This is a genomic window from uncultured Pseudomonas sp. (assembly GCF_913777995.1).
Taxonomy (GTDB): Bacteria; Pseudomonadota; Gammaproteobacteria; order Pseudomonadales; family Pseudomonadaceae; genus Aquipseudomonas.
Map to the genome: position 1 here is coordinate 115,343 of NZ_CAJYVE010000020.1, position 40,938 is coordinate 156,280.

Annotated in this window: 36 protein-coding genes (1 of these 36 running past the window's edge); 15 read left to right on the forward strand and 21 right to left on the reverse strand. The window is 63.5% G+C overall.

Annotated elements, in window-relative coordinates:
* The 3 genes from ileS to murJ form a co-directional block, all read right to left on the reverse strand.
* A protein-coding gene (gene ileS / locus QZ497_RS08710) for an isoleucine--tRNA ligase (protein ID WP_295473168.1) crosses the window boundary here: on the reverse strand, window positions 1–518 show its 5' end (the start). It extends 2,314 nt beyond the left edge of the window; 518 of the gene's 2,832 nt are visible here — the first part of the coding sequence; its start codon is at window positions 516–518; its stop codon lies beyond the left edge, outside the window.
* A 67-nt stretch (window positions 519–585) separates the two neighbouring features.
* A complete protein-coding gene (ribF, locus tag QZ497_RS08715; protein ID WP_295473170.1) occupies window positions 586–1,530 on the reverse strand; it encodes a bifunctional riboflavin kinase/FAD synthetase in 945 nt (314 codons plus the stop codon).
* A 63-nt stretch (window positions 1,531–1,593) separates the two neighbouring features.
* The gene (gene murJ, locus QZ497_RS08720; RefSeq protein ID WP_295473171.1) at window positions 1,594–3,135 is read right to left on the reverse strand and encodes a murein biosynthesis integral membrane protein MurJ; all 1,542 of its coding nucleotides are present in this window, start codon (window positions 3,133–3,135) and stop codon (window positions 1,594–1,596) included.
* A 248-nt stretch (window positions 3,136–3,383) separates the two neighbouring features.
* On the opposite strand from murJ, the gene rpsT reads away from it, so the two are divergent.
* Window positions 3,384–3,656: a 30S ribosomal protein S20 gene (gene rpsT, locus QZ497_RS08725; protein ID WP_295473173.1), complete on the forward strand. Its 273-nt coding sequence runs from the start codon at window positions 3,384–3,386 to the stop codon at window positions 3,654–3,656.
* 156 nt (window positions 3,657–3,812) lie between these two features.
* Here rpsT and QZ497_RS08730 read toward each other — a convergent pair whose 3' ends face one another.
* The 5 genes from QZ497_RS08730 to rplU all read right to left on the reverse strand — a co-directional run bounded on the left by QZ497_RS08730 (window position 3,813) and on the right by rplU (window position 7,561).
* A complete protein-coding gene (locus QZ497_RS08730) occupies window positions 3,813–4,286 on the reverse strand; it encodes a CreA family protein (protein WP_295473175.1) in 474 nt (157 codons plus the stop codon).
* A gap of 8 nt (window positions 4,287–4,294) precedes the next feature.
* A complete protein-coding gene (gene proB, locus QZ497_RS08735) occupies window positions 4,295–5,413 on the reverse strand; it encodes a glutamate 5-kinase (protein WP_295473238.1) in 1,119 nt (372 codons plus the stop codon).
* 99 nt (window positions 5,414–5,512) lie between these two features.
* Window positions 5,513–6,736 (reverse strand): Obg family GTPase CgtA, encoded by a 1,224-nt coding sequence (gene cgtA, locus QZ497_RS08740; protein WP_295473177.1) that lies wholly within the window; start codon window positions 6,734–6,736, stop codon window positions 5,513–5,515.
* 202 nt (window positions 6,737–6,938) lie between these two features.
* Window positions 6,939–7,214 (reverse strand): 50S ribosomal protein L27, encoded by a 276-nt coding sequence (gene rpmA, locus QZ497_RS08745; protein ID WP_295473179.1) that lies wholly within the window; start codon window positions 7,212–7,214, stop codon window positions 6,939–6,941.
* 32 nt (window positions 7,215–7,246) lie between these two features.
* Complete coding sequence (rplU, locus tag QZ497_RS08750; RefSeq protein WP_295473181.1) at window positions 7,247–7,561, reverse strand: 50S ribosomal protein L21; 315 nt, start codon at window positions 7,559–7,561, stop codon at window positions 7,247–7,249.
* A 238-nt stretch (window positions 7,562–7,799) separates the two neighbouring features.
* Here rplU and QZ497_RS08755 point away from each other — a divergent pair, with 238 nt between their 5' ends.
* Both QZ497_RS08755 and QZ497_RS08760 read left to right on the forward strand, forming a co-directional pair.
* Window positions 7,800–8,768: a polyprenyl synthetase family protein gene (locus QZ497_RS08755; RefSeq protein WP_295473183.1), complete on the forward strand. Its 969-nt coding sequence runs from the start codon at window positions 7,800–7,802 to the stop codon at window positions 8,766–8,768.
* 149 nt (window positions 8,769–8,917) lie between these two features.
* Entirely contained in the window at window positions 8,918–9,166 is a 249-nt protein-coding gene (locus tag QZ497_RS08760; protein ID WP_295473185.1) for a hypothetical protein, read from the forward strand.
* Between the two features lie 61 nt (window positions 9,167–9,227).
* Here QZ497_RS08760 and QZ497_RS08765 read toward each other — a convergent pair whose 3' ends face one another.
* The 4 genes from QZ497_RS08765 to QZ497_RS08780 all read right to left on the reverse strand — a co-directional run bounded on the left by QZ497_RS08765 (window position 9,228) and on the right by QZ497_RS08780 (window position 13,806).
* The gene (locus tag QZ497_RS08765) at window positions 9,228–9,845 is read right to left on the reverse strand and encodes an FKBP-type peptidyl-prolyl cis-trans isomerase (protein ID WP_295473187.1); all 618 of its coding nucleotides are present in this window, start codon (window positions 9,843–9,845) and stop codon (window positions 9,228–9,230) included.
* A gap of 145 nt (window positions 9,846–9,990) precedes the next feature.
* Window positions 9,991–10,479, reverse strand: a complete 489-nt coding sequence (locus QZ497_RS08770) for a TIGR00645 family protein (protein ID WP_295473189.1) — start codon at window positions 10,477–10,479, stop codon at window positions 9,991–9,993.
* 395 nt (window positions 10,480–10,874) lie between these two features.
* Window positions 10,875–11,201, reverse strand: coding sequence for a hypothetical protein (locus QZ497_RS08775; protein WP_295473190.1), 327 nt, complete (start codon window positions 11,199–11,201; stop codon window positions 10,875–10,877).
* Window positions 11,202–11,370: 169 nt separating this feature from the next.
* Entirely contained in the window at window positions 11,371–13,806 is a 2,436-nt protein-coding gene (locus QZ497_RS08780) for a Lon protease family protein (RefSeq protein ID WP_295473192.1), read from the reverse strand.
* Window positions 13,807–14,076: 270 nt separating this feature from the next.
* On the opposite strand from QZ497_RS08780, the gene QZ497_RS08785 reads away from it, so the two are divergent.
* From QZ497_RS08785 to QZ497_RS08800, 4 genes are all read left to right on the forward strand, one after another.
* Window positions 14,077–14,565, forward strand: a complete 489-nt coding sequence (locus QZ497_RS08785; protein ID WP_295473194.1) for a DUF3015 domain-containing protein — start codon at window positions 14,077–14,079, stop codon at window positions 14,563–14,565.
* 58 nt (window positions 14,566–14,623) lie between these two features.
* A complete protein-coding gene (locus tag QZ497_RS08790; RefSeq protein WP_295473196.1) occupies window positions 14,624–16,477 on the forward strand; it encodes a DUF4105 domain-containing protein in 1,854 nt (617 codons plus the stop codon).
* Window positions 16,478–16,555: 78 nt separating this feature from the next.
* Complete coding sequence (locus tag QZ497_RS08795; RefSeq protein WP_295473198.1) at window positions 16,556–16,906, forward strand: hypothetical protein; 351 nt, start codon at window positions 16,556–16,558, stop codon at window positions 16,904–16,906.
* Between the two features lie 106 nt (window positions 16,907–17,012).
* On the forward strand, window positions 17,013–17,516 hold the full coding sequence (locus QZ497_RS08800; RefSeq protein ID WP_295473199.1) for a GreA/GreB family elongation factor: 504 nt from the start codon (window positions 17,013–17,015) through the stop codon (window positions 17,514–17,516).
* A gap of 69 nt (window positions 17,517–17,585) precedes the next feature.
* On the opposite strand, the gene ettA is transcribed toward QZ497_RS08800, so the two are convergent.
* The gene (gene ettA / locus QZ497_RS08805; protein WP_295473201.1) at window positions 17,586–19,253 is read right to left on the reverse strand and encodes an energy-dependent translational throttle protein EttA; all 1,668 of its coding nucleotides are present in this window, start codon (window positions 19,251–19,253) and stop codon (window positions 17,586–17,588) included.
* A 656-nt stretch (window positions 19,254–19,909) separates the two neighbouring features.
* On the opposite strand from ettA, the gene QZ497_RS08810 reads away from it, so the two are divergent.
* The 3 genes from QZ497_RS08810 (at window position 19,910) to QZ497_RS08820 (ending at window position 25,969) form a co-directional block, all read left to right on the forward strand.
* Window positions 19,910–23,626, forward strand: coding sequence for an EAL domain-containing protein (locus tag QZ497_RS08810; protein WP_295473240.1), 3,717 nt, complete (start codon window positions 19,910–19,912; stop codon window positions 23,624–23,626).
* A 136-nt stretch (window positions 23,627–23,762) separates the two neighbouring features.
* Window positions 23,763–25,016 (forward strand): serine hydroxymethyltransferase, encoded by a 1,254-nt coding sequence (glyA, locus tag QZ497_RS08815; protein WP_295473203.1) that lies wholly within the window; start codon window positions 23,763–23,765, stop codon window positions 25,014–25,016.
* A 185-nt stretch (window positions 25,017–25,201) separates the two neighbouring features.
* Window positions 25,202–25,969, forward strand: coding sequence for a PAAR domain-containing protein (locus QZ497_RS08820; protein WP_295473205.1), 768 nt, complete (start codon window positions 25,202–25,204; stop codon window positions 25,967–25,969).
* Between the two features lie 351 nt (window positions 25,970–26,320).
* Here QZ497_RS08820 and yjiA read toward each other — a convergent pair whose 3' ends face one another.
* The 3 genes from yjiA to QZ497_RS08835 all read right to left on the reverse strand — a co-directional run bounded on the left by yjiA (window position 26,321) and on the right by QZ497_RS08835 (window position 29,689).
* Window positions 26,321–27,301 carry a GTPase gene (gene yjiA, locus QZ497_RS08825; protein WP_295473206.1) on the reverse strand — a complete coding sequence of 327 codons (981 nt, stop codon included), beginning with the start codon at window positions 27,299–27,301 and terminating at the stop codon, window positions 26,321–26,323.
* Window positions 27,302–27,391: 90 nt separating this feature from the next.
* On the reverse strand, window positions 27,392–27,589 hold the full coding sequence (locus QZ497_RS08830) for a YbdD/YjiX family protein (RefSeq protein WP_295473208.1): 198 nt from the start codon (window positions 27,587–27,589) through the stop codon (window positions 27,392–27,394).
* Window positions 27,590–27,613: 24 nt separating this feature from the next.
* A complete protein-coding gene (locus QZ497_RS08835; RefSeq protein WP_295473210.1) occupies window positions 27,614–29,689 on the reverse strand; it encodes a carbon starvation CstA family protein in 2,076 nt (691 codons plus the stop codon).
* Between the two features lie 367 nt (window positions 29,690–30,056).
* Between QZ497_RS08835 and QZ497_RS08840 the strand changes: the two genes are divergently transcribed.
* Window positions 30,057–30,425, forward strand: a complete 369-nt coding sequence (locus QZ497_RS08840; protein ID WP_295473212.1) for a PilZ domain-containing protein — start codon at window positions 30,057–30,059, stop codon at window positions 30,423–30,425.
* A gap of 9 nt (window positions 30,426–30,434) precedes the next feature.
* Here the strand turns inward: QZ497_RS08840 and radA are convergent, their stop codons facing one another.
* The gene (gene radA, locus QZ497_RS08845) at window positions 30,435–31,802 is read right to left on the reverse strand and encodes a DNA repair protein RadA (protein ID WP_295473242.1); all 1,368 of its coding nucleotides are present in this window, start codon (window positions 31,800–31,802) and stop codon (window positions 30,435–30,437) included.
* A gap of 187 nt (window positions 31,803–31,989) precedes the next feature.
* On the opposite strand from radA, the gene mscL reads away from it, so the two are divergent.
* Window positions 31,990–32,424, forward strand: a complete 435-nt coding sequence (mscL, locus tag QZ497_RS08850) for a large-conductance mechanosensitive channel protein MscL (protein ID WP_295473214.1) — start codon at window positions 31,990–31,992, stop codon at window positions 32,422–32,424.
* 12 nt (window positions 32,425–32,436) lie between these two features.
* Here mscL and QZ497_RS08855 read toward each other — a convergent pair whose 3' ends face one another.
* Complete coding sequence (locus tag QZ497_RS08855; protein WP_295473216.1) at window positions 32,437–33,213, reverse strand: ferredoxin--NADP reductase; 777 nt, start codon at window positions 33,211–33,213, stop codon at window positions 32,437–32,439.
* Between the two features lie 333 nt (window positions 33,214–33,546).
* Here QZ497_RS08855 and QZ497_RS08860 point away from each other — a divergent pair, with 333 nt between their 5' ends.
* Window positions 33,547–33,780 carry a helix-turn-helix transcriptional regulator gene (locus tag QZ497_RS08860; RefSeq protein WP_295473218.1) on the forward strand — a complete coding sequence of 78 codons (234 nt, stop codon included), beginning with the start codon at window positions 33,547–33,549 and terminating at the stop codon, window positions 33,778–33,780.
* 124 nt (window positions 33,781–33,904) lie between these two features.
* On the forward strand, window positions 33,905–35,029 hold the full coding sequence (locus QZ497_RS08865) for a class I SAM-dependent methyltransferase (RefSeq protein WP_295473220.1): 1,125 nt from the start codon (window positions 33,905–33,907) through the stop codon (window positions 35,027–35,029).
* Between the two features lie 175 nt (window positions 35,030–35,204).
* Here QZ497_RS08865 and QZ497_RS08870 read toward each other — a convergent pair whose 3' ends face one another.
* From QZ497_RS08870 to QZ497_RS08880, 3 genes are read right to left on the reverse strand one after another with little or no spacing between them, the layout of a single operon-like run.
* The gene (locus QZ497_RS08870; RefSeq protein ID WP_295473221.1) at window positions 35,205–35,372 is read right to left on the reverse strand and encodes a DUF2474 domain-containing protein; all 168 of its coding nucleotides are present in this window, start codon (window positions 35,370–35,372) and stop codon (window positions 35,205–35,207) included.
* Between the two features lie 12 nt (window positions 35,373–35,384).
* Window positions 35,385–36,392: a cytochrome d ubiquinol oxidase subunit II gene (gene cydB, locus QZ497_RS08875; protein ID WP_295473223.1), complete on the reverse strand. Its 1,008-nt coding sequence runs from the start codon at window positions 36,390–36,392 to the stop codon at window positions 35,385–35,387.
* Window positions 36,393–36,395: 3 nt separating this feature from the next.
* Complete coding sequence (locus tag QZ497_RS08880; RefSeq protein ID WP_295473225.1) at window positions 36,396–37,835, reverse strand: cytochrome ubiquinol oxidase subunit I; 1,440 nt, start codon at window positions 37,833–37,835, stop codon at window positions 36,396–36,398.
* A gap of 389 nt (window positions 37,836–38,224) precedes the next feature.
* Here QZ497_RS08880 and QZ497_RS08885 point away from each other — a divergent pair, with 389 nt between their 5' ends.
* On the forward strand, window positions 38,225–40,738 hold the full coding sequence (locus QZ497_RS08885) for an EAL domain-containing protein (RefSeq protein WP_295473227.1): 2,514 nt from the start codon (window positions 38,225–38,227) through the stop codon (window positions 40,736–40,738).
* The last annotated feature ends 200 nt before the right edge of the window (window positions 40,739–40,938 follow it).

Below are 40,938 nucleotides of genomic sequence, written 5' to 3' on the forward strand. Positions count from 1 at the left end.
CCGCCCTTGACCATCTCGGCCAGGGCGCGGATTTCACCGGCCTCGTTGGCGAAGTTCATGGTCAGGTACGGGTTGCTCCAGTCGCCCAGAACGCCCAGACGGATGAACTCGGCCTTCTGGCCCTCGACCTGCTCGGCAGCATAGGCACGGCACAGTTCGCGGGTCTGGTCAGCGCTGAGGTTCTTGCCGTGGGTGACCTCGACCTTGTGCTCGATCGGCAGACCGTGGCAGTCCCAACCCGGTACATACGGCGCGTCGAAGCCGGCCAGGGTCTTGGAACGCACGATCATGTCCTTGAGGATCTTGTTCAGTGCATGACCGATGTGAATCTTGCCGTTGGCATAGGGCGGGCCGTCGTGCAGGACGAACTTGGGACGGTCCTTGCCGATTTCGCGCAGCTTCTGGTACAGGCCAATGCTGTCCCAACGCTGCAGCGTCTGCGGCTCGCGCTGGGGCAGGCCGGCCTTCATCGGGAAGGCGGTGTCCGGAAGATTAAGCGTGGCTTTGTAATCGGTCATTTCAGGCTCTTGGTAAGAATGTGCAAATGAAAAGTCTGCGCTCGCCCGCACGGCACTCGACTGCAGCTCATGGACGCTCGTCGGGTTGGCCGTGCCAATGGGCACGGGCGGCGGCGACGTCCGCATTGATCGCCGCCTTGAGGGCCTCCAGCGAGGCGAAACGCTGCTCATCACGCAGCTTGTGGTGGAACACCACCGTCAAACGCCGGCCATAGAGATCACCAGCAAAATCCAGAACATGCACTTCCAGGTGGGCGCTGCCGTCGCCGGCCACGGTAGGCCGTACGCCGATGTTGGCGACACCGGGCCAGGCCTTGCCATCGATCAGCGTGCTGACCAGGTAAACGCCGCTCAGCGGGACCCGGCGGCGCTTGAGCTGCACGTTGGCGGTCGGCGTGCCCAGCTGGCGCGCCAGCTTCTGGCCATGCAGCACACGCCCGGCGATGCCGAACGGGCGGCCCAGCAGGTGCTCGGCCAGGGTGAAATCGGCCTGCCCCAGGGCATCGCGGACCTTGGTACTGCTAACCCGCATGCCGTCGATCTCGACGGTCTGCGCCGCCTCGACGCTGAAACCCTGAGCGGCACCCGCCTGGCGCAGGAAGTCGAAATCGCCGGAGCGGTCATGACCGAAGCGGAAATCGTCGCCCACTTCCAGATGTTTCACGCCCAGGCCGTCGATCAGGATAGTGTCGACGAACTCGGTGGCGCTCAGGCCGCCAAGGCGCTGATTGAAAGACAGGCACAGCACCCGGTCAACGCCCTCGCCACGCAGCAGCTCGATCTTGTCGCGCAGGCGTGCCAGGCGCGGCGGGGCACTGTCGGGGGTGAAGAATTCGCGGGGCTGTGGCTCGAAGATCACCACGCAGCTGGGCACGCCCAGCTCGACCGCTCGCTCGCGCAGGCGCGCCAGGATCGCCTGGTGGCCACGGTGGACGCCGTCGAAGTTGCCAATGGTGGCGACGCAGCCCCGGTGCTGGGGGCGCAGGTTGTGAAGGCCTCTAACCAGCTGCATAACGCGCATCTTGCTCATAAAGTGGCCGATTATACCCAGACAATGCCCGCTACGACAGAAGCCTTACGACTTGATCGCCTTGCGGGCGAAATGCCGCAGACGAAAGCCCAGCAGCAGCAGCATGGCAAAGTAGGCCGCGGCGCCGGCAGCCACCAGAACCCCCAGACGCAGCAGACGCTCAAGCATGCCACCCTGCTCCCAGGCCGGCATCAGGTGCATCAGTGCCAGCAGCACACCGGCCATCACCACCACCGCCACGCACAGCTTGCCCAGGAACAGCGGCCAGCCAGGCTGCGGCTGAAACAGTCGCTGCCGGCGCAGTTGCCAGAACAGCAGCAGCGCATTGAGCGTCGCCCCGACGCTGATGGCCAGGGCCAGCCCGGCGTGCTGCAGCGGTACGATGAAAGCCAGGTTGAGCAGTTGCGTGACCACCAGAGTGAACACGGCGATCTTCACCGGGGTTCGGATGTTCTGCTGGGCATAGAAACCGGGCGCGAGCACCTTGATGAGGATGATGCCCAACAGCCCTACCGAATAGGCGATCAGCGCGTGCTGGGTCATCAGCGCATCATGGGCATCGAACTTGCCATACTGGAACAGCGCGACGGTCAGCGGCTCGGCGATCAGACCCAACGCCAGGGTGCAGGGCAGCACCAGTACGAAACACAGGCGCAGCCCCCAGTCGAGAATCCGCGAATACTCATGGCGGTCACGGTCGGCGTAGGTCTTCGACAGGATCGGCAGCAGGATGGTACCCAGCGCCACGCCCAGCACACCGGACGGCAGCTCCATCAGGCGGTCGGCGTAGTACATCCACGACACCGAGCCGGCCACCAGGAACGACGCGAAGATGGTGTTGATGATCAGCGAGATCTGGCTCACCGACACCCCGAGAATCGCCGGCAGCATCTGCTTCATCACCCGCCACACGCCGGTGTCGCGCAGGTTGAGGCGCGGCAGCACCAGCATGCCGATCTTCTTCAGGTGCGGCAGCTGGTAAAGCAGCTGCGCCAGGCCACCGGCGAGCACCGCCCAGCCCAGCGCCATGATCGGCGGATCGAAGTACGGAATCAGGAACAGCGAGAACAGGATCATGCTGACGTTGAGCAGCGTCGGCACGAAGGCCGGCACACTGAAGCGGTTCCAGGTGTTGAGAATGGCACCGGCCAGCGATGACAGCGAGATCAGCAATATATAAGGAAAGGTCACCCGCAGCAGATCGGAGGTGAGGGCGAATTTCTCCGGCGTATCGGCGAACCCCGGCGCGGTGACCCAGATGATCCAGGGCGCGAACAGCACACCCAGCAGGGTCACCAGGGCCAGCACCAGAGTCAGCAGGCCGCAGACATAGGCCACGAAGGTGCGGGTCGCCTCCTCCCCCTGCTGGTTCTTGTACTCGGCCAGGATAGGCACGAACGCCTGGGAGAACGCCCCTTCAGCGAAGATCCGTCGCAACAGGTTGGGCAGCTTGAAAGCAATGAAGAAGGCATCGGTGGCCATGCCCGCGCCAAAGGCCCGGGCGATGATGGTGTCGCGCACGAAACCCAGCACCCGGGATAGCAGGGTGATGGAGCTGACGGCAGCCAGAGACTTGAGCAGGTTCATGCGAAAGGGTACGCCTCGACTGTTGGACGCGCATTGCACGCCATTTCATGCCATACTCCGCGCCCTTTCGAGCCCGAAGCCAAAAGCCGCGAGTTTACAGCGCCAGCGCCGGAAATGAATCACCGGCCACGCGCAAGACCACTCGGCGTAAACTTGCATCCGCCCTTGACATTCGTCTGGCGCATCGGCATGATTCGCGGCCTTGTTTGTTAGCTATTTCATAAAGAAGTCTTTCGAGGAGCTTGACGGTGGCCAACTCACCTTCCGCCAAAAAACGTGCAAAACAGGCTGAGAAGCGTCGCAGCCACAACGCCAGCCTGCGTTCCATGGTTCGTACCTACATCAAGAATGTGGTCAAAGCCATCGACGCAAAAGACGCAGAAAAAGCGCAAGCCGCTTACACCCTGGCTGTGCCTGTCATCGACCGTATGGCCGACAAAGGCATCATCCACAAGAACAAGGCTGCTCGCCACAAGAGCCGCCTGAATGGCCACATCAAGGCACTGAAAGAAGCTGCCTGATTGACCCGTTCTTGAAAAACCGGCCCCAGGGCCGGTTTTTTATTGCCTGTATTTTTCTGCGACACCCCGCAGGAGAAGCTTCAGCCACGAAGGCTGCAGCACACCCACAACACTCAGACCTTGCCACCCCGCAAGCCCAGGCAGCGAAAGCAGCGCTCAGGGCGCGGCAGGCGAACTCGGCCAGGGCAGGATAGGAATGGCAGTCACCGCATTCTGCGGACTGCCCTCGACCAGCCGGTCGCTGTAGACGAGATAAACCAGCGTATTGCGCTTCTTGTCCAGGAAACGCACCACCTGCATGGTCTTGAACACCAGCGAGGTGCGCTCCTTGAACACCTCCTCACCTTCCTTCAGCTCACCCACGAAGCGGATCGGCCCCACCTGGCGACAGGCGATCGAAGCCTCGGCACGATCCTCCGCCAGCCCCAAGCCACCCTTCACCCCGCCCGTCTTGGCCCGTGACAGGTAGCAGGTCACTCCCGCCACCTTGGGATCATCGAAAGCCTCGACCACGATCCGATCATTAGGGCCGAGGAACTTGAACACCGTAGAGACCTGCCCGACTTCTTCAGCCGCCGCCAGCACCGGCCAGGCCAGCAACAGCGCCAATCCCACCTTGAGCATGCGCATCGACACCCTCACACCAGAATCAGGTTGTCGCGATGCACCAGCTCGGGCTCGGCCATGTAGCCCAGCACACGCACGATGGCTTCGGAGGACTGACCAATGATCTTCTGCGCCTCGATCGCGCTGTAGTTGCTCAAGCCCCGCGCGACCTCACGACCATCCGGCCCCACACAGACCACCATCTCGCCGCGGCGGAAGCTGCCCTGGATCATTTTCACGCCCACTGGCAGCAGGCTCTTGTGATCTGCCACCAAGGCATTCACCGCCCCCGCATCCAGTACCAGCGTGCCACGCGTCTGCAGGTGCCCCGCCAGCCACTGCTTGCGCGCGGCGAGCATTTCGCGCTCGGGCGACAGCAGTGTACCCAGCTGCTCGCCCGCCTTGAGGCGCGACAGAACCTGCTCGATACGACCACCGACGATCACCGTGTGCGCACCGGAACGCGCCGCCAGGCGCGCAGCACGCAGCTTGGTCTGCATGCCGCCACGCCCCAGCGCACCCCCGGTGCCACCCGCCACGGCGTCCAGCGCCGGATCATCGGCGCGCGCCTCGAAGATCAGTTGCGCATCAGGATTATTACGCGGATCGGCATCGAACATGCCATCGCGGTCGGTAAGGATGACCAACAGGTCCGCCTCAACGAGGTTGGCCACCAGCGCCGCGAGCGTGTCGTTGTCACCAAAACGAATTTCATCGGTGACCACGGTGTCGTTCTCGTTGATCACCGGCACCACGCCCAACTCCACCAAGGTACGCAAGGTGCTGCGGGCATTCAGGTAACGCTTGCGGTCGGACAAGTCGTCATGAGTCAGCAGAATCTGCGCCGTGTGCCGGTCGTGCTCGGCAAAGCTCGACTCCCAGGCCTGCACCAGGCCCATCTGGCCAATGGCAGCCGCCGCCTGCAGCTCGTGCATCGCGCTCGGTCGGGTCACCCAGCCCAGACGGCTCATGCCGGCCGCCACCGCCCCGGAGGACACCAGCACCAGCTCGACGCCTGCTTCATGCAACGCCACCATCTGCTCGACCCACACACTCATCGCCGAGCGGTCCAGGCCCTTGCCATCAGCGGTCAGCAAGGCACTACCGATTTTCACGACCCAGCGCCGGGCACCCGTCACTTTGCTGCGCATCATCTTTCCAACCTTAGCCAGAGAGCTTTTTTCAATTCGAATTCAGGACACAAAACGCAAAAACGCCGCTCGAAAGCGGCGTTAGTTTACTGCAAGCCATCACTCACGGACGTAAATGATTTCCGGACCATCTTCGTCGTCCAGGTCATCACCCCAGTCGTCGTCATCACTGATGTCATCGACGCTCTTCACGCCGCTGCGGCGCAGGGCACGCTTGTCATCCAGGGCCTGCAGCTGGGCACGCGCCTCATCCTCGATACGCTGATCCAGTTCAGCCAGCTCCTGGGCATACCCGGGGTCATGCGCCAGACGATCGGCACGATCTTCCAGGTAGCGCATGATGTCACGCGACAGGCGCTCGGTGCCTTCACGGGCAATGGCCGAAATCACGTAGACCGGACCCGTCCAGCCCAGACGCTCGACGATTTCGCGCTTGCGCTCCTCTTGCTCGTCTTCCAGCAACTGGTCGCACTTGTTCAGCACCAGCCAGCGATCACGTTCGGCCAACGCCGGACTGAAGCGGATCAGCTCATTGATGATCACCTCGGCCGAGTCGGCCGGATCGGACTCATCCATCGGCGCCATGTCGACCAAGTGCAGCAGCAGGCGAGTACGCGCCAGGTGCTTGAGGAAGCGAATGCCCAGGCCGGCACCGTCGGAAGCACCCTCGATCAGCCCCGGAATGTCGGCGATCACGAAGCTCTTCCAGCGGTCGACACTGACCACGCCCAGGTTCGGCACCAGCGTGGTGAACGGATAATCCGCCACCTTCGGCTTGGCCGCAGACACCGAGCGAATGAAGGTGCTCTTGCCGGCATTCGGCAGGCCCAGCAGGCCGATGTCAGCCAGCACTTTCAGCTCCAGCTTCAGGTCACGCTGGTCGCCCGGCTTGCCCGGCGTGGTCTGGCGCGGCGCACGGTTGGTACTGGACTTGAAACGGGTGTTGCCCAGGCCGTGCCAGCCGCCCTGAGCAACCATCAGGCGCTGGCCGTCCTTGGTCAGGTCACCGATGACTTCCTGGGTGCCGGCATCGATCACCGTGGTGCCGACCGGCACGCGCAGGAACAGATCATCACCCTTGCGCCCGGTGCAGTCGGTGCTGCCGCCATTGGCGCCACGCTGGGCCTCGAAATGCCGCGTATAGCGGTAGTCGACCAGGGTGTTGAGGTTTTCGTCGGCGACCATGAACACCGAACCACCATCACCACCATCACCGCCGTTGGGGCCACCGTTCTCGATGAACTTCTCGCGACGGAAGCTCATGCACCCGTTGCCACCATCACCGGCCTTGACCCGAATCGATACTTCATCAACAAATTTCATAACGCCTGCTCCCGTCACGAGGACGAGCCGAACCACATGAATTCATAAGCCCCTTGCAAAAATGAGCGTTGCGATACCGATCAACAACCGAAGGCACAGGCCCGCATCACAATCGCTCGCACAAACAGCTTTGCAAGAGACTCACCACCACCGAAACGAAAAAGCCCCGTCGCAGGACAGGGCTTTTCATGCAACTGCGTGATTACGCTGCCGAGGCTTCAGCCTTCGGAACGATGCTCACGTAACGACGACCGAAGGCGCCTTTGACTTCGAACTTCACGACGCCTTCCACTTTCGCGAACAGGGTGTGGTCCTTGCCAATGCCAACGCCGTAGCCAGGGTGGAACTCGGTGCCACGCTGACGAACGATGATGTTGCCTGGAACGATGGCCTGGCCGCCGTAGATTTTCACGCCAAGGCGTTTACTTTCTGAGTCGCGACCGTTGCGGGTACTACCGCCGGCTTTTTTGTGTGCCATGAGTCAATTCTCCAAATGAGGATTAGGCTGGATTACGCCTGAATACCGGTGATTTTGATCTCGGTGTACCACTGACGGTGGCCCTGGCGCTTCATGTGGTGCTTACGACGACGGAACTTGATGATGCGAACCTTGTCGTGACGACCTTGCGAAACCACTTCGGCTACGACGGTAGCGCCAGCAACGACTGGAGCACCGATGGTGACGTCGTCACCGTTGCCGACCAGCAGAACGCGGTCAAAGGTAACGGATTCGCCAGTGGCGACTTCCAGTTTTTCGACTTTCAGGTATTCACCTGGGGCGACTTTGTATTGCTTGCCGCCGGTAACGATTACTGCGTAAGACATGTTGTATCTCCGAAATTCCTGCTCACCCAGCTCTTTATAGGAATAGTGGCGGCTGGCATGGCTGCATCGGGCAGGAGACCCGATTGCAATTGCGTAAGGCAGGTGATGCCCAAGAAAGTAAGGGTGCGCGATTGTACGCAAGGCCGGGAAGCCTTGCAAGTGCCGGGCGGACACGCCTTGACACACCCTGACCCGCGACCTAGCATGCGGCGCAACCTATCTGGAGCACCTGTCGCTGATGCAACCCCAAGCCTTCTACCGCGCGGTGGCGGACGACTTTAGTGCCGTTGACCTGATCATCAAGAAGCAACTGACGTCGCGCGTACCGCTGGTCTCGAAGATCGGCGACTATATCACCTCGGCGGGCGGCAAGCGTCTGCGCCCCCTGCTCGTCCTGCTCAGCGGCAAGGCTCTCGGTCACCAGGGCGACGATCTGCGCCTGCTGGCGGCCACCATCGAATTCCTGCACACCGCGACCCTGCTCCACGACGACGTGGTCGACATGTCGGGCATGCGCCGCGGCCGCTCCACCGCCAACGCCCTGTGGGGCAATGCGCCCAGCGTGCTGGTCGGCGACTTCCTCTATTCACGCTCGTTCGAGATGATGGTAGAGCTGGGCTCCATGTCGGTCATGCAGATCCTTTCCAAGGCCACGCGGGTCATCGCCGAAGGCGAAGTCCTGCAGCTGTCCAAGGTGCGTGACGCCAGCACCACCGAAGAGACCTACATGGAAGTGATCCGCGGCAAGACCGCCATGCTCTTCGAGGCCTCGACCCATAGCGCCGCCGCCCTGTGCGGTGCCAGCGCCGAGCAGAGCGAAGCCCTGCGCACCTTCGGCGACCACCTGGGCGTGGCCTTCCAGCTGGTGGACGACCTGCTCGACTACCATGGCGACGCCGAGACCCTGGGCAAGAACGTCGGCGATGACCTGGCCGAGGGCAAGCCCACCCTGCCGCTGATCTACACCATGCGTGAGGGCACCGCAGAGCAGGCAGCCCTGGTTCGCCAGGCGATCCAGAAAGGCGGCCTGGAAGACCTCGAAAGCATCCGCCAGGCCGTGGAAAGTGCCGGCGCGCTGGACTACACCGCACGCCTGGCACGCGAGTTCGCCGCCAAGGCGATCGCCAGCCTGGAAGTGTTGCCGGCCAGCGAATACCGTGACGCCCTGGTGGAGCTGAGCGAGTTCGCCGTCGCCCGCACCCACTGATCCACGGCAGCCGCCCAAGCCCGTCCCAGGACGGGCTTTTTTGTGCGCGCGATTCGACCATCGAGCAGAAAATGCGAATTAATCTCAATAGCGGCTTGCTATTATCTCGATAGGAATTATTCTCATCTCACTGACACAGGAGATGGAACATGACTTATCTGATCGATGCCTGGCTGGACCGTCCTCACCCCTACCTGCGGATTCTGCATCGCGAAACCGGCGAAGTGTGTGCGGTGCTTGGGCAGGACGCCCTGGAGGAACTGCGCGAACAGGGCGACCTGGACGTCAGCAGCCTCAACTCGAGCGAGCCCGGGGTATTGAAGGAACTGGTGCGCAATCTGTTTCTGTTCTGCTACGCGCGGGCCTTGCGCCCGACAGCAGAACTGGCAACGGCATGAGGGAAGAAGCAGTCACCGCCGGGCGAGCCACCAGGACTCGTCCGGCAGGACAGCGGCAGGCTTACAGAACGGCCAGCAGCTCGACGTCGAACACCAGTACGCTGTGCGGCGGGATGCTGCCCACGCCCTGGGCGCCATAGGCCAGTTCGCTCGGCACATACAGGCGCCATTTGCTGCCGGTATTCATCAGTTGCAGGGCTTCGGTCCAGCCAGCGATCACGCCGCCGACCGGAAATTCGGCAGGCTCGCCACGATCATAGGAGCTGTCGAACACCGTGCCGTCGATCAGGCTGCCGTGGTAGTGCGTGCGCACCTGGTCTTCACGGGTCGGCTTGGCACCGTCACCGGCGGTCAGCACTTCGAACTGCAGGCCCGATGCCAGGGTGGTCACGCCTTCGCGCTTGGCGTTGTCGGCCAGGAAAGCCACACCAGCGGCAGCAGCCTTCTCGGCCTTGGCGGCAGCTTCGGCCTGCATCACCTGGCGGATGGCCTTGAAGGCCGCCGACAGCTCTTCCTGGCCGACACGGCTAGGCTGGCCGTTGAACGCGTCGGTCAGACCCGCGACGATCGCCTGCAGGTCAACACCGGGCGGCGGGTTGTCGCGCAGTTGGTCACCCAACTGGCGGCCGATGCCGTAGCTGACGCGGGTTTCGTCGGTGGACAGATTGACTTCGGACATTAACACTGCTCCGCTGCATGGAGCGCCCGCCCGGCGCACAGGCCGCAACGAACACCCCGAGGTAAAAGGTCAGGCAGCCTAGCACACTTGCGCTACACGCCCCTATCGCAAAGCAGCCACGGCACCCACCTGCCCTGCCCAGCACTCAGTGCTTGGTCAGCTTGTCCAGGTAACCCATGACGAACGCCGAGATGACGAAGGTCATGTGGATGATCACGTACCACTTCAGGTAGTCGGGCTGGATGTTGCTGGCATCCATGAACACCCGCAGCAGGTGGATGGAGGAAATCGCCACGATGGACGCCGCCACTTTCATTTTCAGCGACGAAGAGTCCATGGTGCCCAGCCAGTTGAGCTTTTCCTTGTCCTCGTCGATGTCCAGCTGCGAAACGAAGTTCTCGTAGCCGGAGATCATCACCATCACCAACAGGCCACCCACCAGCGCCATGTCGATCAGTGACAGCAGCACCAGGATCAGGTCGGCCTCGGCCAGACTGAACACGTTGGGCAGCACATGGAAGATTTCCTGGAAGAATTTCAGGCCCAGCGCCAGCAGGCCGAGCGACAGACCGAAGTAGATGGGCGCCAGCAGCCAGCGCGACGCATACATGGCATTTTCTAAAAAGCGTTCCATTGAAACTCACAGGGGTAATGATGGAGCGCGCGAGTATATCAGCGAGATGTTACCCCCCTGAAGACGCGACAGAATGTCGCCGAGATCAACCCTGGTGCTGGCAGGGCCCGGATGAGGATCAATACTGTTCGGTTAGTGTCATGTGGCTCGGTGGGAGCGGCTTCAGCCGCGAAAGCGCCAGAAAATTCACTGCATCTGTTTTGAACAGCGGCCGCTTCGCGGCTGACGCCGCTTCTACTCGGTCTAACTGCCCAGTATTGGGAGAGGAATGACAAAACTGTCACGCGCCGCTCATCCTGCGGTAAGGACACGCGATCCATGATAGAGGCCGTCTTCACCCCTCCTTTGGTCAAGACCCTCTCTGGCGCCCTGCGGGGCGCCTTTTTCCGCCTGCCTCAGAACGGAGAAGACTGCTGGCAGTGCGCAACGCCACCGCCGAGACGGCGCAGTTCGCTTTGCAGGTGCAGGCTCCAGATCGGCACGTCATCCGTGCAACGGTAACCGTTCAGCGCCAGGCTCTCGGCAATCGCCTGAAGCACTGACTCGGCCGCGCTGGCGCCCTGGAAGGGTCCTTGGGCCTTGATGGCTGAAGGCTGTTCACCCGACATCCCCGCAGCGAACAGCAAGGTCCACATGCCACCATCGCCCAGTGGCCGGATCACGCATTCGATGCGCGTCACCAGGCCCAGGCACTGGCGGGTCAGACAGAGACGTCGCGGCATGGCGAGCTCCTCCTCTTCGACGGTATGGTCACCGGCGCAAAGCTGCGACGGCACCCCCACTCTCTGGCGACTGCTTGACCCAAGAGCATAGAAGAAAAACCCTACAAAATGCGAGGAATGGATGAGCGGATGCCGGAGAACGTGAAGTCGGCCCGGCATCCTCAGCACATCAGACCTTGAGTTCCGCAGGCAGTTGCACAGGCTCCTTTTCCAGTTCTTCGCGAATTTCCTCGTCGCTGAGCATTTCGGCGATGTCGCGCAGGCGCTGCACCACCCGCGCATTCACGCTGCCTTCAGGGAACTGGCCGTGCTCGTCCGGATCACCGGCCGGCTCACCGACCAGCAGGCTCAGCGCCTCATCGGCCTGGCTGACCGCGTAGATGTGGAACTGCCCGGCCTTGACCGCCTGCAGGACCTTTTCGTCGAGCATCAGGGTCGCCACGTTGGAACGCGGGATGATCGCGCCCTGCTCACCGGTCAGGCCACGGGCCTCGCACAGACGGAAGAAGCCTTCGATCTTCTCGTTGACGCCCCCGACCGCTTGCACTTCGCCGAACTGGTTGATCGAGCCGGTGATGGCGAAACACTGCTTCAGTGGCGTGCGAGAGAGCGCCGAGATCAGCGTACAGACTTCACCCAGCGAGGCGCTGTCGCCGTCGACGTAGCCGTAGGACTGCTCCAGGGCGATGCTCGCCGAGATCGCCAGGGGGAATTCCTGAGCGTAGCGGCTGCCCAGGTAACCGGTGAGGATCATCACCCCCTTGGAGTGGATCGGCTGACCGAGGTTGACCTCGCGCTCGATGTCGACGATGCCGCTGCCGCCCGGGTAGACCGTCGCCGAGATCCGCGCTGGCACACCGAACGCCGAGTCGCCGACTTCCAGCACGGTCAGGCCGTTGCACTTGCCCACTGCCGCGCCATCGGTATCGATGAGGATGATGCCGGCCAGCATGTCGTCGAGGATTCTTGCCGAAACACGCCCGGTGCGGGTGGCCTTGGCCTTGAGGGCGCGGTCGATGTGCCCGGCATCGGTGAACTCGTCACCGGCCAGCTGGCGGATGAAGTCCGCTTCGCTGACCAGCTGGAACAGATCGCCGATCTTCGCCGACAGCCGTCCCTGGTGCTCGGCGAGGCGCGCGCTGTAGGTGGCCAGGCGTGCCACGGCATCGGCGGTCAGCGCCGCCATGCCCTCCTCCGAGGTACGGGTCTTGAGCAGTTGGGCGAACTGCTCCAGGGTTTCGTCGGCCATGGGGATTTCTTCGTCGAAGTCCACCAGCACGCGGAACATCTCCTGGAAGTCGGCGTCCAGGTCCTGCAGCGTGTAGTACAGCGAACGTGAGCCGATGATCACCACCTTGACGTTCCACGGGATCACCTGAGGGGTCAGGCTTACGGTCGCCAGGCGGCCCATCTCGCCCAGCGGCGACTCCATCTTCAGTTTGTGCGATTGCAGGGTGCGCTTGAGCGCGTCCCAGACGAAGGGCTCGCTGAGCATCTTCTCGGCTTCGAGAATCAGGAAGCCGCCGTTGGCGCGGTGCAGCGCACCAGGGCGCAACTGACGGTAGTTGGTGTACAGGGCGCCCTGATCGGTGCTGTATTCGATACGCCCGAACAGGTTGTCGTAGGTCGGGTGCGGTTCGAAGACCACCGGCGCACCGCTGTCATGCATGTGCCCGACCACCAGGCTGGGACTGTACTGCTCTTCGAGCAGCTTGCGCGCCTGAGCGTCGCTCTTGGCATCGTCGACCAGCTGTTCGACCAGGGTCTTGAGCAGGTTGACCTGCACGGCCTGCAGGTACGCGCACACCGCGGCGGTTTCCGCGTATTTCTCCGACAGCGGCGCGAGCAGCGGCTGCAGGGCCAGGGTGATGGTCTCGTCGTTGAGCTGGCGCAGCTGATTGTTCGACTCACGCTTCCACTGCGGCAGGCTCGACAGCTCTTCGTTCAGACGCTCTTCCAGCGCGGCGATGTCGTCGTGGAAACGCTCGCGCTCGGATTCCGGCAACTGGGCGAATTCCGCTTCATCCAGCGCCTTGCCATCGGCCATGGGCGTAAAGGCGATGTTGGAGCTGTCGCGGTACAGGGCCACGTCCTTTTCCAGCGCCAGACGCTCGATCACATCCAGGGCGCGGTCGTAGCGCTGGTTGAAGGCGCGGTCGATGGCGCTCTTCTTTTGCTGGTAGGTCGGGTGCTCGAAGACGGCCGGAAAGGTCGCCAGCAGGTTGTCGATCAGGCCGTTGATATCGGCCATGAAGGCCTGCGCGGTGCCAGGCGCCAGTTCCAGGGCACGGGGTTCGCGGGGCTCGTCGAAGTTGTTCACATAGACCCAGTCCGAGGGGGTCTGCATGCGCTTGGCCTCGGCCTTGAGGTAGCGCTTGACGAACGAGAAGCGCCCGGTGCCGGGCTCGCCCATCACGTAGACGTTGTAACCGGGACGCGGCATCGCCACACCGAACTGCAACGCCTCCACGGCACGCTCCTGGCCGAGTACCCCGCGGAAGGGGTCGAGGTCGTTGGTGGTCGCGAAAGCGAACTGCTCGGCAGAGAATGGTCGGGTCAGCGCTTGTGGCGCCAGACGCAGGCTGGCGGCAACGGAATCGGGCATCAGTGTTCCTTACATCAGGCGGGCAGATAGCGGCATTCTGGCGCTCGCCGGACACCACTTGCAAGGCGGTTGCGCAGCCGTGCAGGTACACCGACGCGCTGTGGCGAGGGGCTTGGGGCAAACTGTAAGGTTACAAAACGCAATAAATCACGGAACCTGCCCGGACGGCCTAGACTCCAACCTGCGCACATTGGCCAGCATGGCCTTTTGCAGTAATGCATTGACGCATGACACCTGGCCCCAAGGGTCGATCACAAAGAGAATAAAGCTATGAAACGGATTCTTCTCGGAACGCTCTTCGCCGCAGCATCTTTCAACGCCATGGCCCAGGCCCCAGGCGGCCCGGATTGCGGCTGGGGCAACATGCTGTTCGAAGGCCAGCGCGGCACCCCTGCGCACTTCCTCGCGTCCACCACCAACGGCACCTCCGGTAACGCCACCTTCGGCATGACCAGTGGTACCAACGGCTGCTCCACTGCCGGCGCGCTGACCTACGGCGGCAAGTCGTGGATCGCCATGAACGGCATGATGGATGAGCTGAGCAAGGACATGGCCATGGGCCAGGGCGAAGCACTGACCACCTATGCCGTGGTATTGGGCGTCGCACCGCAAGACCGCGCGCACTTCGCCGCCGTCACCCACGACAACTTCGGGAAGATCTTCGACAAGGCCGATGTCACTGCCGAGGATGTCCATACCAACACCCTCAATGTGCTGAAAAACGACCCAACCCTGGCCAAGTACGCTACCCAGGCCTGAGTCAGTCCCCGCCTCCGCACAGGAGGCGGGTTCCCATCCCGCGAAAGTTGCCTCCCGAATGCTCAAACGTCTCGCCTGCCTGACGCTGTTCGTCTGTGCGCCACTGTGCGCAGCCCCCTCTGTGGACGCCCGGCGTGTGCAGCAACTGGCCGACGACACGTTCTGGATTTCCCTGGGGCACTATGAAAAGACCCGTCTCGGCGGCTGGCGCAGCTATGTCGACGACCCGAAATTCTTCCTGGCCGCCGATGGCGCCCAGGACCCGCGCGCAGAACTGAGTGCGACCCTGGCGGCCATCCAGGCTCCGGTGCGCGACGCCGAAACCCATGCGCAGTGCGTTTATCCGGCGCGCACCCGCTGGCTACGCCAGCAACTGCAACTTACCGACCTGCCCAAGGTGTCGTGCAAGACCTTCGACGAGTGGTTCAAGGACGTGGCGCCCAACAGTGCCGTGCTGGTGTTCCCGGCCGCCTACCTGAACAGCCCGTCATCGATGTTCGGCCACACCCTGCTGCGCATCGACCCGGCCGGCGCCGAGGCCGACAACACCACCCTGCTCAGCTATGCGATCAACTTCGGCGCCTACATCGAGGGCTCCGACAACAGCATCCTGTACGCCTGGAAAGGCCTGGCCGGCGGCTACCCAGGGCTGTTCGCCATGGTGCCCTACCAGGAAAAGCTCGCCGAATACCGCAGCCTGGAAAACCGCGACCTGTGGGAATACCAGCTGAACCTGAGCCCCGAAGAAACCCAGCGCATGGTTGAGCATGTCTGGGAACTCAAGCAGGTGCGCTTCCGCTACTTCTTCTTCGACGAGAACTGCTCCTACCGCCTGCTGGAACTGCTGGAAATCGCCCGGCCCGGCCTGAAACTGACCGAACAGTTCGGCCTGACTGCCATCCCCACCGATACGGTCAAGGCGGTCAAGGCTGCCGGGCTGGTGAAACGCATCGATTACCGCCCCTCGCGGGAGCGCGAACTGCTCGGCCGTGCCGAACCGCTCGACCATGCAGAACAACACTGGGTGCTGGCCGTCAGCGCCGACCCGACGCAACTGCAGAGTGCCGAATACCTGCGCCTGCCGGCCGAGCGTCGCGCGCTGATCCAGGATGCCGCCTACCGCCTGGAGCGCTACCGGGCCAACGGCCAGGAGCGCGACAGGCAAGCCGCGCAGCGTAGCTTCGAGCTGCTGCGGGCGATCAACCGCAATCCGCCACCGGCACTGGACATCGAGCGTCCCGGCCTGCCCGAGGAAGGCCACCAGTCGCGCACCTGGCAGCTCGGCCTGGGCAGCCGCGATGATCGTGCGTTCGCCGAGTACGGCCTGCGCATGGCCTATCACGACCTCAATGACAACGCCTACGGCTTCCCGCTGGGCGCCCAGATCGAGATCCTGCAACTGAAACTGCGCCAGTACGAAGGCAACGACTGGCACCTGCAGCGCCTGGATCTGGCGACCATCCGCTCGCTGACACCACGCAACGAGCTGCTCAAGCCCTGGTCCTGGCAGGTCTCCGGCGGCCTGGAACGCGTGCCAGGCAAACATGGCGACCAGACCCTGGTCAGCCACGTCAATGGCGGTGGCGGCGGCACCTGGCAGCTGGCCGACGGCCTGCTGGGCTTTGCCCTGGGCACCGCGCGCGTCGAACACAACAATGATTTCAGCGAGTTCGTCGCCCCGGCCGCCGGCTTCAATACCGGCGTACTGTGGCGCAACCCGCTGGGCAACCTGAGCCTGGAGGCCAAGGGCGATTACTTCACCAATGGCGAAGTGCGCCGCAGCATCAGCCTGAACCAGCAATGGGAGCTGTCGCGCAACCTGGGCCTGCGCCTGAGCGCACAACGCGACTTCAGTCATCTGGGCGGAACCCAGAACGAGGTCATGCTGCAAGTGCGCTGGTATCACTACTGAACAAATTTCCGACAAGCCGTTCACTGGGTCCGGACAGGGTATTGACTAGACTCTGTTCAGACACCAAGGAAATCGATCATGAACATGCGTATCGCGTTGTTGGGCTTGATCGTGGCGCTTGCAGGATGCCAGTCCACCCATGACCAGTTGCTGGCCGAGGGCTACCCTCCGCCGTTCGCCGATGGCTTCCAGGATGGCTGCGGCAGCGGTCGGCAGGCAGCAGGATCGATCGGCGGCATCTACCGCAAGGATGTACCGCGGTTCATGAAGGACCGGCTCTATGCCCAGGGCTGGAACGACGGATTCCGCCAGTGCCAGGCCATGCAGGACAGCCGGGACCGTGAGAACAACGGCTGGATGAACGACCGCGACCGGCAATGGGAGCAACAGAAGACCCGCGACAAGGCCAGGGCCTTCCGCCCGGACTGAAGCACCGGACGGTGAGCGCCCTACACGCGGCGGTCGGGCGCTGGCGGCCGTCGGGCAAACTTATCGGGCACGCTCATGCCCAATACTGCCTACCGGGAGGACCATCATGAGCCGCGCTTTCGTCAACGAAGACAACAACGCCCAGCAGACCAGCCAGCCCGTGGAGCGGCGGGTCAGCGAACAACCCAATTACGTCACTGCACACGGCCTGGTGCTGCTGCAGGGCCAGGTTCGCGAGCTGCAGGCCCGGCACCGTGAGCAATCGGGGCTGGGCGACAAGGCCGACAAGCAAAGCCTGGTGGATATCGAACGCGATCTGCGCTACTACACCCAGCGCCTGCAGAGTGCCCAGGTCGTGACGCCCGCGCTGTCCACCGACAAGGTGCAGATCGGCAGCTGGGTCACCTATGCCGATGAAGACGACGTCCATCATCGGGTGCAACTGGTCGGCGAAGACCAGGCCGATGCCGCCCATGGCCTGATCAACTGGGGCTCGCCGCTGGGCCGCGCGTTGCTGGGCGCCCGCCCGGGCGACGAAGTGCTGTGGAAGCGACCGGCGGGCGAGCGGCTGATCGAGGTGCTGGACATCGAGGCTGACCCTGGCACCTGATCGACCCGCGCTTTCAGCCAGGCAAGAAAATGGGGCCATGAAGGCCCCATTGGTGTGCAGCGAAACGGCTTACTGGGCCAGTTTCTTGTGCCGTACACGGTGCGGCTGGGTCGCCGCATCGCCCAGGCGCTTCTTACGGTCGGCTTCGTACTCGGTGTAGTTGCCTTCGAAGAACACGATGTTGGAATCGTCTTCATAAGCCAGGATGTGCGTCGCCACGCGGTCAAGGAACCAGCGATCGTGGGAAATCACGATGGCGGCGCCCGGGAAGTCCAGCAGGGCCTCCTCCAGCGAACGCAGGGTTTCCACGTCCAGGTCGTTGGACGGTTCGTCGAGCAGCAGGACGTTGCCGCCCTCCTTGAGGGTCAGCGCCAGGTGCAGACGACCCCGCTCACCACCCGACAGGTCCTTGACGAACTTCTGCTGGTCACCGCCCTTGAAGTTGAAGCGGCCGACGTAGGTACGCGAAGGAATCTCGTAGGTCCCGATGCGAATCTGGTCGGAACCGTCGGAGATCTGCTGGAACACGGTCTTGCTGCCATCCAGGTCATCACGGGCCTGGTCGACGCAGGCCAGTTGCACGGTATCGCCGATCTCGATGGTGCCCGAGTCCGGCTGCTCCTTGCCCATGATCATGCGGAACAGGGTCGACTTACCGGCACCGTTACCGCCGATGACACCGACGATGGCGCCCTTGGGCATGGCGAACGACAGGTTGTCGATCAGCACGCGGTCGCCGTAGCCCTTGGTGACGTTCTTGAACTCGATGACCTTGTCACCCAGGCGCGGACCGGCCGGAATGTAGATCTCGTTGGTCTCGCTGCGCTTCTGGAATTCCTGCGACTGCATTTCCTCGAAGCGCGCCAGACGGGCCTTGGACTTCGACTGGCGAGCCTTGGCGCCTTTGCGCACCCACTCCAGCTCTTCCTTCATGGCCTTCTCGTGAGCGCTCTGCTGCTTGGATTCCTGCTCCAGACGCGCCGACTTGGCCTCCAGCCAGCCCGAGTAGTTGCCTTCGTACGGAATACCGGCGCCGCGGTCGAGTTCGAGGATCCAGCCGGCAACGTTGTCGAGGAAGTACCGGTCGTGGGTGATGGCAACCACGGTGCCCGGGAAGTCGTGGAGGAAACGCTCCAGCCAGGCCACCGAGTCAGCGTCCAGGTGGTTGGTCGGTTCGTCGAGCAGCAGCATGTCCGGGGCGGACAGCAGCAGGCGGCACAGCGCTACGCGGCGCTTCTCGCCGCCGGACAGGTGCTCGACCTTGGCATCCCATGCCGGCAGACGCAACGCATCGGCGGCGACTTCCAGCTGGCGCTCCAGGTTATGGCCATCGGCCGCCTGCAGAATGGCTTCCAGCTTGGCCTGCTCGGCAGCCAGCTTGTCGAAGTCGGCATCCGGCTCGGCATAGGCGGCGTAGACCTCGTCGAGACGTGCCTGGGCGTCCTTGATGACGCTGACCGCTTCCTCCACCACTTCTCGAACGGTCTTGTTCGGGTCCAGTTGCGGCTCCTGTGGCAGGTAACCGACATTCAGTTCGGGCATCGGGCGGGCTTCACCGTCGAACTCCTTGTCGACACCGGCCATGATCTTCAGCAGGGTGGACTTGCCCGAGCCGTTCAGGCCGAGGACGCCGATCTTGGCGCCGGGGAAGAACGACAGGGAAATGTTCTTCAGGATTTCCCGCTTCGGCGGCACTACTTTGCTCAGCCGATGCATGGTGTAGACGTATTGAGCCAAAACGTGGACCTCGCTCGAAAACGTAGTGAAAAGCCCCGCCTGGCAGGCAGGGCCGTAAAGACTGCATGGGTCAGATTGAGAGCAGCGGACGGGCGCGGGCCGCGCGATCACGGTCGGGGGCACCGGGCTGGCTGCATTGAAAACGACACACGAGCACAGGCCAGCTGCGCTCCGGGTGGGCAAGCTTAACCCAACTCGAAGAAGGCTGGCAGGGGGGGCGGCGCACCACCCGGCCAACCGGCAAGGCCGAATGCCAGGCGCTGCCCGCCACAATCCCGTCACCGCGATTGTCGGATGAGCCCTGTGTTTTCACCTATAAGGGAAGTAATGAGTGTGCCAGACTTGCCGGAACCTGCTGTGCAGCCTTGAATAAAACAGAAATCTGGCGAGCGCAGGCAGAACCCTGGACCGCCATGATGGTCGGTAGCAGAACAGGCTCAATAATTGCTGGCTCTTCGCCACAACTCAGGGCATGCTAACCGCCCCCTGGGCGGCGGGCATACAGTTCGCACCGCATTCGTTGCTTCAGTCCAGTAGTCAGGAACATCGACTTGCCCACTCCGACCCCCACCTCATCGCTGCGTATTGCCAAGGGCTCTGCCCATGCGCCATGGCGAGGTTCGCTCAAGGGGGCGCTGGCCGGGCTGGTGCTGCTGATGCTGACGCTGCTGATCTGGCAGTCCTTCGAGCAATTCCAGCAGACCCAGGAGCGCCAGCGCCAGCGCAGCCTGGACTACAGCACCCAATTGAGCGACCGGCTGAGCCTGAACCTGGCGCTGACCGCGCAGGTCAGCGTCAATCTGCTCGAAGAAGCAACCAGCATGGGCCAGTCGCTGACCGAGCCCGCGACCCTCGACAGCCTGCGTCAGGCCCTGCCGGCCCTGCACAGCGTCGTCTGGCTCAGCCCGAGCGGCCAGGTCATCAAGGACAGCGCCCCGAGCACCGACGATGCGGCGCTGCTGAAAACCCTGCCCGAGAAAGCCCAGAGCAAACCTTTCTACTACACCAACTCTGAAGACGGCACACGCCTCTACCTGCTGGTGCGCCAGGCCGGCGGCTTTACCGGCGATTACTGGGTGCTGCGCCTGCACCCGGACGCCCTGAAGGCGCTGAGCCAGCAGCCCGAGCATGACTTCCTGTTCCTGTGGCGCCTGGAAAACCGCGAGCAGCCGCAGGTCATCGCGCGCGACGCACATCGTAACGGCGGCACGCCGGAAACCGTGATGCTACAGCCGATCGGCAACACCGACTGGCAACTGCGCGGGCTGTTCGATGCCGAGCGCGAGCGCAAGGCACTGCTGGTGCCGCTGATCGTCAAATGCGTGTTCGCCCTGATGTTCGCCATCCTGCCGCTGACCGCGCTGATCAGCCTGCGTCGGCGACAGATCCAGCTGGTGGAAAGCCGGCGTCGCTACCAGGACATTTTCGAAGGGGCCGGGGTTGCGATCTGCGTACTGGACATGTCGACCCTGCCGACCATGCTCGCCAGCCTGCGCATCGACAGTGTCGAAGAGTTCGACAGGCTGGCACGTACCCAGCCCGGCCGCCTCAAGCTGCTGCTGCAGCAGGTGCGGATCACCGAAGTCAATCAGGTGGCCCGCGACCTGCTGGGCATCGAAGGCAATGAACAAGCCTGGCAACAGTTGATCGAGGGCTGCTCACGCAGCCAGAACGGCACCGGTTCGCGCATCATCCAGGCGGTCCTGAGCGGCCAGCCGCGCCTGGAGCTGGAAATCCGCCTGACCCGCGATGGCGGGGAAGATCAGCACCTGTGGCTGGTCGTCCGCCTGCCCGAAGAAGACAACGACTACGATGCGGTGATCCTCAGCATCGGCGACATCACCAGCCGCAAGCAGATCGAGCTGTCGCTGCTGGACCGTGAGAGCTTCTGGTCGGACGTGGTGCGTACCGTCCCCGACCACCTCTACGTACAGGACGTGCCCAGCCAGCGCATGATCTACAGCAACCACCATCTGGGGCGGACCCTGGGCTACAGCAAGGCCGAGCTGCATGCCATGGGCGAGTTCTTCTGGGAGCTGCTGCTGCATCCGGACGATGCCCACAGTTATCGCGACATGCGCCTGCGCCAGCGGCATCACGGGCATACCGAACTGCTGCAATGCGTGCTGCGCTTTCGTGACCGCGAGCAGAACTGGCGGCACTTCGACATCCGCGAACAGGCCATGGCGTGGGACAGGAACGAGCAGCCCACGCGGATCATCGGTGTGGCCAAGGACATCACCGAGCAGATGAGCGCCAGCCAGTCGCTGCGCGACAGCGAAAAACGCTACCGGATGCTCGCCGAAAGCATCAGCGACGTGATCTTCTCCACCGACGCCCGCCTGGGGCTCAACTACGTCAGTCCCTCGGTGGAGACGGTGCTGGGCTACAGCAGCGAATGGGTCCTGCGCCACGGCTGGAGCGCGGCCCTGGCCAACCCGCAGCAACTGGCCGGCATCTACAGCCTGATCTCGCAGATTCGCAAGGCGCTGAAAAAACCCGAAGAACTCGAGCGCTTGCGCAATGAAGTGGCGACCCGGCAATTCGTCTTCGACTGCCTGCGCGCCGACGGCCGCAAGATTCCCATCGAACTGCGCCTGGCGCTGGTCTGGGACCAGCAGGGCAGTTTCGAAGGTGTTCTCGGCGTGGCCCGCGATGTCAGCCAGCAGCGGCGTGCGGAAAAGGACCTGCGCATGGCCGCGACGGTCTTCGAGCACTCGACCTCGGCGATCCTGATCACCGACCCGGCCGGCTATATCGTGCAGGTCAACGACGCCTTCACCCGGGTGAGCGGCTATGCGGTCGGTCAGGTCCTCGACCAGTTGCCGACCCTGATGACCGTCGAACACGAGGAAGCGCACCTGCAACTGGTGCTCAAGCAGCTCAACCAGCGCGGCAACTGGGAAGGCGAAGTGCAGTTGCGGCGGCGCAACGGCGAGGAATACCCCGCCTGGGTCGGCATCACCGCCGTCTTCGACGAAGAAGGCGACCTGGCCAGCTACGTGTGCTTCTTCAGCGACATCAGTGAGCGCAAGGCCAGTGAGCAACGCATCCACCGCCTGGCCTATTACGATGCGCTGACCCACCTGCCCAACCGCACCCTGTTCCAGGACCGCCTGCACTCGGCGCTGCTGCAGGCCGAGCGCCAGGGTGCCTGGGTGGTGCTGATGTTCCTCGACCTGGACCGTTTCAAGCCGATCAACGACTCCCTCGGGCATGCCGCCGGTGACCGGATGCTCAAGGAAATGGCCAACCGCCTGCAGGCCTGCGTGACCGACGACGACACCGTAGCGCGCATGGGCGGCGACGAATTCACCCTGCTGCTGCATCCCGGTGCGACCCGTGAGCTGGCGCTGAACCGCGCCATCCATGTCGCCGAACAGATCCTCAACAGCCTGGTGCGACCGTTCGTGCTCGAAGGCCGGGAGTTCTTCGTCACCGCCAGTATCGGCATCGCGCTGAGCCCGCAGGATGGCCGCGAACTCAGCCAGCTGATGAAGAACGCCGACACCGCGATGTACCACGCCAAGGAGCGCGGCAAGAACAACTTCCAGTTCTACCAGGCCGACATGAACGCCAGCGCACTGGAACGCCTGGAACTGGAAAGCGACCTGCGCCATGCCCTGGAGCAGCACGAGTTCCAGATCTACTACCAACCGCAGTTCAGCGGCGACGGCAAGCGCCTGACCGGCGCCGAGGCGCTGCTGCGCTGGCGCCACCCGCGGCGCGGCCTGGTCCCGCCCAGCGAATTCATCCCGGTGCTGGAAGAGCTTGGCCTGGTGGTGGAAGTCGGCGACTGGGTGATGGCCGAGGCCTGCCGCCAGCTCAGGGCCTGGCACCAGGCCCGGGTACGCGTGCCCAAGGTGTCGGTGAACATCTCGGCACGGCAGTTCTCCGACGGCCAGCTGGGCGAGCGCATCGCGGCCGCCCTGCAGGACACCGGCGTGCCGCCAGCGTGCCTGGAGCTGGAACTGACCGAAAGTATCCTGATGCGCGAAGTGGGCGAAGCCATGCAGACCCTCGCCGGGCTGAAGAATCTCGGCCTGAGCATCGCCGTCGACGACTTCGGCACCGGCTATTCGTCGCTGAACTACCTCAAGCAGTTCCCCATCGACGTACTGAAGATCGACCGCACCTTCGTCGACGGCCTGCCGTCGGGCGAGCAGGACGCGCAGATCGCCCGGGCGATCATCGCCATGGCCCACAGCCTGAACCTGGCGGTGATCGCCGAGGGTGTGGAAACCCACGAACAGCTGGAATTCCTGCGTGAGCACGGCTGCGACGAAGTGCAGGGCTACCTGTTCGGCCGCCCGATGACGGCCAGCCAGTTCGAAGCGCAGTTCAGCAACGACGCGCTGTTCATGCTCGATTGAGCCTGGCGGCCCCGCTCACCCAGCCTACGCAACACATGCAGCCGCCTCACCCGTCGGATGAGGGCCTTTCATATGCCACAGTTCGCCCGATGGGGTAGAATGCCCCCCTTTTCGCTCCAAGCCCTCGAGGACTGCCATGTTCAGCCGTGATTTGACTATCGCCAAGTTCGACCCCGATCTGTTCGCCGCCATGGAGCAGGAAGCCGTGCGCCAGGAAGAGCACATCGAGCTGATCGCTTCGGAAAACTACACCAGCCCGGCCGTCATGGAAGCTCAGGGCTCGGCCCTGACCAACAAGTACGCCGAAGGCTATCCGGGCAAGCGCTACTACGGTGGCTGCGAATACGTCGACGTGGTTGAGCAACTGGCCATCGACCGCGCCAAGGAACTGTTCGGTGCCGACTACGCCAACGTCCAGCCGCACGCCGGCTCCCAGGCCAACGCCGCCGTCTACCTGGCCCTGCTGCAGGCCGGTGACACCATTCTGGGCATGAGCCTGGCTCACGGCGGTCACCTGACCCACGGCGCCGCCGTCAGCTCCTCGGGCAAGCTGTACAACGCCATCCAGTACGGTATCGACGCCAATGGCCTGATCGACTACGACGAAGTCGAGCGCCTGGCCGTCGAGCACAAGCCGAAGATGATCGTCGCCGGTTTCTCGGCCTACTCGCAGGTGCTGGACTTCCCGCGCTTCCGCGCCATCGCCGACAAGGTCGGTGCCTACCTGTTCGTCGACATGGCCCACGTGGCCGGTCTGGTCGCCGCTGGCGTCTACCCGAACCCGGTGCCGTTCGCCGACGTGGTCACCACCACCACCCACAAGACCCTGCGCGGTCCACGTGGCGGCCTGATCCTGGCACGCGCCAACGCCGACATCGAGAAGAAGCTCAACTCCGCCGTGTTCCCTGGCGCCCAGGGCGGCCCTCTGGAGCACGTCATCGCCGCCAAGGCCGTGTGCTTCAAGGAAGCGCTGCAGCCTGAGTTCAAGGCCTACCAGCAGCAGGTGGTGAAGAACGCCCAGGCCATGGCCCAGGTGTTCATCGAGCGCGGTTTCGACGTGGTTTCCGGCGGTACCCAGAACCACCTGTTCCTGCTGTCGCTGATCAAGCAGGACATTTCCGGTAAAGATGCTGACGCCGCCCTGGGCCGCGCCTACATCACCGTGAACAAGAACTCGGTCCCCAACGACCCACGCTCGCCGTTCGTCACCTCCGGCCTGCGCTTCGGCACCCCGGCCGTTACCACTCGCGGCTTCAAGGAAGCCGAGTGCAAGGAACTGGCTGGCTGGATCTGCGACATCCTCGCCGACCTGAACAACGAAGCGGTGATCGACGCCGTTCGTGAGAAGGTCAAGGCCATCTGTGCCCGCCTGCCGGTGTACGGCGCCTGATAGCACCGTTACCCGCAGCATGAGAACGCCCGGCCACAGTGCCGGGCGTTTTCGTTTGTGCGGTTTGCCCAAGGCCTGCCCTACAGCCACAGAGGCCATACTGCGCATGCGATGAAGAATCGCCCTACATAACGCCCCGGTCAGCTCCGGCAGGATGCCCTTCCCTACGCATCCCGAGGCTGATCATGATCCGCATCTCCCGCCTTACCGACCTGCACGCCTGTCCCCTTCCCCTGCACGGCATCACGCCGCTGGTCAGTGGGGCAGCCGACGTTCAGGTCAACGGCCTGCCCGTGGCCCGAGTCGGTGACCGCAGCGGCTGCGGCGCGGTGCTGGTCAGCGGGTTCCCGCATATCCTGGTCAACGGTCGCCCCATGGCGCACCTGGGCAGCCTGAGCAGCCACGGCGGCGCCGTACTGGCCGGCAGCGGCGACACTTTTGGTGGCAGCCAGAACGGCACGCAGCGGCCTCCCCTGGTGGTGGACTTCGCACGCCTGGGCGTCATGGATGAACAGGGCCGGCTGGACGACCAACGCCTGCAAGCCTTGCTGGCCGATCCCCAGCTGGAACAGCACGCCCGCCAGGCCGGCGCGCTGATCGACCCCGACAAGGCGCCCACCACCCCGCGAAGCTATGCCTGCTCATTTCAGGCCATCGATAGCGAGACGCGCCGGCCTCTGGCCCACCGGCCCTTCATCGCGATGGTGGGCAATGAGGAAATCACCGGGCTTACCGACGCCGCCGGGCTCGCACACGTACAGGCGCCATCACCCGACTCATCGATATCGCTCCATGTGATGTTCAAGGCGCCAGCCCGCTTCACGCATTTTGGAGGTCACCGGGAATACCCGGACCAAGGTACCGCAGGAAAAATCTGCCCAGGCAATGTGGGCATGGAACTCGTACGGGCCATTCGCTCAATCACACAACTTCAACAACCTGCCGGAACATGAAAAAAACACTTTGCATCATTGCGCTGGCCGCGGTCGCTCATCTCTATGTGGGCTATTACATATCGCAGGATATGGAGGATCCACGCCTCATGATTTTCATCAAGAAATACCCCACATTAAAAATGAGGTTTGAAAATATCTATACGAGTGACCGATACAGAAGACCTCGGAGCGAGTTGAGCGATACCGAATGGCAGGCCCTCAAGGACTACTGCAAATATCGACTGGGTATAAACACACCGCCTTTCACTCAAGAGGAGGTCGACGCCTGTAGCGTACGTTAGGTTTCGCAAGGACGCTCGGCAAGCGAAGCCCAAGGCTTCTCTTGCGTTGCGAAACCTGAACTACGCGCTAATTCGTAGCCAACGCCGCAAACCCCGCGCGAATCTTCTCTTCCGGCAGCTCATCGGCAATGAACACGATCACGCTTTCACGCTGTTCGTCTTCGGCCCATTCGCTGTCCCAGTCGAAGCCGTAGAGCTTGAGCACGCCCTGGAATACCAGGCGTCGCGCTTCGCCCGCAATGTTCAGCACGCCCTTGTAGCGCAGCAGCTGCTTGCCGTGGTCTTCGAGCAACTCGTTCATGAAGTCGCTGAGGCGGTCGATGTCCAGCGGCTGCTCGGTGCGCAGCACCAGGCTGGAGATCCGGTCGCCATTGCTGCCGGCCGGCGCCACCGGGCGCAGGGTCAGGCTGCCGCCGAGGTCGGCGTTGAGGTTGAAGCCACGCACGTCCAGCAGCTCGGCCAGATCGATACGACCGTGGTCCACGGTACGGATCGGCGCGCGGCGGTTGATGCGCCCCAGGCGCGTGCTGAGCGCCTCGAAGTGGGCCTCGTCGACCAGGTCGCGCTTGCTCACCAGCAGGCGGTCGGCGAAACCGATCTGCGCCTGGGCGATGGTCTGGGTCAGGTGCACGTCGGCATGCGCGGCGTCGACCAGGGTGATGATGCCGTCGAGGATATAACGCTCGCGCAGTTCTTCGTCGATAAAGAAGGTCTGTGCCACCGGCGCCGGGTCGGCCAGGCCGGTGCATTCGATTACCAGGCGGTCGAAGGCGATCTCGCCGCTGTCCAGGCGTTCGAGCAGCAGGAACAGGGCCTTGGTCAGGTCGGTGTGGATGCTGCAGCACACGCAGCCGTTGGACAGGGTCATGACCTGCACCGGCTCGTCGCCGAGCAACTGGCTGTCGATGCCCGCATCACTGAATTCGTTCTCGATCACCGCGATTTTCAGGCCGTGCTCGGCCTTGAGGATGTGGCGCAGCAGCGTGGTCTTGCCGGCACCGAGAAAGCCGGTCAGCACGGTGACGGGAATGGGTTGCAACTCGCTCATGAAGGCTCCTTGGCAGGATGCGTGAAGCAGAAAAAAAACGCGCCACAGGCTCTCACCTGTGGCGCGCGGGGTCCAGCATGGATCAGGGGGTCAACAGCACTTCGGCCCACCCTTGCCACCGTAACGGGCTTCCTGGCGCTCGCGGAAGAACGCCTCGTAGCTCATCACCGGCTGGTCCGGGTGCTTGTTCTGCATATGCTCGACGTAGGTGTCGTAGTCCGGCATGCCCACCATCAGGCGGGCAGCCTGGCCCAGGTATTTGCCGAGCCGGCCAAGGTCATTGAACATCTGCAGTTCCTCCCATCACACGACTCACACCTGCGACCCGGACGGCATGGCCTGGTACGGCGCTTCCTTGTCGGAACGCTCGGCCTTGCTCCAGGCCTTGCTGCCGACCTTCAGCGAGTAGAACAGAATGCTGCCGACCACGAACAGGAACAGCACACTCAGGCCCGCGTTGGTGTAGGCATTGAGAATGACGTGCTGCATCTGGTCCATGTTCTTGGCCGGCGCCAGGATCTGACCCGCGTCGGCGGCGGCGGAGTATTTCTTGGCCAGGGCCAGGAAGCCGACCGCCGGGTTGGCGTCGAACAGCTTGATCAGGCTGGCGGTCACGGTGCAGATCAGCAGCCAGGCGGCCGGGAACGCGGTGACCCACACGTAGCGCTGGCGCTTCATCTTCACCAGCACCACGCTGGCCAGCATCAGGGCGATACCGGCGAGCATCTGGTTGGAGATGCCGAACAGCGGCCACAGCGTGTTGATACCACCCAGCGGGTCGATCACGCCCTGGTACAGCAGGTAGCCCCACAGCGCCACGCAGCCGCCGGTGCCGATCACGTTGGCACCCCAGGACTCGGTGCGCTTGAGGGCCGGAATGAAGCTGCCCAGCAGGTCCTGCAGCATGAAGCGACCGGCACGGGTACCGGCGTCCACTGCCGTGAGGATGAATAGCGCCTCGAAGAGAATCGCGAAGTGGTACCAGAAGGCCATGGTGTTTTCACCCGGCAGGACTTGGTGAAGGATCTGCGCGATACCCACGGCCAGGGTCGGCGCACCACCGGCACGGGCCAGGATGGTGTGCTCGCCGATGTCGGCCGCCGTGGCGGTCAACTGCTCGGGGGTAATGGCGAAGCCCCATTCGGAGACTTTGGCGGCGACCGTCATCACGTCGCTGCCGACGATGGCCGCCGGGCTGTTCATGGCGAAGTACACGCCCGGCTCGATCACCGAAGCGGCGACCATGGCCATGATGGCCACGAAGGACTCCATCAGCATGCCGCCGTAGCCGATGTAGCGGGCGTTGACCTCGTTATCCAGCAGCTTGGGCGTGGTGCCCGACGAGATCAGCGCATGGAAGCCCGACACCGCGCCGCAGGCGATGGTGATGAACAGGAACGGGAACAGGGCGCCTTTCCACACCGGGCCGGTGCCGTCGGTGAACTGGGTCAGGGCCGGCATTTTCAGCTCTGGCGCGAGAATCAGGATACCGATGGCCAGACCGAGAATGGTGCCGATCTTCAGGAAGGTCGACAGGTAGTCGCGCGGTGCCAGCAGCAGCCACACCGGCAGCATGGCGGCGACGAAACCATAGCCGACCAGCATCCAGGTGATCTGCACGCCGGTGAAGGTGAAGCGCGGGCCCCATACAGGGTCGGCTGCGACCGCGCCACCCAGCCAGATGGAGCCCAGCAGCAGCACCACGCCGATCAGCGAGATTTCACCGATACGACCCGGGCGTATGTAGCGCATGTATACGCCCATGAAGATCGCGGTCGGGATGGTGGCGATCACCGTGAACATGCCCCACGGGCTCTCGGCCAGGGCCTTGACCACGATCAGCGCCAGCACCGCGAGGATGATGATCATGATCAGGAAGCAGCCGAACAGCGCGATGGTGCCGGGGATACGGCCCATTTCTTCGCGGACCATGTCGCCGAGCGAACGGCCGTTACGGCGCGTGGAGAGGAACAGGATCATGAAGTCCTGCACGGCGCCAGCCAGGACCACGCCGGCAATCAGCCAGAGCGTACCGGGCAGGTAGCCCATCTGCGCCGCAAGTACCGGGCCGACCAGCGGGCCTGCACCGGCGATGGCCGCGAAGTGGTGGCCGAACAGGATGTGTTTGTTGGTCGGAACGTAGTCCAGACCATCGTTGTTGACCACCGCCGGCGTCGCGCGGCTCGGGTCGAGTTGCATGACGTGGTTGGCGATGAACAGACTGTAGTAACGGAAGGCAACCAGATAGATGGCGACCGCAGCCACCACGATCCACAAGGCATTGATCGCTTCGCCGCGGCGCAGCGCGACGACCCCCAGGGCACAGGCCCCAATGAACGCAAGCAGCACCCAGGGCACATGGCGCAACAAGCTATTATTATTTTTCATTTTTTTATTCCAGCAGTAATGACCAGAAGATCTGGGTGACACGCGCGAGCGGCCAGAGACGCTGCGCGACGATGCTACCCGACGATGCGAGTGTAGCTGTGCCACAGCGAAAGGCCACCCCCCACGATGGTCTATCGGGAATTAATCCGGCAGGAACGAAAACCTTGAACCAGAGCGGCTGCTGGCACAGCGGCGGACGACGAATGCCAGGTGGCGATGCACGCGGAACTGTTCGCCAGAGCGGTTCGGGTTTATCTTCACTAACATTCGCTCCCGCAAGCCATATCGCGGTATTGGCTTTCTCTGGAGCTGGCCACCAGCCCGTAGGCCGGCAGCCCTGCCATCAGCAACCCCAGGAGTGCGCGTGATGACCGATTCCCCCGCCGATCGCCGGCGCTTCAAGCGCATCGCCTTCGATGCCCGGACCGAACTGCAACAGGGCCATGTGACCTGGGAGGTCCAGCTGCTCGACCTGTCCCTCAAGGGCCTGCTCATCGAGCGCCCCGAGCCCTGGGAAGGTGACCCGACGCAACCGTTCGTGGTCGACATCCACCTGAGCACCGACGCCTGCGTGAGGATGGATGTGCGCCAGACCCACGACAACCAGCACCACCTGGGCTTCGAATGCCTGCACATCGGCCTGGAGTCGATCAGTCACCTCAAGCGCCTGGTCGAACTGAACCTGGCCGACTCCAAGGAGCTGGACCGCGAACTGGCGGCGCTGATCGATATCTGAGGGCGCTGGTTACTCGAACAGCGCATCCAGCGCCTGCTCCAGGCGCGTGACCGCGATCACCTGCAAACCGGCAAAGCCTTCCTTGGGGGCGTTGCCCTTGGGCACGATGGCCCGCTTGAAGCCGTGCTTGGCCGCCTCCTTGAGACGCTCCTGACCACTGGGCACCGGGCGCACTTCGCCGGACAGGCCGACTTCGCCGAACACCAGCAGGTCATGGGACAGCGGGCGGTTGCGCAGGCTGGACATCACCGCCGCCATCAGTGCCAGGTCCGAGGCGGTCTCCAGCACCTTGACCCCGCCCACCACGTTGAGGAACACATCCTGGTCATGGGTCGGGATACCGCCGTGGCGATGCAGCACGGCCAGCAGCATGGCCAGGCGGTTCTGATCCAACCCCAGGGTGACGCGCCGAGGGTTGGCCATGTGGCTGTCGTCGACCAGCGCCTGCACTTCGACCAGCATCGGCCGCGTGCCCTCCCAGGTGGCCATCACCACGCTGCCGGACACTTCTTCCTGGGCACGGCTGAGAAAGATCGCCGAAGGATTGGAGACTTCCTTCAGGCCCCGGTCGGTCATGCCGAACACGCCCAGCTCGTTGACCGCGCCAAAGCGGTTCTTCACCGCGCGCAGCAGGCGCAGGCGGCCATCGGCCTCACCCTCGAAATACAGCACGGTGTCGACCATGTGCTCCAGCACCCGCGGGCCGGCCAGCGCGCCTTCCTTGGTGACATGGCCGACCAGGAAGATCGCCGTGCCGCTCTGCTTGGCATAACGCACCAGCAACGCCGTGCTCTCGCGCACCTGGGCGACGCCGCCAGGGGCCGACTGCAACTGCTCGGTGAAGATGGTCTGGATCGAGTCGATGACCATGACCTTGGGTTGCTCGACCCGCGCCGTGGCGATGATCGACTCGATGCAGGTCTCGGTCATCACCCGCAGCTTGTCCTGGGGCAGGCCCAGGCGCCGGGCGCGCATGGCCACCTGCTGCTGCGACTCCTCACCGGTGACGTACAGCGCCGACATGCTCTCGGCCAGGTGGCAGAGGGTCTGCAGCAGGATGGTCGACTTGCCGATGCCCGGGTCGCCGCCGATGAGGATCACCGAGCCGTCGACCATGCCGCCGCCCAACACCCGGTCCAGCTCGGTGGAGCGGGTGGTGAAGCGTGGAATCTCTTCGACGCTGACTTCGGCCAGGGTCTTGATCTGCGCCTGCGCACCGGCCCAGCCGGTGCGCCCGCTGGGCGCCGCCGCCGCGCCGCTCTCCACGACAGTCTCGACCAGGGTATTCCAGGCGCCGCATTCGCCACACTGCCCTGCCCATTTGGGAAAGGTCGCACCGCACTCGGTGCAACCATACAAGCGCTTGGCCTTGGCCATGGGAACCCCGCTCGCAAAAGGCGCCATGATAACCCAGCTTGTCCACCACACGGCCAGGCGGGGCGGCCAGTCGCGTCCAAGATCGGATAAAACTTGTAGGGGGCGATCCGGTCGATGTTTGAGGGCAGGCTGCCTCGCGCTCCATTAGACTGGAGCGGAACCCTTCATCTGTAACAAGGAATGACCCATGAGCATCATCAACGAATTCAAAGCCTTCGCCGTCAAGGGCAATGTGGTCGACATGGCCGTGGGGATCATCATCGGCGCCGCGTTCGGCAAGATCGTGTCGTCGTTCGTCGGTGATGTGGTGATGCCGCCACTGGGCCTGCTGATCGGTGGCGTGGACTTCACCGACCTGGGCATCACCCTGCGCGCCGCCCAGGGCGATGCACCGGCCGTGGTGTTGGCCTACGGCAAATTCATCCAGACCGTAGTGGACTTCCTGATCGTCGCATTCGCCATTTTCATGGGCGTGAAGGTCATCAACCGCCTGCGTCAGGAACAGGCCAAGGCCCCGGCGGTGAACAAGCAGGAAGTCCTGCTCACCGAAATCCGCGACCTGCTCAAGGAGCAGAACAAGCCTGCCGAACCGGTGGTTGTCGACCCCAACAAGCCGCTGTAAGGCTGGCCCGGGTTACCAGTAGGTTTCCACCGCCACCTGCCCGGGCCGTCGGCTCAGGCTCAGTTGCAACCCGCGCTGCTTGAGCAGGGCGCGGGTCTCGTCGACCATCTCCGGGTTGCCGCAGAGCATCACCCGCGAGTGCTCGGGACTCAGCGCCACACCGGCAGCCGCCTCCAGGCCACCATTGGCGATCAGCGCAGTGATGCGCTCACCCAGCGCCCCGGCATGCGCCTCACGGGTCACCACCGGAATGTAGTGGAATTTGTGCGCATACTCGGCCAGGTACTCGCGTTGGGTCAGCTCGGCGATCAGTGGCTGGTAGGCCAGCTCCCGGGCCTCGCGCACGCTGTACACGAGGATGATCCGCTCGAATTTCTCCCAGGCTTCGAAGTCCTGCAGAATCGACAGGAATGGCGCAACCCCCGTGCCGGTGGACAGCAGCCAGAGGTCACGGCCGTCGACGAAGCGGTCCAGCGTGAGGTAGCCGAACGACTGCTTTTCCACCAGCAATTCGTCGCCCTCGCGCAGGCGGCTCAGCTCGCTGGTGAATTCGCCGCCCGGCACCACGATGGAGAAGAATTCGAGAAATTCGTCATAGGGCGAAGACACCATCGAATAGGCACGCCACACGGTGCTGCCGTCGGCCTTGGTCACGCCCAGGCGCGCGAACTGCCCGGCACGGAAACGGAAACCGGCATCGCGACTGGCCCGCAGGGTGAACAGGTTGCTGGTCAAGGGGCTCACACGCTGCAGTGTCTGCCGGGTGAACTTGTCTTCGCTGACGGTCATGGTGTGCTCGCGACTCCTGAAGATAATTGCAGGCGCCCAGTTTCCCGCAAATGCGGGTCGAGAAACACCACCTCTTTGTAGGGGCAGGCACCGGCGCCCTACCTTAGACCGTTTCGCTCTTGATGGGGGGGGGCGGACAGGCATGACCGAAACGAGCACTTCAGCGCAGGCCAGGCAGAGCGGCGCCTCAACCATTAACACCCTTTTGAATACATAGAACGCCAGCATTCCACCCGTCTGGATTGGATCCGCTCTGCTCATGTCGGCGCCGCTTTTTCCCTAGAATCAACTTACCCCACCCGGGGTTTCGCCAGTACGAATCTGGAGGCGACCATGCAGCCAACCGAGCCCCTAGCAACCCGGCAGCCACCAGCCCAGACCTTGACGCAGAGAGAGATTGAAATCCTCAAGTGGTCCGCCAAGGGCAAGACAGCCGCCGACATCGCAATCATCCTGCGCCTGAAGGAGCGAACCATTCATTTTCATATTGCCAGTGCCATTCAAAAAATGGGGGTCTGCAACAAGACCGCCGCAGCCGTGCAAGCTGCATTGAGCGGGATGTTCTGATCCGTTGTCCCTCGCACCACGATGGCAGGTGCCAAAGGCAAAAAGCACGTAGAATCACGCCCCTCAAGCCTGACCGGGTGTACCGGCCTCGCGTGATACTCGTCGTCTGCCCAGAGTTCCTGCCATGCCCCTGCTCACCAGCCCTTTCGCCGAACTGGACCTGATTCGCCAGCCGGAACAGCCCAATGAACCACTGCAGGCCTTCGATGCTGCGGATGAATACCTGCTCGCCCATCTGGCCGAACACGGCCTGAGCCTGACCACCCGGGTGCTGGTGCTCAACGACAGCTTCGGCGGCCTGGCGGCCAGCCTGGCGCCGCATGCGACAGTGACGAGCAGCACGGACTCGTACCTCGCCGCCCAGGCGCTGGGCATCAACCTGCAGCGTAATGACCTGGCCGCCGATGCCGTGACCCTGGTACCGGCCAGCGAAACCCCGCAAGGCCCGTTCGACTGGGTGCTGATCCGCATTCCCAAGACCCTGGCGTTACTCGAAGAGCAGTTGATCCGCCTGCAGGGCCAGCTCGCGCCGGATGCGAAAGTGGTGGCGGCGGCGATGGTCAAGCACCTGCCGCGCTCGGCCGGTGAGCTGCTCGAAGATTACGTCGGTCCGGTGCAAGCCTCGCTGGCGGTGAAAAAGGCCCGCCTGCTGTTCGCCACCCCCGAGCCGAAGGAATTCCAGCCCTCCCCCTTCCCGACCCGCTACCGCATCGAGCAGCCGGCGCTGGAACTGGTCAACCATGCCAACGTATTCTGCCGCGACGGCCTGGACATCGGCACGCGTGCCATGCTGCCCTTCCTGCCACGCGATCTGGGCCAGGCGCGGGTCGCCGACCTGGGCTGCGGCAACGGGGTGCTGGCCATTGCCAGTGCGCTGGACAACCCGGAGGCGCAGTACACCCTGGTGGACGAGTCGTACATGGCGGTGCAGTCGGCGGCCGAGAACTGGCAGGCCACCTTCGGCGAGCGCCCGGTCACCCTGCGCGCCGCCGATGGCCTCGCCACCCAGGCCCCCGGTTCGCTCGATGTGGTGCTGTGCAACCCGCCGTTCCACCAGCAGCAGGTGGTCGGCGACTTCCTGGCCTGGCGCATGTTCCTCCAGGCCCGCAGCGCATTGGTACCGGGCGGCGCGCTGTACATCGTCGGCAACCGCCACCTGGGCTACCACACCAAGCTGGCACGGCTATTCCGCGATGTGCAACAGGTCGCAGCCACGCCCAAGTTCGTTATCCTCAAGGCGCGCAAGTAGGCGCCGGGCGCACGGGCCGGGCGCAAGCGCGCATTACCGCGAACAGCTTCCCGGCTGAAGCCGGTCCTACCGCCAACGCGTCTTCCAGGCAAAAAAAACCCTCCATCACAGCCCGATCAGGAGGGTACGAAAGCCGTGTCCACGAAACACGGAGGGATATCAGGTGTCAGGCCGCTCAGTGGGTGGTCAGCCCGGCAGCGCTCATGAACAGGCGCATCAGGCTGGCGACGATGAACAACGCCAGCACGCTGCCGGCCCAGATGCCGGCCAGCCAGGCCAGACGCTGCCATAACGGCTTGCTGCGCGCCGGATCGTCCTCATGCAGGGAAGGCTTGTCGGGCATGGCCAGGCTCCTCTAGTGATAACCGTCTTCGGCAGTCACCTTGCCGCGGAACACGTAGTAGCTCCAGAAGGTGTAACCGAGAATCAGCGGGATGATGAACAGCGTGCCCACCAGCATGAAGCCCTGGCTTTGCGGCGGTGCGGCGGCTTCCCAGAGGGTCACCGAAGGCGGCACGATGTGCGGCCACAGGCTGATGCCCAGGCCGCTGTAGCCGAGGAAGATCAACAGCAGGGTGAGCAGGAACGGCGTGTAGTGCGCGTTGCGCGCCACCGCCTTGAACAGGCCGAACAGGGTCACCAGCACCAGGATCGGTACCGGCAGGAACCAGAACAGGTTCGGCAGGGTGAACCAGCGCTCGGCGATCTGCTGATGCGCCAGCGGCGTCCACAGGCTGACGATGCCGATCATCACCAGCAGCGCCAGGGCCAAGGGACGTGCCAGATCGTGCATGGCTTTCTGCAGCGCACCTTCGGTCTTCATGATCAGCCAGGTGCAGCCCAGCAGCGCGTAGGCGACGATCAGCGCCAGGCCACAGAACAGCGGAAACGGTGCCAGCCAATCCAGCGAGCCCCCCGCATATTGCCGGTCGACCACCGGCAGTCCTTCGATGAAGGCGCCCAGCGCCACGCCCTGGAAAAAGGTCGCAGCCAGCGAGCCGCAGATGAAGGCCTTGTCCCACAGATGGCGCTTGTGCTCGGTGGCCTTGAAGCGGAACTCGAAGGCCACGCCGCGAAAGATCAGCCCCACCAGCATCAGCATCAACGGCAGGTACAGCGCCGACAACACCACCGAGTAGGCCATCGGGAAGGCGCCGAACAGCCCGGCGCCGCCGAGCACCAGCCAGGTCTCGTTGCCGTCCCACACGGGGGCCACGGTGTTCATCATCACGTCGCGGTCACGGCTGTCCTTCATGAAGGGAAAGAGAATGCCGATGCCCAGGTCGAAGCCGTCCATCACCACGTACATCATGATGCCGAAGATGATGATGATGGCCCACAGCAGTGCCAGATCGAAGCCCATGACTCAGTTCCCCCTGCTCAGGTTGTCCAGTGCGTCGCCCGGTTCCGCGCCTTCGGTGGCGGCGGACAGCGGACGGGCCGGTGTACGGGTCTTGCCGGGGCCACCGCTCGGCACGTGCTCCACATGCGGCTGCGGTCCCTTGCGCACCAGACGCAGCATGTAGCCCAGACCGGCACCGAACAGCAGGAAGTAGACGACCACGAACATCACCAGGGTGAAGCTCATCTGCGCGACGCTGTGGTTCGACACGCCCTCGGCGGTGCGCATCAGGCCGTAGACCACCCAGGGCTGGCGACCGATCTCGGTGGTGAACCAGCCTGCGAGGATCGCGACCAGCCCCGAAGGCCCCATCCACAGCGCCAGATGCAGGAACGGCCGGGTCTGGTAGAGCGTGCCGCGCTTGCGCAGCCACAGGCTCCACAGTCCGGTGAGGATCATCAGCATGCCCAGGCCGACCATGACCCGGAACGACCAGAACACCACGGTGGAGTTGGGCCGGTCTTCAGGCTTGAACTCCTTGAGCGCCGGCACCTGCTTGTCGAGGCTGTGGGTCAGGATCAGGCTGCCCAGGTAAGGGATTTCCACCGCGAAGCGGGTTTTCTCCTGCTGCATGTCCGGCCAGCCGAAGAGGATCAGCGGCGTGGGTTCGTCGCCGACGTTCTCCCAGTGCCCTTCGATGGCGGCGATCTTCGCCGGTTGGTGCTTGAGGGTATTCAGGCCATGGAAGTCACCGACCACCGCCTGGATGGGAGCGACCAGCAGGGCCATCCACATCGCCATCGAAAGCATCTTGCGCACCGCCGGGTTGTCACGACCGCGCAGCAGGTGCCAGGCCGCCGAAGCGCCGACGAAGAACGCCGTGGCGACGAACGCGGCAATCGCCATGTGCGCCAGCCGGTACGGGAACGACGGGTTGAACACCACGGCGAACCAGTCCACCGGAATGACCCGGCCATCGACGATCTCGAAGCCCTGGGGGGTCTGCATCCAGCTGTTGGACGAAAGGATCCAGAAGGTCGAGATCAAGGTGCCGATCGCCACCATCACCGTCGCGAAGAAATGCAGGCCACGGCCCACGCGGTTCCAGCCGAACAGCATGACACCGAGGAAGCCGGCCTCCAGGAAGAACGCGGTGAGCACCTCGTAGGTGAGCAGCGGGCCGGTGACGGCGCCTGCGAAATCGGAAAAGCGGCTCCAGTTGGTGCCGAACTGATAGGCCATGACCAGGCCCGAGACCACGCCCATGCCGAAGTTGACCGCGAAGATCTTCAGCCAGTAGTGGTACAGGTCACGGTAGACATCGTTGCGCGTCTTCAGCCACAACCCTTCGAGCACCGCCAGGTAACTGGCCAGGCCGATGGTGATGGCGGGAAACAGAATGTGGAACGAGATCGTGAACGCGAACTGGATCCGCGCGAGGTCGAGCGACTCCAAACCGAACATAGGACTACCCCTTTCAGATGCTGCGGCGCAGATCACCGGCAGCGATACCCCACGGCAGGGCGGTTTTCGCGTGCCGGGCGGCTTCTGTTGAGAGTCTCGGCACTAAACGTCTGACGGTTGAGGCACAGGCAGAGTTCGAGTGCCATGATGCAGGTCAACCGACGGCTAAAGATTAGCTCCTGCCGCGCTGGAAAGCGGCGTGGCGCGTTGTCGCGTGACCGCTTGCCTCACCCTGCCGGGCAGCAGCGGCGTTTTGGCGACGAACGGCGGTTTTTCTAACGCCGTCGCGGAGACTTTTTGTAAAGCTCGCGTTCCAACTCTTCACGCCATGATGGCTACATGATATTGAATAACCACCGCTGCCCAACTTGAAGCTTCAAGGGACGAGCATGCCTCTGATCAATAGCCTTTCCGATCTGTTCGTCCAATCCGTCGAAATGGCCGGCAGCGCCACGTTGGTCTGCGACGCCGAGAATCAGGTGCTGCTGTTCAACGCGGCAGCGGAGAAACTCTGGGGCAAGAGTCACCATGAGGTCATCGGCCAGGATGCCCGTCTGCTCCTGCCCTTGCCGGTTCAGGCCTACTACCAGCGCCTGCAGGGCGGTGACGGGGAGCTGACGCTCATCGACATTCCCCACGGCGATGGCAGCCGACATTGGGGGGCTTTGACGGTGTCGCGGCTGGCTGAGGAAGAACAGGTGTACTTCGTGACGTCCGTCAAGGACATCACCCAGCAGCATGAAGAGCATGAACGGCTGCGCCTGCTCTCACTGGTGAGTGACCACTCCGATAACGCCATCGTGATCACCGACCACCAGTGGCGCATCACCTACGTCAACGCCGGCTTCGAGCGACTGTTCGGCTACCGCTTCGACCAGGCCTGCGGTCATCATCCGTCCGAATTGCTGGCGCCGCATCTGGACCGGCACTCGGTCGGCGAAGCCCGGCGCAAGCTCGCCGAGGGCCAGTCGATCAAGACCGACGAAGTGGTCTATGCCCAGAATGGCGACCGACTCTGGTGCAGCATGGTCATCAACCCTATTTTCTCGGTCCAGGGTGACCTGCTGCATTCGGTCACCATCCTCACCGACATCACCAACACCAAGATGCACGAGGTGTTGCAGCACAGCATGCTCAACGCCATGGTCCGCGAAGAGCCGCTGGAAAACCTGATGCAGCTGGCCTGCGAGGAAATCGAGCGCATCGCCCCGGAAGTGACCACCTCCATGCTGCTGGTGGACGACGACGGCCTGCTGCATCCGCTGGCCACCACCCGTCTGCGCCACAGTTATTTCCAGTTGGCCGAGGGGCTGCAGATCGGTGAGGGCGTCGGCACCTGCGGCACCGCCGCCTTTCGCCGCCAGCCGGTGATTACCCGGGACATTGCCAGCGACCCACTGTGGGAGGCCTTCCGCGACGTCGAGCTGCCCGATGGGATCAAGAGCTGCTGGTCCACGCCGGTGCTGGACGCCGAACAACGGGTCATCGCCACCCTGGCCTTCTACTTCAAGGAAGTGCGCGGTCCGTCGGCCTTCCACCAGCGCTTGGTGGACGTGGTCGTGCCGCTGTGCGCACTGGCCATCGAGCGTGAAAAGGCCCGCGCCCACATCAGCCAGCTGGCGTTCTACGACAGCCTGACCGAACTGCCCAACCGTAGCCTGCTGATGGCCAACTCCGAGCAGGCGGTGCAGGCCGCCTTGCGCAACAAGAGCCGCCTGGCGGTGCTGTTCATCGATGTCGACCGGTTCAAGCAGGTCAACGACTCCTATGGTCATCCGGCCGGTGATGAGCTGCTGCAGATCATCGCCGGGCGCCTGCTGGAAAACCGCAGCCAGAAGGATGTGGTCGGGCGCCTGTCGGGTGACGAGTTCGTCGTGGTGCTGCCCGACTGCGACGCCCAACGCGCCACCGAACTGGTCGAGCAACTCAAGCTGACCATCAGCCAGCCCTGTCAGGTCGGCACCAACCGGGTCACGCCGTCGGTCAGCATCGGCGTCAGCCTGCTTCCCGAAGACGGTCACGACATGGGCACCCTGATCCACCGCGCCGACATGGCCATGTACCAGGCCAAGCATGCCGGGCGTGGCCGCTTCAGTTTCTTCTGCCATGAGCTGAACCAGCAGGCGCAACAGCGCCAGGCCATGGAAACCGCCCTGCAGCAGGCGCTGCAGGACAATGCCCTGGAACTGCACTACCAGCCGCAGATCAGCATGGCCGACGGGCACCTTTATGGTGCCGAGGCGCTGGCGCGCTGGAACCATCCAGACTGGGGCCAGGTGTCACCGGCGCGCTTCATTCCACTGGCCGAGGAGTGCGGCCTGATTGTCGAACTGGGCCTGTGGGCGATCCGCGAAGCCTGCCGCCAACTGGCCGAGTGGCGTCGCGCCGGGGCCGAGCTGCCGGCCATCTCGGTGAACCTGTCGCCGACCAACTTCCACGACCTGGAACTGCCGGCCATCCTCACCGACCTACTGCAGCATTACCGGCTCAGCCCCGGCGACCTGACCCTGGAACTCACCGAAAACATCCTGATGGACACCAACCCCAGCACCCTGAAGGTGCTCAACGATGTCCACGCCCTGGGGATCCGCCTGGCCATGGACGACTTCGGCACCGGGTATTCCAGCCTGAGCTACCTGCGCCAGTTGCCGATCCAGGAGCTCAAGCTTGACCGCAGCTTCGTCATGGACCTCGAAAACGACGCCACCGCACGCACCCTCAGCGACGCGGTGATTCATATCGGCAACAGCCTCAACCTGACCGTGGTGGCCGAAGGCATCGAGACGGTCGGCCAGCACGAGATCCTGCGCCGCCAGGGTTATCACGTCGCCCAGGGCTACCTGTTCTCCCGGCCGCTGAGCGCCAAGCACATGCAGCGCTGGCTGCTGGACCGCGAAGGCTGAGACGCAATACTGGTCAGTTAAGAGCTCTTCGGCTTTTGTTGGAGCTTGCTCGCGAATGGCAGGCTATCTGGATCGGGTACACCCGCCGCAGCATCAGTGCCCTTGAGTCACCTTTCCGCCTTTACGGCGGGTTACTTTTGGTTTCGGCCAAAAGTAACCAAAAGCCATTGCTCCTGGCTTGGGTCTGCCCTGCGGGCAGA

Coding starts and splice junctions, on each gene's coding strand:
- QZ497_RS08755 (WP_295473183.1), top strand. CDS start 7,800: ATGCAACCCCAAGCCTTCTACCGCGCGGTGGCGGACGACTTTAGTGCC.
- QZ497_RS08885 (WP_295473227.1), top strand. CDS start 38,225: ATGCCTCTGATCAATAGCCTTTCCGATCTGTTCGTCCAATCCGTCGAA.
- QZ497_RS08840 (WP_295473212.1), top strand. CDS start 30,057: ATGACCGATTCCCCCGCCGATCGCCGGCGCTTCAAGCGCATCGCCTTC.
- QZ497_RS08835 (WP_295473210.1), bottom strand. CDS start 29,689: ATGAAAAATAATAATAGCTTGTTGCGCCATGTGCCCTGGGTGCTGCTT.
- ribF (WP_295473170.1), bottom strand. CDS start 1,530: ATGCAGCTGGTTAGAGGCCTTCACAACCTGCGCCCCCAGCACCGGGGC.
- QZ497_RS08865 (WP_295473220.1), top strand. CDS start 33,905: ATGCCCCTGCTCACCAGCCCTTTCGCCGAACTGGACCTGATTCGCCAG.
- rpmA (WP_295473179.1), bottom strand. CDS start 7,214: ATGGCACACAAAAAAGCCGGCGGTAGTACCCGCAACGGTCGCGACTCA.
- QZ497_RS08880 (WP_295473225.1), bottom strand. CDS start 37,835: ATGTTCGGTTTGGAGTCGCTCGACCTCGCGCGGATCCAGTTCGCGTTC.
- QZ497_RS08820 (WP_295473205.1), top strand. CDS start 25,202: ATGATCCGCATCTCCCGCCTTACCGACCTGCACGCCTGTCCCCTTCCC.
- glyA (WP_295473203.1), top strand. CDS start 23,763: ATGTTCAGCCGTGATTTGACTATCGCCAAGTTCGACCCCGATCTGTTC.
- QZ497_RS08870 (WP_295473221.1), bottom strand. CDS start 35,372: ATGCCCGACAAGCCTTCCCTGCATGAGGACGATCCGGCGCGCAGCAAG.
- QZ497_RS08765 (WP_295473187.1), bottom strand. CDS start 9,845: ATGTCCGAAGTCAATCTGTCCACCGACGAAACCCGCGTCAGCTACGGC.
- QZ497_RS08810 (WP_295473240.1), top strand. CDS start 19,910: ATGCTGACGCTGCTGATCTGGCAGTCCTTCGAGCAATTCCAGCAGACC.
- radA (WP_295473242.1), bottom strand. CDS start 31,802: ATGGCCAAGGCCAAGCGCTTGTATGGTTGCACCGAGTGCGGTGCGACC.
- mscL (WP_295473214.1), top strand. CDS start 31,990: ATGAGCATCATCAACGAATTCAAAGCCTTCGCCGTCAAGGGCAATGTG.
- QZ497_RS08760 (WP_295473185.1), top strand. CDS start 8,918: ATGACTTATCTGATCGATGCCTGGCTGGACCGTCCTCACCCCTACCTG.
- QZ497_RS08830 (WP_295473208.1), bottom strand. CDS start 27,589: ATGTTCAATGACCTTGGCCGGCTCGGCAAATACCTGGGCCAGGCTGCC.
- QZ497_RS08800 (WP_295473199.1), top strand. CDS start 17,013: ATGAGCCGCGCTTTCGTCAACGAAGACAACAACGCCCAGCAGACCAGC.
- QZ497_RS08775 (WP_295473190.1), bottom strand. CDS start 11,201: ATGCCGCGACGTCTCTGTCTGACCCGCCAGTGCCTGGGCCTGGTGACG.
- cydB (WP_295473223.1), bottom strand. CDS start 36,392: ATGGGCTTCGATCTGGCACTGCTGTGGGCCATCATCATCATCTTCGGC.
- QZ497_RS08795 (WP_295473198.1), top strand. CDS start 16,556: ATGAACATGCGTATCGCGTTGTTGGGCTTGATCGTGGCGCTTGCAGGA.
- QZ497_RS08785 (WP_295473194.1), top strand. CDS start 14,077: ATGAAACGGATTCTTCTCGGAACGCTCTTCGCCGCAGCATCTTTCAAC.
- rplU (WP_295473181.1), bottom strand. CDS start 7,561: ATGTCTTACGCAGTAATCGTTACCGGCGGCAAGCAATACAAAGTCGCC.
- QZ497_RS08780 (WP_295473192.1), bottom strand. CDS start 13,806: ATGCCCGATTCCGTTGCCGCCAGCCTGCGTCTGGCGCCACAAGCGCTG.
- QZ497_RS08730 (WP_295473175.1), bottom strand. CDS start 4,286: ATGCGCATGCTCAAGGTGGGATTGGCGCTGTTGCTGGCCTGGCCGGTG.
- QZ497_RS08855 (WP_295473216.1), bottom strand. CDS start 33,213: ATGACCGTCAGCGAAGACAAGTTCACCCGGCAGACACTGCAGCGTGTG.
- QZ497_RS08790 (WP_295473196.1), top strand. CDS start 14,624: ATGCTCAAACGTCTCGCCTGCCTGACGCTGTTCGTCTGTGCGCCACTG.
- QZ497_RS08770 (WP_295473189.1), bottom strand. CDS start 10,479: ATGGAACGCTTTTTAGAAAATGCCATGTATGCGTCGCGCTGGCTGCTG.
- murJ (WP_295473171.1), bottom strand. CDS start 3,135: ATGAACCTGCTCAAGTCTCTGGCTGCCGTCAGCTCCATCACCCTGCTA.
- proB (WP_295473238.1), bottom strand. CDS start 5,413: ATGCGCAGCAAAGTGACGGGTGCCCGGCGCTGGGTCGTGAAAATCGGT.
- QZ497_RS08860 (WP_295473218.1), top strand. CDS start 33,547: ATGCAGCCAACCGAGCCCCTAGCAACCCGGCAGCCACCAGCCCAGACC.
- cgtA (WP_295473177.1), bottom strand. CDS start 6,736: ATGAAATTTGTTGATGAAGTATCGATTCGGGTCAAGGCCGGTGATGGT.
- yjiA (WP_295473206.1), bottom strand. CDS start 27,301: ATGAGCGAGTTGCAACCCATTCCCGTCACCGTGCTGACCGGCTTTCTC.